Source organism: Yoonia rosea (assembly GCF_900156505.1).
GTDB classification, from domain to species: Bacteria; Pseudomonadota; Alphaproteobacteria; order Rhodobacterales; family Rhodobacteraceae; genus Yoonia; species Yoonia rosea.
Window position 1 is genome coordinate 1192988 of the sequence record NZ_FTPR01000001.1, and the last position, 57671, is coordinate 1250658.

Consider the following 57671-nt stretch of genomic DNA (forward strand, 5'->3'; position numbering starts at 1 on the left):
CCGATTTCCCGACATGGGGCAAGATCCTGTTTGACAGCGTTGACCGCATGACAGCCTTTCCGGAGCGCGTGATCTGGCCCGGGCTTGCGATTTCGCTGACGGTGCTGGCGGTGAACTATATCGGCGACGGTCTGCGCGACGCGCTTGACCCACGTATTCGCGGCCTTTGATTTGCCTTCGGGCGGGCATGGCATATTTCTACTTAAGCGGGAAGAACCGCGCTTAAGCAGGAGAGTGATGCAATGAACCGGATGACTGCAAAGGACTTTGATCAGGAACTTCTTGATCTTTATGATTTCTACGCACACGGCAAAATTTCGAAACGTGAATTTCTCGACAAAGCAGGCAAATTCGCCGTGGGTGGTCTCACGGCTGCGGCCCTGCTCACCATGCTCAGCCCCGATTATGCCTTGGCCGAGCAGGTGTCGTTCAACGACCCCGATATCGTGCCCGAGTACATCACCTATCCCTCGCCCAACGGCCATGGCGAGGTGCGTGGCTATCTGGTGAAACCCGCCAATGCCACAGGCACCTTGCCTGCGGTGCTGGTGATCCACGAAAACCGTGGTCTGAACCCCTATATCGAGGACGTCGCACGCCGTGTTGCCAAGGCGGGCTTTATGGCGCTCGCCCCTGATGGTCTGACATCCGTGGGCGGCTATCCCGGCAATGACACCGAAGGACGCGAACTGCAGCGCACTGTGGATGGCGAAAAGCTGATGAATGATTTCTTTGCGGGGTTCGAACACCTGATGACCCGCGATGACAGCACCGGCAGTGTGGGCGCTGTAGGCTTTTGCTATGGCGGTGGCGTGGTGAACGCGCTTGCCGTGGCCTACCCCGAAATGAACGCCGGTGTGCCCTTCTATGGCCGTCAGGCGGCGGTTGAGGATGTGCCGCGGATCGAGGCGCCGCTCATGTTGCAATACGGGGCGCTAGACGAGAGGATCAACGCAGGGGCAGCGGCCTATAGCGAAGCACTCGCAGCCAACGGCAAGGTGTTTGAAGAATACTTTTACGAGAACGCCAACCACGGTTTCCACAACGACAGCACGCCGCGCTATGACGAAGCGATGGCAGAGCTGGCGTGGGATCGGACGATTGACTGGTTCAATACGCATCTGACGTAAGGGGTGTGGGTTTCACCCACCCTACGGAATGAAAAAGGGCGGCGCTTTGCAGCGCCGCCCTTTTGCGTAAGGTGGGTTTAAACCCACCTTACCTTTAATCAATCTTCGGCAGCAATTCGTCCAAAGACTTCTTCGCATCACCGTAGAACATGCGCGTGTTGTCCTTAAAGAACAGCGGGTTCTCGATGCCCGAATACCCTGTTCCCTGCCCGCGCTTGGATACAAACACCTGCTTGGCCTTCCAGCATTCCAGAACCGGCATGCCCGCAATCGGGCTGTTGGGATCATCCTGTGCTGCTGGGTTCACGATGTCATTGGAACCGATCACGATGGCCACGTCCGTATCCGGGAAGTCCTCGTTGATCTCGTCCATTTCCATCACGATGTCATAAGGCACCTTTGCTTCCGCCAAGAGCACGTTCATATGCCCCGGCAGACGCCCCGCAACAGGGTGGATCGCAAAGCGCACGTTCTTGCCCTTGGCCCGCAATTTGCGCACCAGTTCGGACACCGCTTGCTGGGCCTGCGCCACCGCCATACCGTAGCCTGGAATGATGATGATGCTGTCAGCCTCGTTCAGCGCCGTTGCAACACCGTCCGCATCAATCGCAATCTGTTCACCTTCAACCGCCATCTGCTCGCCCTGTGGGCCACCAAAGCCACCGAGGATCACGCTGACGAATGAACGGTTCATCGCCTTACACATGATGTAGGACAGGATCGCACCGGATGAGCCAACCAGCGCACCCACAACGATCAACAGATCATTGCCGAGCGAGAAACCAATCGCCGCAGCCGCCCAGCCGGAATAGCTGTTCAGCATCGACACGACGACAGGCATATCCGCACCGCCGATCCCCATGATCAGGTGATAGCCGATGAAAAGCCCCGCGAGCGTCAGCAGAACCAGCGCCCAAGAACCGCTGCCGCCCATATAGGCGATCAGCAGGATCACAGACAGGGCCGCCGCACCCGCGTTCAGCAAATGACCACCGGGCAGTTTCTTGGCCCCTGTGTCCACTTTGAACGGCAGCTTGCTCGAATTACCGGCGAGCTTGGCATAGGCTATGACGGACCCTGTAAAGGTCACCGCACCGATCCAGATGCCCAGCACCAGTTCGACCCGCAGAATGCTGATCTCGACACTGGATTTCTTGGCAATCAACTGACCGAATGCGCTCAGCCCGTCATAGATTTCCTTGGGCAGGCCGATGGCTGTAATCCCATCCGGCCCTACAGCGCCCATGACCTGACCATTGGCTTCATACAATGCGCCGATGGTGTTGATCATCAGGTCGGCATTGAAGCCCACGAAGACCGCTGCCAGACCGACCATGGAGTGCATGATCGCCACAAGCTCGGGCATCTGTGTCATTTCGACCTTGGTGGCCAATTGGTAGCCCACCATACCGCCCAGTGCGATCAGGATGACCGACAACAGCCCCAGACCGGAACCCGGGCCAACCAGCGTCGCAAAGACCGCCAAAGCCATGCCTGCGATGCCGTACCAAACCGCACGTTTCGCGCTTTCCTGCCCCGAAAGACCGCCCAGCGACAGAATGAACAGGATACCTGCGACCACATAGGCCGCGATTGTGAATGCGTTTTCCATTGCTCTGCCCCTTTAGGATTTCTGGAACATGGCGAGCATACGCCGTGTCACGAGGAAGCCGCCGAAGATGTTGACGGCTGCCATAAAGATACCAAGTGCCGCCAATATCGTGATCAGCGCGTTGCTTGATCCGATCTGGATCAGCGCGCCCAGAATGATGATCGACGAAATCGCGTTGGTCACAGCCATCAGCGGTGTGTGCAGCGAGTGTGCGACGTTCCAGATCACCTGGAAGCCGATAAACACTGACAGAACAAAGACGATGAAGTGCTGCATAAAGCTTGCTGGCATACCGGGGATCAGGCCGATGCCAAGGATCAGGGCCGCACCGATCGCCAAAAGACCGACTTGCGTCTTGGTCTCTTTCTGGAAAGCAGCCACTTCGTTCGCGCGCTTTTCTTCCGCGGTCAATTCCTTTGGCTTTTCCTTCTTGGGTGCTGCTGCAATCGCCGCCACTTTGGGTGGCGGTGGCGGGAAGGTGATTTCGCCCTTATGCGTCGCGGTCGCACCACGGATGACATCGTCTTCCATGTTGTGGTTTGGTGTGCCGTCTTTTTCGGGCGTCAAATCCGTCATCATGTGACGGATGTTGGTCGCATAAAGTGTCGAGGACTGCGCCGCCATCCGGCTTGGGAAATCGGTATATCCGACGATGATCACACCGTTATCAGTGACGATCTTTTCGTCTTTCACAGTCAGTTTGCAGTTGCCGCCACGTTCCGCTGCAAGGTCGATGATAACCGAACCGGGCTTCATCGCCTCGACCATGTCCTTGGTCCAAAGCTCGGGCGCATCGCGGCCCGGGATCAGCGCCGTGGTGATCACGATGTCCATGTCAGGCGCGATTTCGCGGAATTTCGCCAACTGTGCTGCTGCAAATTCGGGCGAGGACACGGCTGCGTAGCCACCGGTGGCCGAGCCGTCCTGCTGTTCTTCTTCAAAATCGAGGAAGACAAATTCGGCGCCCATGGATTCAACCTGTTCGGCGACTTCGGGGCGGACGTCAAAGGCGTATGTGATCGCACCCAGCGATGTCGCGGTACCGATCGCAGCAAGACCTGCCACACCTGCACCAACAACCAGCACTTTTGCCGGCGGCACTTTACCCGCAGCAGTCACCTGACCGGTGAAGAAGCGGCCAAAGTTGTTACCGGCTTCGATGACAGCGCGGTAGCCCGCAATATTCGCCATCGAGGACAGCGCATCCATTTTCTGCGCGCGGCTGATGCGTGGCACCATATCCATGGCGATCACGGTGGCGCCTTTTGCGTTGGCGGCCTCCATCAATTCCTTGTTCTGCGCGGGGTAGAAGAACGAAATCAGCGTTTGTCCTTCGCGCAGTTTCTTGACCTCTGCATCCGATGGCGGGCGCACTTTGGCAACGATATCGGCGGCCTTGTAAAGCGCTGCCGCAGTTTTTGCGACCTCGACACCAGCGTCCTTATAGGCCTGATCAGAAAAACCTGCACCTGCACCGGCGCCGGTTTCAATGATGCATTCATACCCAAGCTTTTGCAGGTCTTTGGCAGATGCCGGGGTCATCGCGACCCGGTTTTCGCCCTCGAATATCTCTTTTGGTGTGCCGATCTTCACGGACCATCCCCCATATCTGTTCTGGCAGTTCCCATGCATTATAGCGCGCAAGAATATTTCACAAGGGGATGGCTGGCATGACATTAAGTGTCATGCGCTAACAATCACACCCAGCGGCGCGTCTTTTGGCAATAGCGTGCGAAATCTGCGCGAAATTTGGCCCTGAGGCGGTTTTCCTCGGGAACAATAAAGCGCTGTGTAATGGTAAACATAAAGAGCGGGACAAGCAGCAGGGCGACGGGTGCATCCCAGCGCAAGGCGAGCCCCGCAAGCACCAGCGTATCCCCCAGATAGATCGGATTGCGCGTGCGCTTGAAGATGCCTGTCGTAACCAGATGATCGGCCTCCAGATGCGGCACGATAGTGGTGCGCCTTTTGCGCATCTCGACCGCCGCAAGCAGGATCAGCACAATCCCGCCGCCCACCAGAAGCCCACCCAGCAGATCCATGACAGGCCCGCCGATGGCCCAGGACATGGGCTGAAGGTCTGCAATCCACCATGTCAGAACAACGGCAAGCAGCAACCACACGGGGGGGATGTCGATCCATTTCATGCCAAGCGTTGTGCCGGAGCGCTTTGGACTTGTCCATGCCCGCTGACCCGTTAGGGTCTTGCAAAACGGAGGAATGATCATGGAACATGCGGGCAAACACGCACTGGTCACAGGCGGTGGTTCGGGGATCGGTGCGGGCATCGCGCTGGCTTTGGCGCAGGCCGGTGCAGAGGTAACAATCACCGGACGCCGCGCGGATAAACTGCAAGAGGTTGCATCGCTGTCCCCACGCCTGCACGCCGTCGTCATGGATGTGGATGACGAGGCGTCCGTCCGTGACGTCATCGCGCAAGCTGCCAGCGCCCGAGGCCCGATCCAGATATGTGTTGCCAACGCAGGTATTGCAGAGGGCGGACCGTTCGAAAAAACCACATTGGCACAATGGCGCAAGACCATGACCACCAACCTTGATGGTGTCTTTCTGACCTTTCAGGCCGCCATGGCGACGCTTGAGGATGCCACCCCTGCCCGCATGATCGTGATCAGTTCGATTGCCGGTGTGCGCGGTTTGAAGAATGCTATTCCCTATACGGTGACCAAACATGGTGTCATCGGTTTGATCCGGGGTTTGTCCGAAGAGTTCATGCGCCGCCCCATCACATTCAACGCGCTTTGCCCCGGCTATGTGGACACCGATATCGTCCGCAACCAGCTGCCCGGCCTGATGAAACGCTTTGTTCTGGACGAACAGGGTGCGATTGACGTGGTCGCCAAGGGAAACCGGCACCGCAAGCTTTTGGAGGTGGATGAAACCACCGCGGCGGCCATGTGGCTCTGTTCGGACGGGGCGCGCAGCGTGAACGGGCAAACGATCCAGATTTCGGGAGGTCAGGTCTCATGATAGGTCCCGTTCTCGTCGTGCTTGTAGCACTGATCCATGCATATTTCGTGGTGCTTGAAATGTTCCGCTGGGAAGCGCCCCGGACCCGCAAGATCTTTGGTACCACGCCGGAATTTGCGGCCAAAAGCAAGGTGATGGCCGCCAATCAGGGGCTTTACAATGGGTTTCTGGCGGCGGGGCTGCTCTATGGCCTTGTCATGGGGGTTGCTGGCGGGCAGATGGTGGTTTTCCTTCTGCTGTGTGTCGTGCTCGCCGGAGTCTATGCCGCGTATTGTGGCATCAAAGCCGCCCTCTACGCGCAGACTGTGCCGGCAACACTCGCGCTGCTTGCGCTTTTCTTGAATTTCTAAGGACCAACGATGACCGATTTCGCTGCCACCAAAGCCATGTTCCACATGCCCGAAGGCATGATCTATCTGGATGGCAATTCGCTTGGGCCATTACCCAAGGCGACGGCGGCGCGTGTCGCGCGCGCTGTGACCGACGAATGGGGTGAGAAGGTCATCACAGGATGGAACCGCGCGGGATGGATGGCGCAACCGACCGCTTTGGGTGACAGGATCGGGCGTTTGATTGGCGCAGAACCGGGCCATGTCGTGCTGGGGGATACCCTGTCGATCAAGGTCTATCAGGCCCTCGCCGCCGCCATCGATCTGGTGCCGGACCGCAAGGTGATCCTGACCGACAGCGGGAATTTCCCGTCGGATATCTACATGGCCGAAGGCTTGATCAAATCACTGGGGCGCGGCCATGAGCTGCGCATCGTGGCCCCCGAGGAAGTGGCGAACCACATCAATAATGATCTTGCTGTGCTGATGCTGACGCAGGTGGACTATCGCACAGGGAGTTTGCACGACATGAAGGGACTGACGGCAAAGGCCCAAGCGGCAGGGGCAATCACCTGCTGGGATCTGGCACATACCGCAGGCGCCATGGCCGTGGACCTGCAAGGCTGCAATGCCGATTTCGCCACAGGTTGCACCTATAAATACCTTAACGCAGGCCCCGGTGCGCCCGCGTTTATCTATGTGGCCCCCCGCCATATCAAAAATTGCCAGCCCGCTTTGTCCGGCTGGCTGGGCCATGAGGCACCATTCGCCTTTGATCTGGATTACCGCCCCGGCACAGGGATCGAGCGGATGCGTGTGGGCACGCCACCGGTGTTGCAGATGGCCGCCCTTGATGCGTCACTCGATATCTGGGACCAAGTGGATATGAACGCGCTGCGCGCGGCCTCGATCGCACTGACCGAACAGTTCATCGCAGGGGTCGAGGCGCGCTGTCCGCAGCTCACACTTGTCAGCCCGCGCGATCCGCATGGGCGGGGCAGTCAGGTATCCTTTGCCTTCGCCGATGGCTATGCCGCGATGCAGGCCTGTATCGCGCGCAATGTCATCGGTGATTTTCGCGCGCCCGACATCATGCGGTTCGGGTTTTGCCCGCTTTTCATTGACGCAGGCGATGTGGATGCGGCCGTGGATGTGATTGCCGATGTGATGGACAACAGGTTGTGGGATGATCCGGTCTATAAACAGGTCGCACGGGTGACCTAGACGTAAGTGGTATCCTCAGCCTCTGGCGGGGTGTCGTAGCCGTGCACCTGAACGTTCAGCGCGGCCCCCAGCAGGATCAGATAGGCGCTGACGTAAAGCCAGAGCAGCAGACCAATCACGGCACCGATTGAGCCGTAAACCTCGTTATAGCTGGCAAAGTTTGTCAGATAGAACGACAGCCCCGCCGAGGCCGCAACCCAGAGCACCACGACCACGAAAGCGCCGACGGTAAACCATCGGCCACGGCTTCCGATCCGTGCGGGGCCAAACCGATAAAGCAAACTCAGCCCCAGCATCAGCACGCTCAATGCGATCACCCAGCGGATACCTTCGAGCAACCATGCCGTTGAATTTGCGACAGGAATGAACGCCAGACCAATCGGCACGATGACCACCACGAAAAGTGCGACAATCGCCAAAGTCACCAAAGCGAACGTCAGCAACAAAGCGACGATGATTTGCCAGATGCCGTTGCGCATCCGCTGCCCCGCAATCGCGTTCAGCCCGCCAATCAGCGCCGCCACCCCTGCCCTGCACGACCAGAGTGCCAGCATGATCGACACGCCTGTGGCCCAGCCCAAAGCATCCGCCGGTGCGGCCACCAAACGGAAAACCTGCGAGGAAATCAGATTGTAGGCATCAGGGGGAATAATATCCTGCATCAATGTCAGCTGTTCGGCGATCACCACCGGATCGGCAATCAACCCGAAAATCGCGATCACCGCGGCAATGCCCGGGAAAATCCCGAACATACCGAAGAACGCGACACCCGCAGCGATAAGACCAAGGTGCTTTTCGCCTGCAGTCGTCCAGACCGCGGCCAATATCTGCCATATGTGCTTTATCTTGGCCATTTGTCAGGTTGCCTGCCTTTTGTTCATTGCGTTGCAACCTAGTACAAAAGAACGGCAGCCGCCACTTTTCGCAACAGAAACCTGTGGTTGGCTTTGTCATAAAACGGCCTATCCGTAAAAAACGGTCGCGCGATAACGCAAGACACGGTATGCTTTTCCAAAAGCCGGGGCTAACCCAGAGGCAAATGCAGTGAATACCTTGAATACACACACCAACACGCTTGCTGAGCGTGTTCTGGAGCAGGACAGTGACCGCTATCTGCTGGCGATTACCGGTGCGCCGGGGTGTGGAAAATCAACCTTGGCCAGCGAGGTCGCGCGGCGTCTGAATGCGCAGGGGCGCAAGTCTATCGTGGTCTCGATGGACGGGTTTCATCTTGATAACCGCGTCCTTGAGGCGCGTAATCTGCTCCCCCGCAAGGGCGCGCCAGAGACCTTTGATGCGCCCGGGTTCTTGCGCCTCATCCGCGCGCTCAAGACCGGCGAAGAGGTTTTTGCGCCTGTGTTTGATCGCACACGCGATTTGGCCATCGCCGGCGCTGTTGCCGTGCCTTCCGCCGCACGCGTTGTGATTGTCGAGGGCAATTACCTGATGTTCAACGAAGCCCCTTGGTCTGCGCTTGCAAAGCTCTGGGACCTGTCGGTGCGTGTGAATGTCCCGATGCCGGAGTTGCGCGCGCGCCTGATCCACCGCTGGCTCAGTCTGAACTACTCCTCTGCCGTGGCGACCCGCCGCGCCGAAGGCAACGATATTCCCAATGCAAGACGCGTCATCGAATGCGCCCTGCCTTGCGATATCGAGCTGAACGGCGAACCTATTCAGAACGGCATGTCTGCTTAGGGTCGGGACTCTAGACAAACACCAGCGTGATTGCAGGGAACATCAGCAGGATAAAGACCCGCAGCACATCAGAGCCTACAAAGAAAAGCACCGACCGGTAAGTAGCGGTCATCGGCGTGTCCTTGTCCATGCTGTTGATGATGAAAAGGTTCATCCCCACAGGCGGTGTGATCAATCCCACCTCGACCACGATCAGCACCATGATCCCAAACCAGATCGCCAGTTCCTCGGTCGTCATGCCGAAATCCATGCCCGAGATGACGGGCCAGAAGATTGGTACCGTCAGCAGGATCATGGACAGGCTGTCCATCAGGCAGCCAAGGATCAGGTAGAACACAAGGATCAGCACCATCACCATCCACGGGCTGAACCCTTGGTCTGTGACCCATCCGGAGAGTTCCTGCGGTACCTGTGTCAGCGCCAGAAACCCGTTGTAGAACGCGGCCCCCAGCACGATGAAAAAGATCATGCCCGTGCCCGTGGCCGTTTCGGTAATGCTTTGACGAAAGACCTGCCAGTTCAGCGATCCCGAGAAAAGCGCAATCAGACCTGTGCCCATCGCACCGACCGCCGCCCCTTCGGTCGGGGTAAACCAGCCTTGATAGATGCCGCCCACAACCAGACCAAAGACGATCAGAACCGGCCAGACAGCGCCCAGCGCCCTGATCCGCTCGGTGTAAGGCACGCGCGGGCGGGTGCCTGCCTGATCGGGGTAGAGCCGGACATAGACGGCAATGGTCAGCATATAGCCCAGGGCCGCAAGGATGCCGGGAATAAAGGCGGCCGCAAACAGCGTGGCAATGTTCTGCTCTGTCAGGATCGCATAGATCACCAGAATCACAGACGGCGGGATCAGGATGCCCAAGGTTCCGCCCGCCGCAAGCGTCGCTGTCGAAAACCCGCCCGAATAGCCGTATTTGCGCAATTCCGGCAGGGCGACCTTGCTCATCGTGGCCGCTGTCGCAAGCGATGATCCGCAGATCGCCCCGAACCCCGCACAGGCCCCGACCGAGGCCATCGCCATGCCGCCCTTGCGGTGGCCCAGCCATGCCTCCGCCGCTTTGAACAGGGATCGCGACATGCCCGAATAGGTCGCGAACTGGCCCATCAGCAGAAACATCGGGATGATCGAGAGGTTGTAGCTTGAGAAGGTCGAAAACACCTCGGATTTCAGCCGCGCCATGAACACGGTGGTGCCGTCGGTCGCCAACCACAGCCCGCCGATACCGCACAGAAGCATCGCAAGCCCGATCGGCGCACGCAGGAAGATCAGCAAGAGCAGCACAGGAAAGGACAAAAAGCCCAAGGTCAGATCGGTCATATGTCGCGCTGTCCTGTCAGCCGCATAGCGGCGCAATAGAGACTGACGATACTGGCGGTGACGGCGGCACAGAAGCTTGCGGCATAGGCCCACCAGATCGGAAACTGGATCAGGTAAGAGGTTTCGTTATAGCGGATCTTGTCCTGCATCCCCGCATAAAGCCGCCATGTGATCAGGACGATGATCCCCGCCATTACAACGGTCCAGAACGTGCTGAGTGCACCATTCACGCGCGGCCCGAGGCCTTGGGTAAAGACATCGACGCGTGCATGGGCCCCGCTGAGCTGTGTCAGCGGCAAGAAGGCAAAGATTGCAAAAGCCACGCCCGCTTCGACCAGTTCGAAATCACCAAGGATGGGACCGACACCCAGATCAATCAGCCAGTCACCAAGCCCGCGCAGAAAACCACCGTGGGCCAGATCGCTGAGTTCGCGCCCGCTCACGCTGACGCAGACCATCAGCACCAGCAGGCACAGCACGATGCCGCCAAGCAGGGCCATGAAATTGGCGAGTTTATGAATCGCGCTGTGCAGCATATGCGCGGCTTAGTTGCCTGCGGCGTTTTTGGCAATCAGTGCCTGCGCCTCTTGGTAAAGCCCTGTGCCATCAATGCCTGCCGCATCGGCCTGGGCAATCCAGTTGTCAATTGTGGGTTGGCTGGCTGCGCGCCAGTCAGCAACCTGTGCAGGCGTCAGCGTGATGATCGTGTTGCCCGCCTCTTGGGCCAAGGCCCGCCCGGGGGCATCGTAGTCTTGCATGGTGCGTCCCGCAAAAGCGGAGAATTCAAGCCCGGAATTGGCATCGATGACCGCCTGCAGGTCGGCGGGAAGATCGTCATAGGCCTGTTGGTTCATGGCGAAAATGAAGGCGGTTGTATAAAGGGCCTCACCGGGAAATTCTGTATGGTTGGTGACCAGTTCCTGCACTTTGAGCGAAGGAACGACCTCCCACGGGATCACAGCCCCATCAATCACACCACGTGCCAGGGATTCGGGCACCGCAGGCACCGGCATCCCGACAGCGGTTGCACCCAATTCGGTAAACAGCGTTGTTGTTGTGCGTGTGGGCGCGCGCAGTTTCAGACCGCGCAAATCGGCCACGTCTGTGACAGGGCGGTTGGCATGGATCACACCGGGGCCGTGCACCCAAAGCCCAAGGGGTTTGAAGGCGGCAAAATCAGTGTCCATCATCCGTGTTTCGGCCAGTTCCCAAAACGCGCGTGATGTGGCTTCGGCATCGGGGGAAAGAAACGGCAACTCGAAAACCTCAAGCTGCGGGAAGCGCCCGGGCGTATACCCTGCCACTGTCCAGATGATATCGGCGACACCATCAATCGCCTGATCAATCAGCTGCGGCGGTGTGCCGCCCAGTTGCATGGACGGAAAACGGTCAATCTTGATACGGCCATCACTGTCGGCCTCGACCTGATCGGCCCAGACATCCAGAATATGTGCAGGCACATTGGCCTGCGCTGGCAAGAATTGATGCAGACGCAACGTGACCTCCTGCGCGACGGCAGCTGTGGACAGGCAGGCGGCAGCGAGAACGCTCAGAAGCGCGGTGCGGGTCGTTTTCATGGTGATCCTCCAGAAACAGTTGGCGCCATTGTGGTGATCATACCGCCACCCGCAAGGGGCAATTCATCGGATGAATCCGGTCTTTGGTGCGCCAAAGCCAATCGCCCCGTATCTGAAAGAGAAATCGCAGCCTACCGGACAGCCATAACCGCCCCAAGAGTGGGACCAGAAGCTGTCGCGCTGCACATACTCTCCGCAAGGTGAGTTGTCGTGGCGGCAGACGTAGCATATCTGTCCCATACGCGATAACGTCGCGTGACGTCTGGGGCAGGTCCCCGCGATGACAGGAGCCCGAACCGCGTGAGCATACACACGACGCCCCTTGATGATCTTGTCGCCTGCCCGCAGTGCGACACGCTGCATATGGCGCGTAACCTGCCAGAGAATTCGCAGGCCCACTGTCAGCGTTGCGGCATTGTATTGATGACCTCGCAACCTTCGGCCATCGCGCGCGTGCTCAGCCTCGCGTTGACCGCCTTCGTGATGATGATTGCCGCAATCAGCTTTCCTTTCCTGACACTGGATGCGGGCGGTCTGCAGAACGCGACATCGGTTCTGGACGCGGTGATGGCGTTTAAAGACGGCTATGCCTTTCCTTTGGCGGTCGCAGTTGCCTTCTTTATCATCGTGATCCCGCTGATCCGCCTGAGTGCGCTGATATACGCGCTGGGTCCGCTGGTGCGCGAGGCCAAGCCACGCCAAGGTGCGCGCAAAGCCTTCGCATTGGCTGAAAAACTGCGCCCTTGGAGCATGGCTGAAATTTTCATCGTTGGTGTGACTGTAGCGCTGATTAAAGTGGCCGGACTAGCCGCTGTCACAATTGGCCCAGCATTTTGGGCCTTCGCCGGGGTCGTGGTGATTACCGTGCTCAAAGATCAATTGATTTGTAGGTATTCGATTTGGGAAACGCTGGACAAAGCCTCGGCCTGATTACGGCCCGCAACGCCGGATTGGTGGCCTGTCAGCAATGCGGACAGGTGCACCCGCTGGAAACGCGCATCTGTAAGCGGTGCGAAGGGCGGTTGGTTAGCCGCGACACCGAGAGCCTGCAGAAAGTTTGGGCGTGGCTGATCGCGGGCATGATCGCCTATATTCCGGCCAATATCTATCCGATGTTGCTTACGTCGACGCTGGTTGAACGCTCGGAGAGCACCATCATCGGCGGCGTAGTCGAACTTTTCGATCACGGCTCTTACGGCATTGCGCTCATTGTCTTTGTCGCCTCGGTGATGATCCCCGTCGGGAAATTCGTCGCCATCATGTATCTGGCCATCAGCGTCCAGCGCCATTCCGGTGATAACCAGCATGAACGCCACGTGGCTTATGAGGTGGTCGAGTTCATCGGGCGCTGGTCCATGATCGACGTCTTTGTCGTTGCAATCCTGTCGGCACTCGTGCAACTCGACACCATCGCAACCGTCAACCCCGGCATCGCGGCAGTCAGCTTTGCGTTGTCCGTTATTTTTACAATGTTATCCGCACAGGCCTTTGACTCCCGCCTGATCTGGGACGCAGACAGGACCAAGCAGCAATGAGTGATCCGCAAACAACCGGGCCCGCACCGCTCGACGTGAGACCCGTCAAAAAGAAGATCTGGCAGCGATTGTCGCTGGTCTGGCTTGTGCCCATCATGGCCTTGGCGATTTCACTTTGGGCTGCATGGCAGAACTATGCGGATCGCGGCACGCTGATCACGATCAGCTTTGAAAACGCGGCAGGCATTACGGCCGGAGAAACCAGTATCAGATACCGCGATGTTACCATTGGCGAGGTGGAGGATGTCGAGTTTTCGAATGGTCTGACCGATGTGCTTGTGCATGCGCGGATTGATCAAACCGTCGCGCCCTTTCTTGATGATGACGCCCAGTTCTGGGTTGTGCGCCCTGATGTGTCCGTGCGCGGCATTACCGGCCTCGATACCGTCTTGTCCGGCGTCTATATCGAAGGAAACTGGGATACAGAGGCGGATGTGGCCCAGACACAGTTCGTTGGTCTGGAAGAGCCTATTCTGACCCGCGCAAACCAGCGCGGCACCACAGTGACACTCCGCGCAGATGATGGCGGCAGCATCTCGGCGGGGGCGCCGGTGCTGCACAAGGGCATTGAGGTCGGCTATCTCGAACAGCCCCAGCTTTCACTCAATGGCAGTCAGGTTGTCGTCACCGCCTTTATCGAAAGCCCCTATGACCGCCGCATCACCAGCAGCACGCGGTTCTGGGACACATCGGGCTTTAGCGTTTCTTTCGGCACCGGCGGCGTGTCTTTGAACGTCAGCTCACTGGCCTCTGTCATCGAAGGCGGGATTGCATTTGATACTGTCGTTTCGGGCGGTCGACCAATTCAGGATGGCGCCACCTTTGACATTTTCGACAGCGAAGAGGCCGCGCGCGAAAGCCTCTTCACCGATCCCAATGCAGAAGTGTTGCGTGTCGCGGTGCTTTTCGAACAATCGGTCAGTGGTCTGGCGGTCGGGTCCGAAGTCCGCTTTCAAGGCATCCGCATCGGCGAGGTCAGCGACCTGAACGCCATCGTGCTCGGTCAGGGCAGCGACGCCGAAGTCCGTTTGCAGGCGGTGCTTTCGGTTGAACCTTCCCGCCTCGGGATGGGCACTGACGCTACTGTCGAAGACGCGTTCAACCTGTTGTCGGATTTTGTCACGCGCGGCCTGCGGGCACGGATGGTGACAGGGAATATTCTGGCGGGTACGCTTTTTGTCGAACTGGTTCAAGTCGAGGACGCGCTGCCTGCGATTATGAACCTGACATCGGGGGATTATCCGGTCATTCCCTCAACGGATTCAGAAATTTCGGACGTCGCCGCCACCGCCGAAGGCCTGCTGTCGCGCATCAATGCGCTGCCCGTCGAAGAACTGATGGATGGTGCAATTGATCTTATGGATAGCATCGAGCGGTTGGCGAATGACGACTCCACCCGTAACGCACCGGCGGCCCTTCTATCGCTGCTGGACGAATCCCGTGCCTTGATCGCATCGGACGATCTGCAGGCCATTCCCAATGACCTGCGCACTGTCATCAACGACATCAATGGTCTTGTGGCCGAGGCCAGCGAAACCGGTATCATCACGAACCTTGATGCGGCGATCGCGACCGCGGCACAGGCGGCCACGAATATCGAACAGGCCACACAAAACCTGCCGCAGATCACCGCCGATATCGAAGCACTGACGACCCGTGCCAACCAGCTTGAACTGGAGGCGTTGGTCGCGTCTGCAACCGAGACATTGAACGCGGTTGATGCATTCATCGGGACCGACGATGCGATTGCCTTCCCAGCCGAAGCCAACGCCGCCCTCGTGTCTTTGCGCACCTTCCTTGATGAAGTCCGCGAAGGCGGTGCCATTGAAAACGTGAACGACGCTCTTGCCTCGGCCAGTCAAGCGGCCAGCGCAGTCGAAGACGCCGTCAGCACCCTGCCCGCCCTTTCCGCGCGCGCAAATGATCTGGTGACCCAGATTACGACGGTCGTGAACAGCTATGGCGAGCGGTCCCGCTTCAGCGCCGAGACGCTGTCGACGTTGCGCGATATTCAAGAAGCGTCCGATGCGATTTCCTCGCTCGCGCGCACCATCGAACGAAACCCCAATTCCTTGTTGATCGGACGGTAAATCATGCTTTCACGCTTCACAGTCCTTGTCCTGACAGCGCTTGCCGCCTGTTCCCCTCTGGCCGAGCGTGTCGCGATGACACCGCTCTCCTCCTCGGTTGAACTGCGTCCCTTGGTGGGCAGCGCCATGATCCGGACGGTGTCTCTGCCGACATATGCCGCCGCAGAAGAGATTGCCGTCAAAACTGCGGACGGGCGCATCACACTGCGCGAAGACGTGCTCTGGGCGGATGAGCCCGAGCGCGCGGTCACATTGATCCTGACACGCACCCTCAGCGACATTCTGAACACCGATGTCGGCCCAGACCCCTGGCCCTTCATCGGCCTGCCCGATGTGTCCGTGGACGTGCGGGTCGAGCGGATGCTGGGGGGGCTGGACGGGACGTTCGAGCTGCGCGGTCAGTTCTTTGTTGCCAGCGAAGGGGTAAACTTCCGCAATAGCACCCATCGTTTTGACATCATCGAACAGGTGACGGACGGATCCGTCGAAAGCATTGCCGCTGCGCAATCGGCTGCCTTGCTCAAACTGGCTGAACAGATTGGCGCTGTGCTCGGGCGTTAGCCTGCGGCGTCATTCAGTGTCGCGGTGGTGCGGCGGACCTTCAGGTTCGCCCGCACGAATGCCACGATAAAGATCGCTGTCAGCACAAGGATGACCGTTGGCGCAGGGGCACTGTCGAGAAAGAAGCTCAGATAGACGCCCGAGAAACCTGCGAACATCGTCACCCCCACCGCAATCGGCAGCATCAGCGCAAAGCGTTTCGTCAGCAGAAACGCAATCGCCCCCGGTGCGATCAACAGGCCAATCGACAGGATAATCCCCACCGCCGAAAGCGTGGCGACGATTGTCAGCGAAATCAGCGCCAACAGCCCGTAATGCAGCCAGCCCACCCGCAACCCGACCGCCTGCGCCTGTACCGGATCAAAGGCATGGAGCATGAATTCGCGTTGCTTGACCAGAATGATGACCGCAACAAACGCGGCAATCATGCCAGCGGTCCAGAGGTCTGTGCCATCCACGCCAAGCATATTGCCAAAGAGGATGTGATCGAGGTGCACGTCCGTTGTGATCTTGGTGTAAAGCACAAGGCCGAAGCCGAACATGCCCGAAAACACGATCCCCATGACGGTATCCTGCTTGACCCTGCTATTGGCCGCCAGAAACCCGGTGCTGAGCGCGCAGGTCATCCCCGCCACAAAGGCCCCGATGATGAGCGGGATATTCAGCATATAGGCGATAACAATGCCCGGCAGCACCGCGTGGCTGATGGCATCGCCCATCAGCGACCACCCCTTGAGCACAAGATAACAGGACAGCAAGCTTGTCGGCACAGCAATGATCGCCATCATCAGGAAGGCTTTGTTCATAAAGGCGAACTGGAAAGGAAAGAGGAGCGTTTCCATCAATTGCCCTCCAGTGCAGCGGCCGCACGGCGGCGCGCGGCCAGATAGCCGTGTTTGGGTGCGAAAACAAAGGCCGCAAGAAAGATAAGTGTCTGTAATGTGACGATGATCCCGCCTGTGGCACCGTCAAGATAATAGCTGAGATAGGCGCCAACAAAGCTGGTTCCGGCCCCGATGGTGACGCTCAGCACCAACAAGCGTGGGAAACGGTCTGTCAGCAGATAGGCCGTTGCCCCCGGTGTTACGACCATGGCAATGACCAAGAAAGCACCCACGGTTTGCAAAGCGGCAACGCAAGAAGCGGCAAGCAGCGTAAAGAACACCGCGCGCAACAGATCAGGCCGCAGCCCGATGGACCGCGCGTGGTTTTCGTCAAAGAATGCGACCATCAGGTCTTTCCATTTGGCCAGCAGCACAGCCAGGGTCACAAAGCCGATGATCGCGAGTTGCAGCGTATCGGAGGGCGTGATCGCAAGGATGTTGCCCATCGTGATCGTCTGCACGCTGACCGATGTTGGCGACAGCGACACCATGAAAAGCCCCAGTCCAAAGAAGGACGTAAAGATCAGCCCGATGATCGTGTCCTCTTTCAGGCCCGAACGCTGGTTGAGAAACAGCATCGCCCCTGCGGCCAACCCGCCTGCGGCAAAGGCCCCCAAAGCAAAGGGCAGACCCAGCATATAGGCCCCCGCCACGCCCGGCACGATCGAATGGCTGAGCGCATCACCGATCAGCGACCAGCCTTTGAGCATCAGATAGGCAGAGAGAAACGCGCAAACCCCGCCGACCAACGCACTGACCCACATGGCGTTGAACATGTAGCCATAGCTGAAAGGTTCCAGCAAAAGCGCGATCATGTGGGCTCTTTCTCGGTGTCGCCGCCCTCGCCGTAAACAACAAAGGGGCGCTCGTCATCGGTGATCACACGGATCTGGCGGCTGTCATCATCGTCGTGCAGGTCTGAACCGCCCAGCACGAAGTGCCGCAACACGCCGCCAAAGGCGATTTCGAGGTTTTCATGGGTAAAGACATCCGAGGTCAGACCGTAGGCCAGCACCGTCTGCTTGACAAGAATTGTGCGGTCACAGAACTCTGGCACAGACCCGAGATTATGGGTGGAGACCAGTATCACCCGCCCCTCATCCCGCAGATCGCGCAAGAGGGCGACGATCGCATCCTCGGTTTGCACATCAACGCCGGTAAAGGGCTCATCAAGCAGGATCACCTGCCCTTCCTGCGCCAAGGCGCGGGCCAGAAACACCCGCTTGCGCTGACCGCCGGACAATTCGCCAATCTGACGCTTGCGGAATTCCGACATATTTACCCGCGCCAGCGCGTCACTCACCGCCGCATGATCAGCCGCTTTCGGGCGGCGAAAGAACCCCATGTGCCCGTAGCGGCCCATCATGACCACGTCCTCGACAAGGACCGGAAACGACCAATCCACCTCTTCGGATTGCGGCACATAGGCCACGATATTGCGGCGCAACGCCTCGGCCACCGGCATGCCAAGCACCGAGATTTCGCCGCGTGCGGCAGGCACGAACCCCATGATCGCCTTGAACAGCGTTGATTTTCCGGCACCATTTACCCCCACAAGGGCGGTGATCGTCCCTGTGGGGATTTCAAAGCTCGCGTTATGCAGTGCGGTGTGCCCGTTACGGTAGGTCACCGTCACATTCTGCGAGATGATGCCGGAGCTTTGGGTCATTCAGTCAGGCCTGCTGCGATGGTTTCCGTCGTGACACGCAAGAGGTCAAGGTAGGTCGGCACGGGGCCATCCGCCTCGGTCAGGCTATCCACGTAAAGCACGCCCGCATAGTCCGCATCCGTCTCGCGCGCGACCTGCTCGGCGGGGGCCTGACTGACGGTGCTTTCGCAGAATACGGCAGGGATATCGTTCTCGCGCACTGTGTCGATCACGCGCCGCACCTGTTGGGGCGTGCCTTGGCTGTCGGCGTTGATGGGCCAGAGGTAGAGTTCCTGCATCCCGAAATCGCGCGCAAGGTAGCTGAAGGCACCTTCGCAAGTGACAAGCCAGCGCTGTTCGGCAGGCAGAGCAAGGATCTGGTCGCGCAGAGGCGCAATCGTCGCGGTGATTTCGGCCTTATAGGCCTCTGCGTTGGCACGGTAGGTTTCGGCATTGTCAGGATCATGTTCGACAAACGCATCGCGGATATTGTCGACGTAAATCAACGCGCTCTCAAGGCTCATCCAGGCATGGGGATTGGGTTTACCATCATAGGACCCGGACGAGATGCTGAGCGGTGTGATCCCGTCAGAGAGCGTCACACTGGGCACGTCCGAGAGGTTGCTGAAGAACTGTTCAAACCACAATTCAAGGTTCAGCCCGTTCCACAGGATCAGATCGGCATCCTGCGCGCGAATGATATCACGGGGGGTGGGTTGATAGCCGTGGATTTCGGCCCCTGCCCGCGTGATGCTTTCCACAATCGCTGCGTCACCTGCCACGTTCTGGGCCATATCGGCGATCACCGTAAAGGTGGTGACGGCTTTGAAACGGTCATCTTCGGCCATGGCAGCAGAAGAAAACAGGGCGGCACAACACACAAAGGAGAGGCATTTTATCATAGTCATTGGAGTGTCCTTTCCACAGAGAACTGTCAATCCAAAAGATGCTTATGCGACTTATTCGCAATTGTAAAAGAAAATGCGAATGGTTCGCATCTTGTCACGAAGAGGTGATGATAGACCGCAATATCTGTACCCGCAGCCCCCTATTCCGCAGGTGCCATCGCACCAATCCGTTCCTCGTTCAGGTCTGGCTTGCGAATGGCCAGACGCAGCAGCGGCGGCACCGTCAGAAGCGTCAGGAAGGCCGACATTGACAGGCCACCAACAACAACTGCACCCAAACCACGGTAGAGCTCGGACCCTTCGCCGGGGAAGATGACCAAGGGCAGCATCCCCATGATGCTGGTCAGTGTCGACATAAAGATCGGTCTGATCCGGTTGCGCGTGGCCTCTTCGATGGCGTCAACTGGCTCCATCCCTTCTTCGCGCAGATGGAACAGGGTCTGATGCACGATCAGGATCGCATTGTTGACCACGATGCCCACCAAGATCACGAAACCAAGCAAGGTCAGCATGTCCATCGGCTGGGTCTGGTAAAGGTTCAACACCGCGAGCCCCCCGACCCCGCCCGCCGCAGCCACCGGCACAGCAATCAGAATGACCAGCGGCAGGATAAAGCTCTCAAACAGCACCGCCATGACCAGAAAGACGATGATCAGCGCCACAATCAGGTTGATCTGGATCGCGTTCCAGGTCTGGCTGAGTTGATCGGCCGTGCCGGACACGCTCAGGCGGATATCGCCGGGGATGCCCTGCTCTTCGAGCACAGCAACGACCTGTTGTTCCAAAATCTCAACCGCCTGTTCCAAGGGCAGGTTATCGGCGGGCCGCACTTCGAGCGTGACCGTCCGCAGCCGTTCGCGGTGCCTGATTTCGGTCGGGCCTGCGGTCAGCATGACCTCAGCCAGCGCCGACACCGGCACGATCTGGCCACCGGGGGTGACAACGGGATAATTGCCGACATCTTGGGTACGGGCGGCGTCACGGATGGTCGGGTCCCCTTTGAGCACCAGATCAACACGCTCTGACCCCACGGTAATCTGCGCGACGCGCAACCCGTCGTTAAAGGCATCAACCGTGGCCGCCAGCCCGGAACTGTCCAAACCGGCATCGGCAAGGCGCAGGCGATCAGGGATCAATCGGACCTCTGGCGCGCCCAGCTCAAGCCCCGGGATAGGCCGGAACTGATGCCCTTCCGCACGTGGCAGAACACCAGAAACGATCCCTGCCGCGCGTCCCGCCACAGCCAAGATTTCGTTAAGGTCCTGACCCGAGACATTGAGTTCAATCGCGCGGCCGCCACCCACGCCGCGCCCGAAAAGGGATGGTTGGGTCATAAAACCGAAGGTGCCGGGTTCGGCAAAAATCGGTCGGCTGAGGATAGGGATCAACTCGCCTGCGCGCTGGCTATCAACCGCTGCGGCACCGACGAAAGAATTGCCCGGTGTGGCCACGAAAAAGAAACTGTCGATAGCGGGCACACCATCAGCGGTTTGCGCTTCGGGGGCCACTTCCCACAAAGGCTGGGCCACGTCTTCGATACGCTGCGCAATAGTTTCAGTGGTTTCAAGGTTATAGCCAGGGGGCGGAATGATCAGGCCGAAGACCAGATTGCGGTTGCCTTCGGGCAGATATTCCAGACGCGGCAGAAAGGCCCAGCTGGCCACCGCAGCACCGCCGGCAATCAGGGTCACCATGATGATCCCGATTGTCCGCACCCGCACAGTCATGCGCACGTAAGCCATGACCAGATTACGGAACCCCCGCCCCAAGTGGTCGATCCCCCAAAGCGGGACCATCTTTTGATCATCGCGGCGCAGCAAACGGCTGGCCAGTGCAGGGATCACGGTAACGGCAACCACCAGCGACAACAGCACAGAGACCGAAATCGCCACCGCGATATCGCGGAAGAGTTGCCCTGCCTCAAGCTGCATCACCAGGATGGGCACAAAGACCAGAACGGTCGTCAGCGCCGACACAAGGATCGCGCCCCAGACCTGTTTGGCCCCCAGATAAGCCGCCTCGCGCCGTGAATACCCAGCCTCGCGCAGGCGATAGATGTTTTCCAGCACCACAATCGCGGCATCCACGATCATTCCGACCGCAAAGGCGATACCCGCAAGCGAGATCACGTTCAACGTGCGGCCAGTTGCGGCCATGACAACGAAGGTCGCGACAATCGACACGGGGATCGACAGCGAGATGATCACAACCGCCCGTGGCGAGCGCAAAAACAGCATCAGGATCAATGCCGCGAGCGCACCACCAATATAGATGTTCGTGGTCACAAGATCGATCGCACCTTCAATATAGATCGTCTCGTCATAGACCTGTTGCAGGATCAGACCCTGATCTGTCATCGGCCCTGCCTGCAACGCGTCCAGCACGACGCGGAGTTCTTCCATCACGGTGATCACATTGGCACCGGATTCGCGCACCACATTGAAGGCAAGACTGGGTTCGCCCTTGAACCGCAGCCGCGCGGTCGGTTCCTGATAGGCGAAGGCCACATCTGCCACGTCACTGACGCGCACCCGCCCGATGCCGCCGCTTGCTGCATCCGAACGCAGTACGACGTTACGGATCGCATCCTCGGTGTTCAGATTGCTTTCCGTGCGGACGATATAGCGCCGCTTGCCTTCGTCCACATCCCCTGCGGAAATCGAGATATTCTCGGCGCGCAGCCGCTGCACCACCTCTGGCACGGTCAGCCCGAAGCGTGACAGACGCTGCGGGTCCACGACCACCTGCAATTCGCGCGTCACCCCGCCAAAGACGTTCACAGCGGCGACGCCGGGGATCCGCTCGACACGGTCCTTGACGATGTCTTCGATGAAATCACCATAGTTCGGCATGGGCTGTGTATTGCCTTCGGCGGCCGTGACCAGCACCCATGCGATAGGGCTATCGTCGGCGCCAGAGGTGTTCAACGTCGGCTCATTCGCTTCCGCCGGATAGCCGCCGACGCGGTCAAGGCGGTTCGAGACCAGCAAGAGCGATTGGCTCATGTCCGTGCCGATCGCAAATTCAAGCGTGACCTCGGCCTGACCGGTGCGTGAGCGGGACGTCATGATTTCAAGCCCGTCGAGCCCGCGCAGAGTTTCTTCCTGCGGGTTCACGATCTCGCGCTCGATCTCGGAGGGCGCGGCACCGGGCCAGTTGGTCGAGATCACAACGATGGGTTTGCGTACGTCGGGTGCAAGCTGGATCGGGATTTGCGTGAGTGCGAGCGCACCAAAAAGGACGGCCATCAGAACGGCCGCAATGACCGCGACAGGGCGTTCAATGGAATACCGGATGATATCCATCAATTCGTCTCCAACAGATTGGCGGCAATCGCCTGCCCCGGACGCAGCCGTTCATTCCCGCGGACCACCACCAGATCACCCTCGACAAGACCATCAACCACTTCATAACGGTCGCCGAGAGGCACACCCAATGTCACGTTGCGCGGCTGCGCCTGATCCTCGGCGGCGACAAAGACGGTCCAGCCGCCTGCCCCTTGCACGAGCGCATCTTTGGGCACGGAGAGCACATCACGCGCGGCGCCAACAGGGATATCCACGGTCAAGCTTTGCCCGACAGCGGCGTTGCCTTCGGCCGACAGTGATGGCGCGGCAAAGAGCACGGCACGGGTACGCGTCGAAGGATCCTCGACTGGCAGAACCGCGCGGAGTTCCAGCATCAGTTCGGCACCGGTTTCGGTCTTGGCAGACACCATCTGGCCGGGAGACAGGAAATTGGTGTAGCGCGATGGTACACTGGCCTGCACTTCGAAGGCGTCAGTATCCAACAGACGCACCAGCGGCGTGCCTGCCTGAATAAAGGCTCCGGGGATCGTGTTCACTTCAAGGACAACACCCGAGAAAGGCGCTGTGATCCGGCTCTGCTCAAGCTGATAGCGGGTTTCGGCAAGGCGGGACTCGGCACTTTTCTCACGGGCTTGTGCTTCGAAAAACTGGGCCTCTGCTTCCAGAAAATCGGCCTGTGCATCGTCAAACCGACCCTGGCTAAAGGATGTCCCGCCGCGCAACGCCTCAATCCGTTCAAGGGCGATGCGGGCCCGGTCAACACGCGCACGGGCGGTTTCGATACCTGCAGCGGCTTCGGCCAGTTGCGCCTCGGACTGGGCGACCTGAATTGTCAGCAGATCATCGTTCAATTCGACCAGCAGATCGCCGGTTGTTACGCGCGTACCTGCGAGAACGGCCACCATATCGACATTTCCGGCAACGCGACCCGCGACATCGCCGTCACGTGCCGTTGTCACCTCGGCAAAGACGGGGACAGTTTCGGCCAATGCACGCATTTCCACGGCTTGCACGCTGACCGCTGCGGGGCCGCCCTGCGCTTGCAGTATCGACGCAGCCGCAGTCAGTACAAACACAAAAACAGGCAGGAAACGCATTGATCTTCTCCGATGGGGACGTATCGGTAAAGTAGCGTGACGGATGTGAAGTCAACGATTGGGCCGACTGACAGCGCCAAACATGCCCGCATCGGGCGCATCTGCTGCAAAAGCGGGCATCGCAGGCCGGCAAACGCGCGCTTGTCATCACAAGATGAACCAGAGATGGTGGCACAAAGCGACCATTATCAAGGAGGAAGCAGCATGCCCAAAGGCTATATCATTGGCCATGTCACGGTGACGGACCCAGAGGCGTATCAGGCCTATGTCACAGAAAATACACCCATCATTCAGGGCTATGGCGGGCGGCCCTTGGTGCGCGGGGGCCAGTCCGAGCACCCCGAAGGTCCGGAATACAGCCGCCATGTTGTTTTCGAGTTTCCCGATTACGCGTCAGCCAAGGCGGCCTATCACGATCCCGCCTATCAAGAGGTGGCGCAAATCCGGCGCGACAATGCATCCAGCATGATCGTCGTGGTCGAAGGCGTCTAGGGCAGAACCGCCAGCCACACCCAGACCGTCAGGATCGACAGGGCCGTGCCCATCAAAACAGCCGACGCCGCTACGCGCTTGGCCTTGCCGTACATATTGGCAAAGACATAGGCATTGACCCCCGGCGCCATGGCTGCAGTCACTGTTGCAGACCGCAAGGCCGCATCAGAGAGATCATTTGCGCGGACCAGCCCCCATGCGATCAAAGGATGCAGGACAAGCGAGACCGCCACAACAAACAGGATGGTGCGCATGTCACCTTCCGGCCGGTAGCGGTACAGCACGCCGCCCAAACCGAAAAGTGCTGCCGGCAGGGCCGCGCGGATCATCAGGTCAATCGCGTCTGTCAGCACCGAAGGCAATGGAATACCGGACAGATTCACGACAAAGCCCAACGAAATGCCGATGATCAGCGCATTGTTGAACATCGCCTTGAGCACTTTGCCCGGCAAGGCCGCGACAGAGCCGCCGCGATTGCGTGCAATCTCCATCGCAGTGATACCCACCATATAACAAAACGGCGAATGGATCGCGATGATGGCATAGTTCGCCTCAAGCGCGCCGGCGCCGTAGGCGCGTTCGGTAATCGGCAGACCCAACAAGAGAGAGTTTGAAAACAGGCAGCAAAACCCGATGACAACACTGTCTTCCCAATCGCGCCCGAACATGTAGCGCGCGCCCAGCAATCCCGTGACAAAACCGGTAAATGCGCCGGCGTAGAAGCTTGCAAGAAGCGCCAGATCAAAGTTCTGTTGCAGATCAAGTGTCGAGATGGCGCGGAACAACAGGCAGGGTATCGCGAAGCCTTGGGTGAACTTCATCAACCCCTCGACACTGCTATCGCTGAAATAGCCCTTCCAGACAGCAACATAGCCAAAGCCGATAACCAGAAATACCGGCAGGATAACGTCGATCAGCGCGGCCATGTCGGATCCTTCGGCTTAGGGGACAGCAATGGTGATTGTCATGCCGTCAAAGGCGGGGCTGACGTGTTCCGGTGTCTCTGCGGCGACTGTTTCATAATCCAGATCGTTGTGCATATTCGTCAGGATCGCCTGTTTGGGGGCCACGCGGGCGATCCACTCAAGCGTATTGGCCAGATGCGAATGGGTCGGGTGCGGTTCACGGCGCAACGCATCAACGATCCAGTAATCCAACCCCTCCAACACCGGCCAGACGTCATCGGGGATGGATGAGACATCGGGCAGATAGGCCACATCGGCAATGCGGAACCCCAACGCCTCGATGGAGCCGTGTTGCACCGCGAACGGGCGCAGCACGATATCGCCCCCTGCCCCGCTGATCGTGATATCACCGTCAATCGTGTTCAGTTCGCAAATGGGCGGATAGGACGATCCTTTGGGCTGCACGAAGGCATAACCGAAACGGCCCAGAAGATCGTTGGTCGTATCGCCATCGGCCCAGACTTGCAGTCGCTCGCGTTTGTTGAAAACGACCATGCGCAGGTCATCAATCCCGTGCACATGATCGGCGTGACCATGGGTATAGACCACAGCATCCAACAGGCCGACGCCAGCGTCGAGCAATTGGCTGCGCATGTCCGGTGTGGTGTCAATCAGAACGCGGGTCTGTCCGTGGGCACCGGTGCGGGTGGCAAGTACGGAACACCGTCTACGCGCATTCTTGGGGTTGGTGGGATCACAGGCCCCCCACAGCCCGCCGAGGCGCGGTACGCCGCCGGATGATCCACAGCCCAGTATGCGAAAGCTGATCTGGTCGCTCATGCGGCGGCTTTCCAGAACAGACGGTCGAAATTTGCCGTCGTTTGCTTGGCGAAGTCATCATAGGACAGACCGAACACCTCGGCCCCGACACGCGCGGTATGGGCGGTGTAGGCGGGCTCATTCCGTTTGCCGCGATGGGGCGGCGGGGCCAGATAGGGGCTGTCGGTTTCCACTAGAATACGCTCGATCGGAGCCGCACCGAAGATATCGCGCAGGTCCTGACTTTTGGGAAAGGCCGCGATGCCGGACATGGACAGATAGAAATCCATCTCCAAAGCGGCCTCTGCCAAGGCGGCGCTGCTGGAAAAACAATGCATCACGCAAGTATAGGCGCCGTTGGCGTATTCTTCTTTCAGAATACGCGCCATGTCGTCATCCGCGGCACGGGCGTGAATAATCAGGGGCAGCTTGGTTTCGCGCGCCGCTGCGATATGGACCCGCAAGGACTGCTGCTGAATAGCGGCGCTTTCGGCAGTGTAGTGATAATCGAGGCCCGTTTCACCGATCCCCACGAACTTAGGATGATCAGCCAAGGCGATCAGCTCTTCCACTGTCGCCAGTGGCTCATCAGCGGCGCTCATCGGGTGTGTGCCCGCAGCATAAAAAACGGGGGCGTATGTTTCAGCGATGGCCCGGACTTGTGGCTCCAAACGCAGCCGCGTGCAGATCGTGACCATCCGCGACACACCCGCCTCCACAGCGCGCGCAACGACCTGATCCCGCTCGGCATCAAAATCCGCGAAATCAAGGTGGCAGTGGCTGTCAACGATGGTGGCGTGGGTCATTATGGGGCCTTCAGATGAGGGCTGTCGCTTGCGCCGTCTCTTCTATTTTGAAAATCATATCAAGGATCAGCGCGGCAGGGTCAAGGTTCACCGCACGCCCGTGGCGCGAGCGGTCCGTCAAATCCTGCTGCAATTGCGCCCAACGCCGCGCTGCGCGGTCATCCGGGGCCAGCCGCGCAAGCAGACGCGCTTCTCCCGGCGCCCCTTGTGCGGACGGTTCACCCATCAGGCCCGCGCGTGCGGTACGTGACAAAAAGAGATCGATCAGATCAAGCGTCATCCCAAAACGTACCTCGCCTGCCTTGCCGACACAGGCATCCGCAAGGCGCAAGGCTGCGGGGCGATCCATACGCGGCAGACGGTCAAGCGTCTTGATCAGTTCGGCATAGAGCGCAAGCCCGTCGTGGTTCAACAACCGGATCGCATCACCCGCAGAGCCGCCTGCAAGGGTGGCAAGGCTCTCGGATTGTTCGGACGGGTGCCCCGCCTGCGCCAGCGCACTTTGTAGATCAGCGGCGTTCAGACGCGCACAACGCAGTTCGCGACAGCGCGAGCGGATCGTCGGCAAAAGTCTTGACGGCTGGTGCGCGACCAGAAGGATGGTGCAATTCGCGGGGGGCTCTTCCAGCTCTTTCAGGATCGCGTTGGCGGCATTCCGGTTCAACTCATCTGCGGCATCGACGATGACCACACGCCGCCCGCCATCGGCGGAGGACATCTGGAAAAACGTCTTGAGGCTGCGCACCGCATCGACGGTGATCTCGGTTTTCAACTTTTTGGTTTTATCATCCCAAGGGCGGCGGATGAGCGACAGGCGCGGATGGGCGCCGGACTGGATCAGGCGCGCATCGGGGTGGTCAGGATCGACAGCCAAACTGGGATCGCCAAAAAGCCCACCCTCCGGATTGGCCAGCAGGAAGGTTGCGATCTTCCATGCGAGCGTGGCTTTGCCCACGCCGCGTGGACCAGTGATCAACCAACCCGAATGCAGCCGCCCTGCCCCGAAAGCATCCAGAAAATCCGCCTGCGCCTTGTCCTGACCGAACAGCACCTGCGTTTCACGCGGATGCGGTGCGCCGGCAATGCGGTCCGGTTCTGGGATATCTTCGTCGCTCATGCGTAGGCCGCGATTTCGCTGGCGATCTGGTCCGCAGTGCGGTTGCCGTCAATTAAGACACAGCGGTCAGGATTGGCGTGGGCCAAGGCTAGAAAGCCGTGGCGCAGCGTTTCCTGAAACCCAAGACCAAAGTCCTCAAACCGGTCCTCGCCGGACTTGCGGGCCAGACCACGCTGGAGCGCTGTTTCGGGGTCCATATCAATGATAAAAGTCAAATCAGGTTCGCGCCCGATCATCAGGCTATGCAAGCTGTCTACGATGCCGCGCAAATCGCCACGCGTGGCCCCCTGATAGACGCGGGTACTGTCGGCGAAACGATCAGAGATCACGGTTTTGCCATCCGCCAGTGCCGGTTGGATCGTCTTTTCCAGATGATCGCGACGGGCCGCCGTAAACAACAAAATCTCCGTCTCGGGCGACCAGCGGTCCGTCTCACCCGTCAGCAAAAGCGCGCGAATTTCCTCGGCACCGGGGCTGCCGCCCGGTTCGCGGGTCAGAATGATATCTTCGCCCTTCGCGCGCAGATGGTCTGCAAAACGGCGTGATTGTGTGGATTTGCCAGAGCCGTCAATGCCCTCAAACGTAATAAAACGGGGCTTGGTCATGCCTCTTCCGGCACCTCGTCCGTGTTTGCCGGACCATATTTCTGCCAAAGCACCAGCGCCGCCGTGCGCAACCGCGTGGCAAAGCCGCCCCGCGCAACATCCGCTTCGGCGACCAAAGGAACGCGCTTTTCAGGCAGATCGTCAAATGAGATCACCAACTCGCCTAGCTGTTGACCCGCCGTGATCGGGGCCTCAATGGGGCCGTTGTAAACCACTTCCGCTTCGATATCGCCTTGGTTCAAGACGGGCACCAGTAGCGAAAAATCCTCGGCCACGGTCATGCCGACGGTCGGCATTTCGCCCATCCACACATCAGCAGTTGCAATACGTGTGCCCGCCTCGGCAACGTCTTTCTCGGCAAACTGGCGGAAGGCCCAGTTGATGATCTTCACAGATTCCTCGGCCCGCGCTTCACGGCTATCAAGGCCGGTGATCACCCAGATGACGCGCCGGTCACCCTGTTTGGCAGAGCCGACAAGACCATAGCCTGCTTCTTGGGTGTGTCCTGTTTTCAGGCCATCAGCGCCCAGCCCCATCGCCAAAACAGGGTTGCGGTTGGCCGAATTGGACGGGACGCGCCCGTCAAAGGGGAACTCGGTTTCCGCAAAAAGTGGATAGAACGTGGGGAAATCCGTGATCAGACGGTCCGCCAGAATACCGAGGTCTTCCATCGACATCCGGTGTCCGGCGGCAGGCCATCCGCTCGAGTTCACGAAAGTCGAGTTCATCATGCCCATCTGGCGCGCACGCTCGGTCATCATGCGCGCAAAACCGGCCTCGGACCCGTCAGGCGAAAGCGCCTCGGCCAGCACAACGCTGGCGTCATTGCCCGAGACAACGATGACACCGCGCAGCAAATCCTCAACGCGCACGCGGTCGGTTGTATCAAGGAACATCGACGAGCCACCAAAGCTGGCCGCATGGGACGACACGGGCAGTTCTTCGTTGATGTCCAGACGGCCATCCGCCACGGCCTCGAACGCCATGTAAATCGTCATCAGCTTGGACATCGAGGCCGGCGGCAAAGGTGTGTCGGCGTTCTTGGACAGCAACACGGTGCCGGTCGACTGGTCATAGATATAGGCGGCGGTCGCACTTGTCTCGAAGGCAAGCGCCCCGCCCGTTGTGAACAGACAAGTCGCAATCACAGCAAAGCGGTGCAAGAAACCAAAACGCATAAAGACAGGTTCTCCTTGTTCGAGGGGGCGTTACTCGGTGGCGTCGATCACAAAGGCATCAACGAAACCCAATTCTTTCAACCGGGTCACATCAGCAGCGTCGGTCAGCGGCCCCGCGATCACACGCCACACGGTGCGCCCGCCAAGCTCTTCGGGGTTCACTGTTGCTTCTATTCCGTTTTCGGCAATCGTGGCGACCGCGTTGTTGGCATTGCGCTCTACGCTGAACACGCCGATCTGCGCCAGCGATCCCGCAGGCAGTGGCGCGGGGGCTGCAAGCACGGCAGACACATCAATCGGCGCATTTGGAGTGGCAACATCGGCAGCCGCTGTGGCTGTAGCCGCAGCTGTTTCCTCTGCAGCGGCTGTGGCAGCCTCAACAGCAGCTGGCAAAACGACCGCTGTGGTCGCAGCGGCAGCTTCACCCGCCCCGCTCTCTTCCGCGTCCACATCCACGTCCGCAGCATCAAGGGGTGCGGCTTCAACAGCAACAGGCGCTGCCAGGCTCGCGACGACCGGGTTTTCTTCTGCGGCGGGCACCTCAACCTCTTGGCGGCGCAGAACAACGACTTCAAGCCGCGCGGGCGCGCCAGGCAACATACCCAGCGCATCGGCGGCATCCGAGGACACCTGCAACAGCGGACCGGGGTTGTCCCGCTCACGGCGGAACAGGGCGCCGATCACCTCTTGGCCGCCTTCGGTATTGCGGATCACAACGCGCTCGGGGTCCCTGACCTCGGGGTGCGCGACCCAGACACCGCCCAATGACGGGCGGCCGTCCCACAAACCGTCGCTGTTGATCGCAAAAATATCCGGCCGTTCGATATCAATATCACGTTGCACCCGCTGGCCCAGCGCATTGGCGGGCAAGGGCGCTGCAGCCGCTTGAGAGGCGTTGTCGGCGCCTGGAAAAGCGAATTCACCGTTCTCGTCGCAAGCGGCCAACCCAAAAGTCGCAGCCACGGCCAGCGAAAGCGGCCACTTTCTCGCGCTCAAATACACAAAGCCTGTCATCATTTGCCCCTCTGTTACACCTGTTCTACGGCAGGTATCAGCTGTTTTCAGCCCTATTTCTTGCTGCTCTATGCCCTTTTGATAGACATAATCACACGACGCAACATTAACGCCGATTAACGCACTGCGAAAGGATAGCCTCCGTCGGAACGTTTTGAAAGGCTCTCACTTATTTTGTCGGCGGAATTCCCCAAAGTGTGAACGTGCTTTTCGAATCAGAAATGACCCGCTAACAGGGCCGTGTCGGAGGAGTGGCAGAGTGGTTGAATGCACCGGTCTTGAAAACCGACGTAGGTGAAAGTCTACCGTGGGTTCGAATCCCACCTCCTCCGCCATCATGGCCCATTGCCCTTTTTTCTTTATTCCATTAGCACTTAGAGTGCCCCTTGGAGGGTATTGATGGAGTATATGGATGCCTGATTACCCTGCAACGACGCTGTCGATGAACAAGGGCAAGTGGTACGTGTACCTCACGATCCCTCAGGAACTCCGGGAACACTTCGGTGGCCGCAAGCAACTCAAGAGGTCCACAGGGACCAGTGATGAGCGGGATGCACGGCGTAAGCAGTATGCCATCACCACAAAGTTGTATGCGGAACTAGACACCTGTGAGCCTGACATCCGTGATGTGATTAGTGATCTACTTGGGTGGATTGGCGATGCCGATGAAGTGCAGCGCATGGATGACGAGGGACATCTCAAGGGTCTCATACAGGCCCACAAGAACCTCGAGGAAGGTGAAGACCCCGAGAACGACACAGCGACTGAGGTAGTCAATGAGCGTGGCTCCAAGGCACTTAAGGTATACCGTGAGTGGAAAGCCAAGACAGCGAACCCCACCCCGTCCTCGAATGATGTGCTGCTGTCGGTTTCAGCAAGGGAATACTCAGCGACAAAACCATACGGCCCACTCAAGACACTCAGAGACAGCGACCTGTCGATTGAGGAGTTTCTCAAGTACATGGGTGACGTACCCTTGAGCAAGGTTACCGCTCTGAACATCCACCAGTATGCTGAGAGCATGGGGCAGACCAAGAGCAAGCAAACGATCTCCAAGAAGGTGGGCTACATCAAACGCCTCTTCTACTTCGCTGAGCGCAAGGGCTGGATCACCAACAACGTGGTGGTCGGGGTTGTCCTTGATAGCAAGCTGGGTAAACCGAGAGAGAGTTATAGGCCTCTCAACGGGGATGAACTCGAAGCACTCTTCAAACAATCGATGCCAGAGCACTCCCGTAAGCTTCTCTCGATCCTGATCACCACCGGCATGAGGTTAGACGAAGCCGCCCTGCTCGATTGGGAGGACGTCAAAGAGGACCAAGGCATCATGTACTATGACCTCACCGACAAGCTGGTGAAGAACAAGGGTTCACAGAGACGGGTCCCGGTCCACTCCAGCCTCCCGTGGATCACCACAGGCAAGACCGGTCAGATGTTCCCAGAGTTCACCCGCGATAAGGATGGAAAGGCTCAGGCCTCCGCCTCAAAGGCTCTCATGCCGCTGATACGCAGGGTAACGGACGACAAGGCCAAAGTGGTGCATTCGCTCAGGGGCAACTTCAAGGACATGCTGAGGGACGCGGGGGTGTCCAAGGAGGTCAACGACTTCATTACTGGACATGCCTCTGGCGACGTGGCAGGCAACTATGGTTCTGGGCCGAGCCTGAGGGTGCGCAAGGAGGCCTTGGATCTTTTGGCACTAGAATTCAACGACTAGCCTAAGTTTTTGGCCAAATGTAACTGGCAATGCGTACCCATGACTGCATTGGAGGGTCACTCAGAGCAGAACGTCACAAGTCACACGGACGATGCACAGCGGGGTCCAGACATACAAAACCGCAGACTGGGTGGAGGACTATGAAGTGACCCAAGTTTTTTCTCATTTCAGAGCTTCTCAATAATGCTTTGCAGTCTTCGAACGCCTTGCTTCACCAAGGCAAACTGTGTCTAATGCGCTCAACTCTGAGGAGACGTACAATTGAGTGGAAAGCCGTTCTTGAAGTGGGCTGGAGGTAAGCGATGGTTAGTGGACCGAGAAGAGTTCAAGATCCCCTCGTACACCGGACGATACATAGAACCCTTTTTAGGTGGGGGTGCAGTCTTCTTTTTTTTGCAACCGACAGCTTCGATACTTTCAGACATCAACCCAAAGCTCATCGAAACCTATCAATCGATCCGAGATGATTGGAAGACGGTCTGGAGTATTCTGTCTGAACATCAGATTAAACATTGTTCAGAGTATTATTATCGTCAGCGGGGTTACCAGCCCGGCACCCCCGCTGAGAGAGCAGCACTCTTTCTTTACCTTAATCGATCGTGTTGGAATGGTCTCTATCGAGAAAACCTAAAGGGCCAATTCAACGTCCCCATAGGGACAAAGACCAAGATCCTCATGGATGATGATGATTTCCAATGGACCTCTCAGCGCCTTGAGAAGTCAGAGATCAGTTGCTGTGACTTTGCCGACACCATCAAGAAGTCCGAAGCCGGTGACTTTCTTTTTGTAGACCCGCCCTACACAACCGCTCACAACATGAATGGTTTCGTAAAATACAACCAAAACATCTTCAGCTGGGAAGATCAAATACGATTGCGGGACGAACTAGTTGCAGCAAGGAACAGGGGCGTACATATCGTTTCAACCAATGCAAATCATCAGAGTGTTCACGATCTCTATCGAAATTGTGGCGAACTATACGAAGTGAGTAGAGCATCAGTAATCAGCGGAAAGAAAAAAGGCCGGTCCTCTACGGAGGAGTTATTGATTGTGTTAGAACCATAGCGAGATCAGTATACTATGACGAAACTACTACACTACGTGCGCAAGGTGCCACTATTTGGCCAACTTTTTGAAGTCAGTGGGAAATCGTTTAGATCCGCACTGTCAGAGATTTTCATTTCGACAATATTTTCGACTCTACCCATTTGGTTTTTTCCGCTCTTAGCTTCAATATTTATAGCAAATAGCCCAAGCTTGATGCGTAATATCCTTACGTCGGTGGACCAAGGTGACTTGTTTATTTATTCATCGGCTCTTGTTGGTCCGTTAATATTTGCAATCACTAAAAACTACGCTGAGTGGGGTAGTGATAATCCAAGCGCAAATGCGTCACAACTCGGAAAGCTGACTTTTGAGTTTCCATACGGAACTTGGTTCTTCCTGATCGCCATCGCAATTTGCATGATAGCTGCAGTCTGCTTTGGCTTGATGCGCTTTTCAAGTATGGGGCTAATAGCTGCCCAGTTTCAGATGGACAATTTTCTTTGGGTATCTTGTGGGATGTATTTATTCGCTTTGTTGTGCCTATTTACGGTTTCAATCTACAGGAACGAACTTCAAGACTTCTCGGCGAACGCGAACGAAGACACCCAAAACTTTGTAGATCAATGGAATTCACGAAATGGATGATCTTCCGCAAGACGACTCAGTGATTAGTTTGACCTTTGATTGCTTGAGAGCCGAACAGCCCATCGGCGATGTATTCATTTGCTCCGTGCCGCATGAAAAACTTCGAAAAATCACCTATTTTGATGTTCGTCGTGTACTGCAAGACGAACGCGACGTTGAGAGGTACTTAGGAATTCAAAGACCTCTTGACGATAGACGAGTAAAGAAAATTGAGGACTACGTGAATTTCTTTGACGCATCTTTCCCTACGGGCATAATCGTGGCCGTAGATGAAGACTATGCTTCATACGATGAGAAAAGCCGGACACTAACCGTGTCGAACACCAAGCACCATGAGCAAACTCCGAGCATAAATATAAGCAACATCGCTCGCGTGATTGACGGTCAACATAGGATAGCGGGACTAGCTAACTACAAGGGAAAGAAATTTGATCTGCCCGTAATCTTTTTCGTTGGGTCTGATATTTCAGATCAAGCTCATATCTTCTCGACCGTAAACCTCGAACAAACTAAGGTTCACAAGAACTTGGTTTATGATCTCTACTCACTCGCCCGATCACGCAGTCCGCAGAAGACCTGTCATCAAATCGCAGTAGCCCTAGATCAAGACGAAGACGGGCCTCTATATGGCAGAATTAAGAGGCTAGGCGGGGCAACAATTGGTCGCGACTTTGAGCCAATCTCGCAAGCTACTTTTGTAGAGTCGTTGATGAGGTATATCTCGCTCAACCCCAAGAATGATCGCGACAAGCTCCTAAGGAATGAGAAGATTCCGTTGATTGATGGTAATGAGTTAAGGAAGACGCCCCTTCGGAATTTATTCATTCAGGAATCTGATTTAAAGATTGCAGAGGCAATTCATTCATTGTTCGCAGCGGTGCGTGATAGATGGCCCGATGCTTGGAACGATGAAAGCCGAGAGGGCCTCATGCTCAACCGCACAAACGGCTTTAGAGCGATAATGAGGCTATACTCGGTGCTTTACGAGAAACACGGCTTACCGGGCGGTGTCGTGCCAAAAGCATTCATCGATAATTACTTAAATGAAATTAAGTTGGACGATCAGGATTTCGATACTAAACACTTTATACCGGGGTCGGGGGGAGAAGGAAGACTGTTCAGGGTTCTGTCAAAGGAAGAAACGTTAGAAGAGCAGAAGGCGAAGCTTGATCAGAACTGATTACCTCATACGTTCGATTAGGGTACCGCCATTATCCTAAGCTTCCACGAAAGTTCTGCTGGTTTTGGGTTTTTGGCTCCAGTTCTACAACAGTACTGAGAAATGCCCGAAAAATCTGTTCGGTCTATAATACGTGAGCCTTCCGCCAACACCCCCCTTGGGGTGCCTGCAGTCCTCAACGCAAACCCATGCCGACCCGGGGCCACCCCACAACACCTCCCTCCCCCTACATTCTGCCCTCGTGAGTCCCGCGTTTGGTCGCTGCCCACCTGCCCTACCCGAGGAACACTCAAGGCATTCTCAGGGGCATATTGTACCGTTCACCATCCCATTGTAACATTCACATCCATCGTTGACATATGCAACGGCAGTCCTTAGGTACACTTCAAGCTGCACTGAGGGAGGCCTCCACTCATGAAAAACTACGTTACCTATCGCCGTGTATCGACCAAGGACCAAGGCAAGTCAGGCTTAGGCCTAGCAGCGCAGGACCGAGACATCGGGTTGTATCTGGAGGGTTACTCTGACCAACCCTACGAGATCGCGGGGTCCTTCACCGACATCGCGTCGGGTACATCTGATGATCGACCGGAGTTGACCAAGGCAATCGCTCTTGCAAAGCAGGTTGGCGCTGAGTTGCTGGTTGCTAAGCTGGACCGCCTGTCACGCAAGGTGTCGTACATATCAACGCTGATGGACGATAAGAAGCTGGCCTTGCGGGTCGCCTCAATGCCTCAAGCTGACAAGTTCTCCTTGCACATCTATGCGGCCCTAGCAGAACAGGAGCGTGAGTTCATTTCGATCAGGACCAAGGCTGCGTTGAAGGAAGCAAAGGCGAAAGGCGTGAAGCTGGGTGGCTTGAGAGACAAGACCATGAAGCGCAACGAGGCTGTACAGGCCAACGCCAAGTTGAGGGCTGAAAAGGTGTCAGGGTTGATCCTACCGCTCAGGAAGGCCGGTAAGAGTCTCAGGGACATCGCTGATGAGTTGAACAAGGCAGGTGTCCAGACTGCTCGTGGAGGCCAGTGGCAAGCGTCTCAGGTCAAGCGGACACTCGAAAGGTTGGCGTCATGAGCCTCATGGCAATCTTCCTGATCACCCTCGGTGCTATATGGTTTGGTATTTGGGCGCTCTGCACGTTGTACGATGCTGCTGTCTTCAATCGGTAGCTTGGGACACCTCCAGCCCACTCAAAGCCAACACTTACGACATCCTGAGACTTGCGATATCCTATGCAATATCAAGTGATTAGACAATTCACGGGGCAGTTCCCTATGTGTACTTACAGTAACCCAGAGTACACTTAAGGAACCAAACGATGACACTTTCAGAACAGACCACCGCCGACCTAGGCACCATGCTTGAGGCCACAGACCAGCGGCTGCACGAGATGACCTGTACACCCGAGGCGGTGAATACCTACAGCCCCGCTGAGGTGGCCGCCTTGTGGGACCTGAGGGATACTCTGGGTGCGATGCTTCCCGATTGATCCTTGATCGTGTCCGTTGCTCTGTTCCTTCAAGTAGTGGGAAGGCAGTGGACGACAAAGGGTCGTGCATGCTGACCTATTATTGAACAACGGTGAATAGAGACCCCACCAGTATAACCAGAAACGAAATGACACTCAGGGATCAACACGTGAACATTGCATCTATATCCTCGACGCCGTGATCTTGAAGGTCCGTCGTCTCAACTCCTCAAAACTGTGGGAACTTAAGGAACAGCTATCATGAGAAACTAGCGGTCAACCGCCGGATCGTCCCAAATTATCCAATGAAATCAAGGAGGGTGTACCCGAGGCGCACCCCCTGTAAGCTGTTGATATCGTTGAGCAATAATTAGGGACCTCATATGTAAGAATACTCCTCCGGTTATATCTTAAGTGTAGGGAGAGGTGGCTATGAGTTACCTCGAGATGACCTCGTGATGAAGTGAAGGGTGCAGCCACCACCACCCACCCCTGACCAGCACTTTGAGGAGACACCCTAAGTGTACCTCAACACCCTTGTTTATATGCAGGATCATTTAGGGCCCCCTATTAGAAGGAACCTCCCAAAGTTATACCTTAAGTGTAGAGCAGGGACGCTATGAGTTATCTCGATGTGTGGATCAAGTTAGATTGGCAAGTGTGATCGCCACCAGCAACCCTCCCAGCCAACACCTTTGATGAGATACTCAGAGTGTACCTCAGCACCCTTGTTTATAAGGCAGATCAATTAGAGACCCCACTAAGAAAGAAACTCCCTCCAGTGTACCTTAAGTGTAGAGCAGGGTGGCTATGAGCTATCTCGAGATGACCTTGAGTTGAAGTGAAAGGTGCAGGCACCGCCCCTACTCCTGATCAGCACTCGAGGTCTGAGGATTGAAGACCTCACCAGTATAACACCAGAACAGTTTTCAGATGTGGTGACCACCATCCCGATCTCAGCCTAAGTGAATAGGGGCTACCTGTGAATGAAGGCAAACGTGATTGAAGGGTGAAGGTCTCCCCGTAGCTGCCCACCTCAAGTCCACCTCAAGTCCCTCGGTCTCCCTGACAGGTGCATCCACCCACCAGCCACATCCCATAACCCAACCCAAACCCCAAGCCACAGGAGGCAGACCCGATGCGCAAAGACTACATCCACCAAGCATACCGCCGCCCCTGCGCAAGCCTGTGGTGTCCACAATTAACGAACCGATCTGACGGTCTCTGCGTCACCTGCTTTAATCGATACCATGCTCTCCGTATGCCGGTGGCTGGTTTCATCTCCTCCCTCGATCTACGGCACGTCGCCAACATCATCATCAAAGAGCAAGGCTTCACGTACAGCGACCAGCAGGCTGCTCTCAGAGCCATCAGAGGCTCGAGGTATCCTACAGGACCTTGGGATGATCGACCGTCTTACAGGCTTACTCCGTTGCTACACGGCAAAGGCAAATTAGTTAAATTACCCCATCTCCTCGTGGGTCGCCGCCGCAATCCAAGCATCGAGAGCCTCGTCATGGCTTTGGTCCACTACCATCTCTGCGACCGCGTCATGGGCATTACCGGCTCGTATCGTTGGTTTTTGACAGGGGCCACGTATTACCAGCGCCGAGGAGTGTCTGCACCCAAAGGCTCCGAGGTGTTGACAGGTGGCGCTGGTCATACCGGCTACCTGCTTCATACCTCTGACTTCGTCTACATTGGCATGGAGGTGATCAAAGCGTGTTCCCAACTCGGGATCAACCCTCGATCACGCCAGTTATCCGACCGCATCACCCAGTTCTACCATGAGGGTCTCGCTGCAGGCACGTACCACCGCCAGCTACTTTGCACTCCATGGGCTAGACGTACACAAGCCATGGGGGACCACCCGCTCAGCACCCGCATCCAGTTCAAGTACTCGCCTCACTGGGGCCATATCAGGCTCCCGACAGGATACCTCCAAGGTCCTGACAAACGCTACCCCCATGACCTAGACGAAACACCTCAAGACCGCGCCGAGGTCCTCCACCGACACAAGGTCCACCTCGCCGCCAAAGCCGACATCTTCAAGGTCCAGACCTCCACCATCCAGCCACCAACCGACTGGCTGTTCCACTAAATCCCCGCCCTCTGAGGTTGGGAACTTTCACCCACACACACAGAGGAGGCAGATCATGCCCATCACTCCCCGCGCACAGCGCACCTGTCTCTGCTGCAATGTGACCTTTGAGGGCACTCCAGCCGCAACTCGGTGCAAACCCTGCCGCGCTGCTGGCATCAAGGTCCCTGCCAAGGTCCGAGCCAAGCGTGACAACCGAAAGCCGCGCCGGATGTGCCTCGAGTGCCGCAAACAATTCACGCTCGAGGATGACACCCACGTAAACTGCCCAAGCTGCGCCGAGATGCTCGGGGTCTTCCAGTATGAGATGACCCCTGAGCAGCAGGCCGCGATGGTCGAAGCTGAGAACCTCCAGAAACACAAAGAGCGTCTCCAGAGACAGAACGAATGGCTGACACGCCGTGAGAACCGCCCGAAAGGCTACCCCCGAATGAACCAGAAGACTTCAACCACCCCGCTCGGTATCCTCTGGCTGGGCTTATGTGCCGCCGATGGCGCTGCTGGGTCGGTCATGTACGCCGCCCACTCCGACGTCCCCTTCAGCGAAGAGGACAAGGCCACACTGATGCTCACGTTCTACCGGCTCCGCGCCAAAGGCTATCACCCGTCGGCACTCGCCAAGCTGTGCCCCCGCGCCATTCTCCAGCAGGCTGCGCAGGATGCACTCCAAGACCTGCCCAAAGTGACAGCACCTGAACCGTACACCATGCAGGGATGGGGTGACATTGCCGCTCGTGCATCCCTCGGTCTGCAGTAATCCAATCAATCCAATCACAGAAAGACAGACCATGACCACTCAAACAATTTCACATAACCCCGATGGCTCAGCCTCAACATCCACAGGTGGTGGCCGTACCAATTCGTCCGTAGACGCACCCCAAGGTGAAGGCTATCACGTCCGATCCGGTATGCATGGCCGCGTGACCAACGACCTATCCCAAGTCGCTGACACGGACCTGATCACCGTCCAAGGCATGGAGATCACCTATGCGATGGCCAAGGACATGGGTTTGATCAACCAGCACAAGCCAGACACAGGCCTGTCCGTGGGCAACGCCGTGCCACAGGAAGCACCCGAGGTGTCCATAGGTAACGAGACGGAGCACCAAGGATACGATGCAACGGTCGCTGAGTTGAATGCTCAGGTCAATGCAGGTCAGTTGTCTGATCGTGAAGCCTCTGAGTACAGCACCGCGCTGGGACAGGTTGCACTGGCAGGTCTCACAGTGACCGAGGTGACCGAAACACTCGATGGCCTCCGGGATGGCACGGTCAACCTGCAAGACCTCACCCAAGATCAGCGTGACATCGTGACCAACCTTGAGACAACCGTCCAGACAGCATCGACCCGATCAGCGATGTCTGAACTCGGTCAAGAAGGCTTCAACCGGATCGCTGAGATCGCCCGGGGCGACCTCGAGTTTAATGAGGTCCTGCGAGGCTACGCAACCATGCGGGCACTCGGGAAGGCTGACCATTCGTGGCCTGAGTTCCTCATCGAAGCCGAAAGCTGGTCACGAGGGGAACGCTAACCTCCGCCCACCCCCGATACCTGCAGCAGGAGACGTACCTGAGCAGGCCTAGAGGACACTCAGCGCAGCCTATGAAGACCCAGACCTCCCGATTGTGGTCGGTTGACGCGGCTAATCTTCAAGTGTGCCCTGAGTGTCCTCAACCAACAACCATCTACCCAGTCCTGTGCCAGAATAGTGCGCAGGGCCGGTGGCCGGTCCAGACATTGAGACCAACCGAATGCACAACACCTTCAAGAACCAAGCTTGGGATACAGACATCGAGCTTGCCCTACTGTCCCTCAAGCGTCCCCAGATCGCAGACCATGACTACTGGTTCGCCACCGTCGATATCATTGATGCAGGTTACGACCCCGCCACCAAACAACCCATCACCATTGAAGCCCTCGAGGCGTGGGTATCCAGATGTAAGACAAACCCACCCGAGGAGGGCACCCCCGATGACACCCAAAGTTCACCGCGCCGCCGCGTTGCTCCGCACAGAGTTGTTCCCAACGATGTACCGGGAGACCACAAACAAGATCGTCTTGGCGTACACCAGCCACGTACCTGACCCCCGGATCGATGCAGCAGCAATCGACATGCTCGATGCCACAGACCATTATCTCGGATGCTCCCACCACTACGTGATCAGCACAGAAGGCCGCATCGAGGTAGGCCGCAATCCCCTGACCCGCTCCTCACGCACTCGCATCAAACGATACCAACAGCAGGCTCTCTTCATCGGCGTCGTTGGAGGTCTCGCTGCTGGAAATGGCCACCGTGCCGACACCATCACCGCCGCACAGGAAGAGGCTGTCGAAGGGCTGCTCCAAGCCCTCGCCGATAACCTCGGTGTGGAACTCGAAGTGTTCGATCACATCGCCAACTGGAATGCATCCCACAACCTCCAGTCCAAGGACATTGGTCAGACGATCAGGGCAGATACAATCGACATTCTGTACGCACTTATGACCGATGAGGAGCTTGCAGCGAGTGACGAGCGCATCACAGCCTAAAGTACACCCGTAAGCACCCCTAAAGCACGACCAATCGCTCCTTAGAATGCGATCTCCACAATCCATTACCCATCATCCCCCAGAGCCACTCTAGGCACTGCAGGGAGGCTATTGGTCAAACCCCGAAAGAACCCCAAAACCATGACTATTCAGATCGACCTCGCCGGTACACCCGGGCGGGGACCATGCGACCTTTGCCGTGACCTCATCGAAGCCGGGAGTGATCCCGAAGAACACGTCAAGTTCACCCGAGGCACCACCCCAGTATTCGCAGCGACCCCCATCAAGTGGTGGGCTGGGCGACGGGTACGTGAAGCTGACGCAGGTGGGCCGATGAGGTTCGTCCTCAGCGCCGGCTGATCCAACCAACTACCAGACCAACCAACCCAAAACCATGACCAAGCTAGAAAGTTAAACCCATGACCAAGACAACCCAAGCACCCCGCATCTGCCTCCAATGTGAAGGCCCAATCCCGGAGCATAAGATCGCCTCCGCCAAGTATTGCCATCTCAACTGTGCCCGTGTCGCAAGCTACCACCGCAAGTCACCTGAGGCCCGCAAGGCCTACAACAAGCAGTCCAACGACCGCCGCATGAGGCAGGACCTCCTGCCCATCTTGAGGACACTAGGTCGATCTGCAGGAGAAGCTGAGATCATCGAGGGCACACCCCTCGGTCGATACGTCGTTGGTATGTTCCTACTGGAACGACTGTCCAACTGGAAACTCGATCTCGCTCTGAACTTCAATCAAGCCCGCAACACCCTCGCCGCACTAGCTGGGGGTCACGATGAACTCGATGAACTCGAGGAACTGGTCACAGCCGAAATGCTCAAAGTAATGAAGAAAGCAAACCAATGATGAATAACGTAACAGCCGACAGCACAGCCACCCAGCCCCTGATCAAACCGATCATGCAAATCGGACCAGATGCCATCCACATGCTCCGCTCAATATCGAAGCAACACACCGGCGAACGCTACACCTACGACACTGCTCGAGTGCAACGGAACCGGTTCGGAGGGGCAGACACCGAGATCAACTTCAACAAGCTCGAGATGCTCGAGGCAGGACATCCCGACAGCTACGGAGTGTTCATCAAGAACAAGGTAACGCCTCAGGCATTGAAGTGGCACCGTCGGATGGCGCGTCAGGATCAATCACTTGTCAAGTACACCATGGCTGGCCTGTTGAAGGAGGCCATGACCGAGGATGCAGATATGTGGTGGATGTTATCGACCAACGCTCTCCGGTCTGTCCTCTTCCCCGCAGCCTTCACCGATGGCAAGCGCACCGACCGCATCTTCTACTACGACATCGCTGGGTACAAACGTCAGCTTGGGTCCGCTCTGTGGCTCCGTGGGCTGTCCCCGAAGGATGTCTATCAGTTCCACCTCCAAGCAACCGCTGCAGTCCCCAGCAAGATCATCGACCTCGACCTGATCACACCATTCCTGAACAAATAGAAAGTATAAACCTATGACCGATACAACCAACAACACACCCGCCACCGAAATGACAGCTTGGGACATGGCATCGTCCTGTCTCGTGGGATTGCACAAGTCCCAACGCAAGGCCCGCTCGGAGTACGAAGCAGCCTTGGCCGCATCTGGGAACAACCCGCTCGGGGCCGGCGTTAGCGCCGCTGCTCGAGTTATCAATGTGGTTGCTGCTGCCACACGCGTCCTCGAGCAGGACATGCGTCAACATGCTCGATCTGCAGGCCTCGTAATGCCGCAGAGTTCCAGTGATGGGTGACCTCATGACCCAGCGACACCGTGAGCGCCTCTCTGAGGCCATCGCGGGGCAGCGCAATGCTGGGACCAGAGGTGTGCGCAAGGTTATCCAGCGTAGTGACGGTGCCGTCCTAAGCGGCGGGACGATATGGTGGACCCATGACATCGAGGAGGCACTGCAGGCCAATGAGCGCACTTGGTGTCCCTCGAAAGCGCAACTGGTGCCTGTTGAGACTGCTCGGAGTTATATTATCAAGTTAATGGAAGCGGACTTGAAGAGCCTCAAAGGCTGACATCTGCCACCCACCCTGCAAACCAGAGACGCCGCATGTGATGTGTGGCGTCGTCTCAAATAAGGGCAGCAATAATGCTACCGGTTTGAGGCCAAAGCAGACCTTGGGTCATCCCGCAGCGAATGGCAGTTAAGAGCCCAAATTTATCGGTGCTACGCGATGTGCCGAGGTCTGCTATGGACTGGAGATAAAGCGGAATGTTAAGTTTCCGGTATACGAGGTATACAGCCACCTTTCCCATCACCTCGATTTCGCGGCTTAGGCAGCCAACTGGATGACAGACAACCAAATGGAACTCTACTTTGCGAAAGACCCCTCGTTCCCGCAAGCCGACAACCGTGCACCCGCCAGAGCTAGTGCGGGCTTTCTTTGCTGCCAGCGATTACCTCGACTACATGGTTCTGCGTCCTTTAAGTCACATTACCATGAGCTGGGAGGCAGCTTGGGGTGTGGATCGATACGAACCTGAAGCGGATAGTTTCGCGGGCGATCTGAATGAAATCATTTACCAAATCGCCGGATCGCCACGGCCTGACCGCTACCACGACAATGAGGACCGCTTGGCTGAACGGGTCGTCACCGCGCTCAAGTGGCCCATCCAGAAGAAAGGCGGTCGTTGGTATGGGGCGGACTATCAGTCGATACTAGAACAGGGTGCGTTCCAAGATATTGGGCAACGAGAGCTGGCCATCGCAGCAAATGGCAGGGTTCAGATGGCCCTCGACTATGGGCAGTCGCATTTCGATGCGATGGATGATGCCCACATGACCATGCTGGCAGCGCTGATGACAATCATGATCTATCATCGCGACTGCGACGGAACTTCTCTGAGGGTGCCGGAGGAGTAAAAGGACGGGTAGTCTCAGGCCAGCACTGCTGTTGGTCAACATCTGGTGGCAAATACTCTGTGTCTGGCGCTCGGTTGCCAAAACTCAACTGTTTCTGCCACAAGCGGAATCGACCGTTTTTGGCAGGTCAGCTCTTCCCGAGGTTACTGCCGTAGCATATGAACCGATGGGATGGAGAGTAGATTACCCGTGACGGTTACAGGCACCCGGAAATTCAGGTTTATATAAATAGAGGTAGCAACAACATTACCCCCCACTCAAAACACAAAAGAGAAGAAATGTCACTCACGCCAGAAGAACAAGCCATGGACATCGGCCAGATCCTCGACCGTATCAAAGAAATAATTGTGAACGGAGAACTCCCGGATAACCTTGCGGGCGACTTGATGAGCCAATCTCTTACCGAATTTCACGAAAAGCTGTCCAAAAGGCTCGATGCACTGCAAGAGCAACTAAAAAAATAGCTGACAAGCCTACTCGTTGCGGAAACCACCGTTTTTATGCTTCCGGTTCTTCCGAGCGGACCTTGGTGCGACAGCAGAGAATGCCCGCTTCGTCCCGCTTAGCGGTCATCAGCACAACGCGCAGCCAACGGCAGATCACACCGATTGGTCGGAAAAATGGACCTTGATATCAAACGCCTTTGGGTCGTCTTGGACCAGCTCGCTCATCTTATCATAGAGCGTGAAGCTCACCTTTCGGATCAAGTCGATAAGGTCGAGTTGGTCCATCCATTTGTAAAACTGCAAACCCTCATCATGCTTGACCATGAGGCCGTAAAAGGGCTGACCTTCGTGTCTCATCACTTCTCCAGCTTGCGCTGCGAAATTCATCATCTCAGTGTCAGAATGCGCCACCAGTTTATTTCGCAGATCGATGACACGGTCGTGCAATTCTTGCTCTTCCGGCGTCAACGTCACACCACACATCTTTAAACTGAGCTTCGGTGTTTTCCCTTTCGATTGTGAGAAAGGCCGCGCATAAGAAACGATGGCTGTATGCTCGTAACACCTAAATCGCCGCAACTCGACATGGTTGTACTTCTGGTCTTCGTCAGCCTCTTGCATGAAGTCGGCTGCGCTGAGCGCCAGTTGGAAGTCACCCAAAGCACTCAGCATCCGTATGCGCTGCATTCTGATCTTTTCTTCCATGTTAAATCTGCGCCTCAGTCATCGTCCCCCCAAGACCCAGACTGCTGTGCGATTAATACAAGCTCCTCTGAGTTTTCTGCGATTGTCTTGAGGTAATTGACCAAATCCGCAAAAGTGGACAGCAAGATTGCGGTTATCCAAAGATAGAACCCGTACTTTAAGCCTTGAGTAAAAGCGGGGGCGGTGGTTCCGTTGGTCACGGCATCATCCAAGGCCCAGAAAGCCAAGAGCCACATTCCTGTCCCGGCAACGCCCGACAATACTGCAAAGAACTTCAACGCCATTTCATATCTTCCTGCAATTTCGGTCACAGCCACTGAAAACACAATGCGGCATGATTTCAACCAAGAATTGAAATGGGTAGGCCTACGGCAAACAGCGCATCCACGGGTTCAGCACAGCGCCGCTCACAAAATCACTCATAGTCCAACTCAAGAAACGGTAAGATATTCTCGGGCGCACCCTTATTCGTTGCTCAAACGGAGGGTATCTGACAGGTAATGCGGAGTATATGCGCTCTCGATATCCCTTAATTTATTGACCTTTCAGAGATACACTTCTAATCCCACCTCCTCCGCCACGACAGCCCAAGCGGCAATCGTGCGCACCAACCGACCATCTGCATCGCGGGATTGCGGTGGCGTTTCAAGACTTTGGCGTTCGGACGACAGGCCATACATTCGCAACCATCCAAAACCGACTGCCGGGCGCTGCAAGGCCTCGATCTTTCGCGCTTGCGACATGTTCGCCTGTTCTTCAAAAACTGGCGTCCCACGCTTCAGTTTGACCTTTTCGCCGATCCGGTCCAGTGTGAAAGTGTTTAGTATATGGTGTTTCATGCGTTTCCTAGGTTCCGCCGTTTGTGTTTCGGCTTTCGTTTTGTCATCGGGGTCTGCCGCAATTGCTCAGAGCTATGATCGGGCGATGACAGCCTTTGATGCGGGGAACTATGAGGTTGCACTCGCAGAGCTTCTTCCCCTTGCGCAAAACGGCGATGTTCTCGCACTCTATAACGTCGGTATAACTTATGAGGATGGCTTCGGGGATTATGCCGAGGCTGCGAAATGGTACCGGCTTGCCGCCAAACAGGGCGACGCTGCAGCGCAGACCAACCTGGGCCATATGTATGACAACGGCCAAGGCGTTCCCCGCGACGACGTGCAGGCTGTGCGGTGGTATCTCAAGGCTGCCGAACAGGGGAATGTCACGGCGCAATTCAATCTTGGCGTGATGTACCGCAATGGTGAGGGTGTACCGCAGGATCTGGCACAAGCGATCAATTGGTACGCGATGGCGGCCAAACAGGGTGACCCTTTTGCACAATCCACCCTTGGCGTCATGCACAGAAATGGCGAGGGCGTCGCGCAAGATGATGTCAAAGCCTATATGTGGTACGCCATTGGTGATGTGAACGGTTTCGAGGGTGGCGATATCCTGCGCGCGTCGGTCGCCCAGGATATGACAGTCGCAGATATCTCGCTTGCGCAACTGATGGCGCATGACTGCCTGAGCAGCGGTTACGCTGATTGCGACTGGTAGGACTTCAATCTAACGGTTGCGCGCCAGTTTCTGCCGACATGCGTCACTGCATGTTTTCGCGTCCGCACGCGCAGTGACCGGCAGTTGCGTCCCGCAGGCAACGCAGCGCCTGACATGCTTTTTGCGCGTGCTTTCCCACTCGACCCTGACCTTGGTCCGGCGCACGGCTTGCCGCTGACTATCGGTGAGCGGGGCACCCCCGTTTTCGCGCCGGAAATCCTCTTTCAGCTCACTGGCTGCCTCTTCTCCGCTCTTTTCTTTCACAGTCGTTTCCTTCAGCGCCGAAAGCACTTTGGTCAACTTGGTAAAGACAGGATCTGGTTTTACGGCCATGACAGTAGCCTAACGACGGATCGCAAAACGGACAAGCGTGACGATGCGCGGGCGCAGTTGTGAGTCGTATGCGTGACAGTCATCGCCAACCCGTGACGGTTAAGCGTGACAACCTGATCGTATCAGGCGACTTTGTTCGTGGGTGTGATTCCGGAAATGGCTTGGATCAGGTTGTCTTCTGTCACTTCTTCACTGGTGAAGGTCCGCATGACCTTGCCGCTGTACATCGCGACAATCCGGTCGCTCACATGCAGCACCTCGGGCATTTCCGAGCTGATGACGATCACGGCATAGCCTTGTGCGGCCAGTTCGCGGATCAGATTATGGATTTCCGACTTTGAGCCCACGTCGATGCCGCGCGTCGGTTCATCGACGATCAGGACATCGGGGTGCATCGACAACCATTTGCCGATCACAATCTTTTGCTGGTTGCCGCCTGACAGATTACCCACGGTCTGTTTCCAGCCGGGCGTGCGAATATCCAGCTTATCGCGGTATTGATCGAAAATCGCGATTTCGGCACCTTCGGCGACAAAGGGGCCTGCTGTCAGATCACTGACCTGCGGCAATGTCATGTTGTCACGACAATTCATGCCAAGGACTAGCCCCTGCCCTTTACGGTCTTCGGGCACCAGTGAAATACCCATCGCGATTGCATCGGCGGGCGAGTTGATCCTGATCTCGTTCCCATCAAGATGAATGGTGCCACCGCTGGGGTTGCGCAGACCAAAGAGCGTTTCGGCAATTTCAGTGCGTCCGGCGCCCACCAATCCGTAGAAGCCCAGAACCTCGCCACGGCGCACCTGAAAACTGACGTTTTCAAAGAGCTTTCCACAGGACAGATCACGCACTTCAAGTGCTACGTCGCCCAACTCATGGGTGACGGCTGCACGGCTGAGGTCAAGCTTGCGCCCGATCATCATCTGCGTGACACCTTCTTCATTAGTCTCGGCAGTGACGACCGTACCCTGATATTGCCCATCGCGCAGCACCGAAATCCGGTCGGTGATCTTGAAAATCTCTTCCATGCGGTGCGAGATATAGATGATCCCCACGCCTTGCGATTTCAGATCGGCGATGACATCGAACAACACGACCTTTTCGGCGTCGGTCAGGGACGCGGTCGGTTCGTCAAAGATCACTGCTTTGGCATCCACGGTCAGCGCACGGGCAATCTCGACCATTTGCTGGTTGGCAATGGACAGGTCGCCAACACGCGTCTTGGCGTTAAAGCCGACTTTCAGCTTCTCAAGGATCGCATCGGTTTGCGCATAAAGCTTGGTCCAGTCCACACGGCCAAATGATTTCAGCGGCAATTCACCCAGATAGATATTTTCCGCCACACTCAGTTCTTCGGCAAGGCTGAGTTCCTGATGGATAAAGACAATCCCTTTGGATTTCGCCTGCAAGGGTGATGTCATGACCGTTGGCACTTCGCTGACGATGATCTGGCCTTCATTGGGCTGGTGGATGCCGCCCAGCACCTTCATCAGGGTCGATTTGCCGGCGCCATTTTCGCCCATCAGCGCGTGCACCTCGCCCGGCATGACCGCAAAGGACACACCATCAAGCGCGCGCACACCGGGAAAAGTTTTGACGATGCCCTCAAGCCGCAGTGCAGGGGTTTGGTCGGTCATGTCTTCAACTCCTCTTTGCCTTTGAGGTTCAACTGGCGGTCAAGAAACAGCACCGCAATCAGGATCAGGCCGATCACAAGGTTCACAGTTTCGGTATCTGCGCCAATGTGGCCCAAGCCTTTGCGCAACAACTGGATCGCCAGAACGCCGCCCAGCGTCCCGATGATGGACCCCGCCCCGCCGGTCAGTTTGGTGCCGCCAAGCACCACCGCCGTAATCACCCAAAGCTCGTAGAGCTGGCCGTCGTTGGGGTTGACCGAACCGGATTCCGAATAAAACACCACGGCCGAGAGTGCGGCCAGAAAGCCGATGATCATGAAGTTGATCATCATATGCGGCCCCACACGGATGCCGGCGTTCACAGCCGCCTCGCGGTTATTGCCGATAGCATAGGCGTTGCGCCCGTGCACCGTGCGCGTCATCACATACCAGATCACGAGGGTGACAGCCGCCAAAAACCATGTGGCCGTATGCAAGCCCAGGAATTGCGCCTCGGCAAAGTCCACCAGTGTCCAGTTCAGCTCGGACGTGGGGTTTTCGCCGTTGTACATAAACACCAGCCCGCGAAAGCCCAGCATCGACCCCAAGGTCACGATGAAGGCATCAACGCCCGTCTTCCACACGATCAGCCCGTTGATAGCGCCAAGCACCACGCCGGTCAGCAGAGCCAGCGCCCAGGACACAGGGATCACCCAATCGCCCAGACCGGCAAAAATCGCCCAGGACATGCTGTCGAGCAGGATCACCGCCGCCAGCGCAAAGATCGCCCCGACGCTCAGGTCGATGTTGCCGTTGATCATGATGATCGTCATGCCCATCGCGATAATCCCAATCGGCGCCGACTGCTTGAGCAGCAGCAGCATATTATCAAGGTCCATGAACGCCTTGTCCGAAAGGGACAGGAACTCACCCGCGACACTGAAGAAGATCAACTCGAGCACCACAAAGGCCCAGATCGCGCCAGTCTTGATGAACGGTGTCATTTTTCCCGCCTGCATATCCCCGCCCCCTAAGCGATGTTCGACCAGAGCTTGCCGCGCTTGGCTGCAATATCGAGCCAGACAGCAAGGATGATGATGATCCAAGTCACAACAAACTGGACGTAGAATTGCAGACCGACCAAAAGCAGTCCGTTCTGGATAAATCCGAGGATCAGCACGCCGATGACGGTCTTGAAGATCGTCCCCGACCCGCCCAGCAGTGACGCACCACCAAGAATGACAGCCGCCAACACTTCAAGTTCAAGCCCTTGCCCCACGGTGTTCTGCGACCCCAAGGACCGGCTGGCCTGAATAAGGCCCGCGGTCGCAACACAGCCCGCCGACATCAGGTAGCAAAGAAATACGGTGCGCGCGCGCTTGATGCCCGAGAACGTGGCCGCCGTGCCGTTGCCGCCAACAGCGTAGACTTTGCGTCCGAAGGGGGTCTTGGCGAGAATAATCCCGAGCAGCGCGGCAAGGGCAAGGAACATCAGGATCGGCACGGGAATGCCCAGCGCCGTGCCTTGCCCGAAGACATCAAACCACGTGCCATCCTTATCGGCGATATCCATATTCTTGCCGCCCGAATAGGTCAGCGTCAGACCATGGATGGCCGATAACATGCCCAAGGTGACAATCAGCGAGTTCAGCTTGAGATACCCCACCAAGAAACCGATGAACGCACCCAGACACAAAGTCATGGCAAACATCGCAGGGATCGCCAGCGCCGGTCCGATCTTGTCGTGCAGATCCAGCACAACGATGGTCGAGAACGACATCATGGAGCCCACCGACAGGTCAAGGTTGCCGCTGATCACCACAAAGGTGACACCCAACGCCATCACACCCAAAATCGCAGAAGACCGGACGACACCCATCACATTATCAGGGCTCAGGAACCGTCCATTGGCCAAGGTAAAGCCGATGATAAAGAACGCAAATGCGATCAGAATACCCTGCCGCGCCAGTATCTTACCAATATCTTGTTTCGACAGTGTCGCCATTTCTTCCTCCCTGAGACCACTTGCGTGGTTTGCTGACCCATCACGGGATCAGACGAGTACCATACCCCCATCGATCATCACGATCTGGCCGGTCATGTAGTCGCTATCCGGCGCTGCCAGATAGTTCGTTGTGCCGGTGATATCGGCAGGGGTGGCGACGCGACCGCGCAAAATCTCGGACGAGAATTCTTCCATCGCCTGACCGGGCCGCTCGGCAGCGCCAATATCCATGAGGTCTTTGTCGACCTGCTCCCACATTTCAGTGGCGACCACGCCGGGTGCGAAACCATTGACGGTGATATTGTGTTTGGCAAGGTCGCGGGCGCCGGACTGCGTCAATGACACAACCGCAAATTTGCTTGCACAATAGGGTGCCACGTTATCAAACCCTTGCCTGCTGGCAATTGAGGCGGTGTTCACAATCTTGCCGCCGGTGCCTTGGGCGATCATCTGATGGGCGGCTTCCTGCATGCCGATCATGCAGCCCAACCCGTTGATCCCCATGATGAAGTTCCAGTTTTCTTCAGTTACATCCAGAAAGTTCATCGGCTTGTTAACGCCAGCGTTGTTGAACATCACGTCCAGCTTTCCAAAGGCGGCAACGGTCTTGGCAATCATCTCTCTGACGGCAGCGCGATCGGTTACATCGACCTTTGCGTGTGTCACCTTCGCACCCAGACCAATGGCTGTGGCGCGGTTCAATTCAGCTATTTCTGCTGCTTTCTCTGCGTTGATATCTGCAAAACATACATCGGCACCCTCTTGGACAAGCGCCTCACCTATTGCGCGACCAATACCCTGCGCGGCACCGGTGACGATACAGGAACGACCGGAAATACGGGCCATCCTATCCCCCCTTTTGTTCTTTATCTTCACGTGAGCGAAGGCGGGAAGCCGAAGCCCCCCGCCCACGTTGGGAGGGTCTTTAGAAGACAGGCTTCGTGAATTCGCTCATATTGTCCTGTGTGATCTTCGGTGTGTCGAAGTAGTTCAGGAACGGCAGCTCTTCACCATTCAGAAGGTCGATCGCAGTCTTCAGCGCGGCTTCTGCATCGTCCACAGGGGATTGATAGATCGAACCCCAGTATTCGCCACGCTCCATTGCCTCGTAACCGACTGCAAAGTTTGTCGCACCGACGAAGGTGATACCCTCGGTCCGGCCAGCGGCATTCGCTGCATTCAATGCACCAACACCCATGTTGTCATCACCAGCGTAAACGCCGTCGATGTCATCATACTTCACAAGAAACGCTTCCATCACCTGTTGTGACTTCTCGCGGTTCCAGTCGCCTGGCTGTGTTTCAACCAATGTTACGTTCGGGCAAACCTCGGGCAGACGGTCTTCAAATCCTTTGGCGCGCTCGATCGCGGTGGTGTAACCGGGTTGACCGGAAATCTGCACAACCTGCGCTTCATTCTCGATGCCCAGCGCCTTGAAGCGGTCACACATAATCTCGGCCGAGCGTGAGCCTTGCGTGATGTTGTCCGGTCCAGAGAAGGACGCGACAAAATCAAAGCCTGCTTCGGCGATGTTGGAGTTGGTCACAACAACGGGAATGTCTGCCTGTGCGGCCTTGCGCACTGCGGGGATCACCGCTTCGCCGTTTGTCGGCCAAATGATGATGGCATCAACCTCTTGCTGAATGAGGTCCTCCATCTGCGCGATCTGGCGGGCAACGTCGCCGCCGGCATCAAGCACGACGACTTCTACATTATCGTTTGCCTCGGCGGCTGCGATGAACGCCTGTTCGTAAGTGGTCTGATAGCTGTCAACGCCCACGTTGTTTTGCGTGATGCCAATGCGCATCGGGCTGTGGCCATCGGCAAAGGCCGCACCGGCTGTTGCAATTGCGGCTGTTGCAACGGTTGCGGTCAAAGTTGTTCGGATCGTCATGTTACGTTTCCTCCCTGAAATCGTCTGATGTTCTTTATCGCCCCACTCCTCCAGCGGGGAATCGCCCTGCATCATTCTGCAGGTGACAATGCCAGCATGCGCGCCGCTGCGACGGCCATCCGCATCATTAATATCCACTTTGAGAAACCATTTATCCATTTTGGATATTTTTGTGATACGATCTGATCCTCCTTAGTTTGATAGTGGACGGACGCAGAAAATGTCAGCCAACAAAACATCCAAAACGAATAAAACGCCTGAAAAGACAGGCGCCACACCACGTAGGGGTGCTTTTCTAACGCCCGGAAAGGGGCATGCAAGCGCAATGAACGCAATGACCGGAGATACCATGAGAAGGTTTGCTGCCCCAGAGGCAAAGACCGCCATGCTTCGTGCCATTGCCTTTGCCGAAGACTTGGGGGACGAGTTGGAAGACTTTGGCCATCTGTCTTCGCCCAATCCCAATATACGGATTATCGCTGCCCTGATGCGCGGCCATATCGAGGGAAAGGTCGTGACGGCCACGTCCCTGATCGGTGCAAGCCGCGCGCCCTATGCCACTGCAAGCCGCCGTTTGCAGGAAATGTTCGAGGCCGGGTTGATTGAAAAGCGTCCGCGGACACGCACAGGAAAAAGCTATTCCATGCACCCCAGCGAGACATTGCTGGACCACTGGATGCAGATGTCGAGCCGCCTTGAGCGCCTTTCAGCAAAGCACTTCGGTAGCACTTCGGCGCTGGGGCGCACCGAGGATTACTATTTTGGCGGCACCTATATGAACGTCAAATCAATCCCGCCTCTGCAAGTCCTGCCCGAGCCGCTTAAACTTGCCGGGGGATTGCGGGTTCTGGTGCATGGTGATCCGACGTTTATGGTCATGGATAATCTCAAACGCCAGTTTGAACAGACGCTTGGCGCCCAAATCCATCAACGTGCCTTTTCGATTGATCGCCTGCGCTCGGAGGCCAAGATCAACGCCGAACGCAAGGCAAGCCGCTATGATATTATCGCGGTCGACCTGCCGTGGGTTGGTGAATTCGCCGACAGTGGAATCCTGATGCCTCTGGAAGAGGTGATGGAGATCGCGCAGCTTGACCCCGCAGATTTCCACACAGCTGGCTGGCAGGCCGCACATTGGAACGGCAAGCTTTACGGGGTTCCGGCACAGACAACGCCTGAGCTGCTGTTCTATCGCAAGGATCTTTTTGCACAGAACGGATTGGTTCCCCCGCAGACAACGGACGAATTGCTGACCGCGGCCAAAGCCCTGCATGCACCGCAGCGGGGGCAGTACGGCATCGCATGGAACGCGGCGCGGGGCACGGCTTTGGGCCACACGGTTCTTATGACTTTGGCAGACTTTGGTCAGCCTATCCTTGATCTTCCCAGGATTGCGGGCGGTTTTGACACCGCGCATCTTGCGAAAGGCCAGTATCGCGTCACGATTGATACAGAAGCGGGACTGCGCGCTGCCGAGTTTCTTCTTGAACTTTTGCAATACTCGCCGCCCGAAATCCTGTCGATGTCCTGGTATGAACGGGTCCGCCCCTATGCAAGCGGCCGCATTGCAATGGCCTACGGCTATACCCTGCTTGCCCCCTATTTCGAGCTCGACGATTCATCGCCTGCGCAAAAGCAAACAGGTTATCTGCCGCATCCGGCGGGTCCGAATGCATCACCGGTCGCCCCTGTCGGCGGCTATATGATGGGTATTCCTGCAAATCTGCCCAAGGAACGCGTCGCGGATGCCGTGGCGGCCTTGCGGGTCTTTACATCGCCCGAAGCACAAAAACTCTACGTCCAGAACGGCAGCCGCACAAACCCACGGTACTCTGTTGCGGCTGATCCCGATGTGCGGCGCGTATCGCCCATTTTTGAAGCCGTCGACGCCATGTCATGGCGCGACGAGCTGCAATTCTGGCCGCGCCCGCCGATCCCCGAGATCAACGAAATCATCCAGATTTGCGGTGAGGAATTCCACGACATGCTGCGTGGAATTGTCAGCCCCAAAGAAGCACTGCGTCGCGCACAAGGGAGGGCCGACGCCATCATCTAACGCACGGGTTTACGTGACAACAGGAGGAGAGACCAATGGACCCCAATCGCCTGAAAGGGAAAAACATTCTGATCACCGGTGCCGCGCGCGGCATGGGAGAAGCCAACGCCAAGGCCTTTGCCGCCCAAGGCGCCAATGTCTGCATCGGCGATCTGGACGGGGATCAGGCACAAGCCGTGGCCGACGCGATCAATGCCGAAGGCAATGGCAAGGCAATTGCGGTCAAGATGGATGTGACCAAGCGCGAAGATAACGTCGCCGCCGTTGCCGCCACGGTTGAGGCATTCGGATCCATCAATGTAGGCGTCTTCAACGCCGGTCTGAACAAACCCCGTTTCTTCATGGATATCGACGAAGACAACTGGGACATGATCATGAACGTCAACACCAAGGCCATGTGGCTGGGGATGCAGGAAACCGCCCGCCAGATGATCGCGCAGGGTCCGATGGAGGATCACCCCTATAAGCTGATCAACGTCGGCTCGATTGCGTCGCGCAAGCCGCTGGTTGATGTGACCGTCTATTGCACCTCGAAATACGGCTGTCTGGCGCTGACGCACTGCGGTGCGATTGGTCTGGCTGAGCATAATATCACCGTCAACGGCTATGCGCCCGGTGTTGTTGTGACGCCGCTTTGGGAACAACTCGACAAGGATCTTGTCGATATCGGGTTCAAGGAAAAAGAAGGCCAGGCCTATGACGACATCGTGCGCGATGCGCTCCAGATCAAGCGCGTGTCCTACCCCAAGGACATTGTGGGCACTGCCTCTTTCCTCGCGTCCGATGACAGCGATTACATGACCGGCCAGATGATCCACATCGATGGCGGCTGGTGCATCCAGTAACGCACCACCCTTTCAAATTCCAAAATTCAGACGGGGCCATGCGCCCCGAAGGAGACCGCAATGTCAGAACGTCCGGGCAACGCCCTAATGCCAAACCTGCTCACCCCCATGGACCTCGAGCCCAACTGGGAATGGCGCGACAAGCTGCCGGCCCATGGCCATATGTCCGTGGATTTCGAACGCCGCATCGATCACGACCGCCTGCGCCGTTACCGCCTTGCGCGCACGCGCCAGTCTTTGCAAAACTCGAACGCGGGTACACTGCTGTTGTTCGATGTGAACAATATCCGCTACGTCAGCGCGACCAAGATCGGTGAATGGGAACGCGACAAGATGTGCCGTTTCTGTCTGCTGACAGGCGATGACAGCCCCTATGTGTGGGATTTCGGATCGGCCGCAGAGCACCACAAGCGCCATTCTGACTGGCTGGAACCCAGCCACTGCCTTGCCGGTGTTGTGGGCATGCGCGGCACGATCCCGCCGGAATTCGGGCTCATGAAAAAATACGCCAAGCAGATCGCCGGATTGATCCGCGATGCCGGCATGGCCGATATGCCCGTGGGGGTGGACTATGCTGAAACGGCCATGTTCCACGCGCTGCAAGAAGAGGGACTGAACGTGGTCGATGGCCAGCAGATCATGCTGGCGGCGCGCGAAATCAAGAACACGGATGAAATCCAGCTTTTGACCCAAGCGGCAGCCATGGTCGATGGCGTTTATCATATGATCTACGAAGAGCTGAAACCGGGCATCCGCGAAAACGATATCGTCGCCTTGTCCAACAAGATGCTTTACGAGATGGGATCCGATGATGTCGAGGCGATCAATGCTATTTCCGGCGAACGCTGCAACCCGCATCCGCATAACTTCACCGACCGTCTGATCCGACCGGGCGATCAGGCGTTTTTTGATATCCTGCAATCCTATCAGGGCTATCGCACCTGTTATTACCGCACCTTCAACGTCGGCCGCGCGACCCCGTCACAGAATGACGCCTATACCAAGGCACGCGAATGGATCGACGCGTCCATCGCGATGATCAAACCGGGCGTATCGACCGATAAGGTGGCCGAGGTCTGGCCAACGGCCCAAGAGCTGGGTTTCGCAAGCGAGGATCAGGCCTTTGGTCTGCAATTTGGTCACGGGCTTGGTCTGGCGCTGCATGAACGGCCCATCATCAGCCGTGCGGTGTCGATGGATCACCCGATGGAGATCAAGACCGGCATGGTCTTTGCGCTGGAAACCTACTGCCCCGCCACCGACGGCTATTCCGCCGCGCGGATCGAGGAAGAAGTCGTCGTGACCGAGACAGGGTGCGAGGTGATCAGCCTGTTCCCTGCCGAAGAGCTGCCTATCGCCAACCGCTACTAGACCACTGACAGGCCGCTGCATTTCCGTAGCGGCCTGCACATCACGCCTCATCAAACGATCCGGCAAGGGGGGAGCCTGCCATGGCCAAAACCAAAACAAATTCCGAGGACTATCTGCGCATGTACCGCCAGATGGTCCGTATCCGCAGCTTTGAAGACAACGCAAACCAGCTGTATCTCTCGGCCAAAATGCCGGGCCTGACCCATATGTATTCCGGCGAAGAGGCCGTCGCCGTCGGCATCTGCGAGGCGCTGAAAACCACCGACAAGATCACGTCTACCCACCGTGGCCACGGGCACTGCGTGGCCAAGGGCGCTGACTTTAAAGAGATGTTCTGCGAGCTTTTGGGCAAGGAAGAAGGCTATTGCCGCGGCAAGGGCGGCTCGATGCATATCGCGGATCAGTCCAACGGAAACCTTGGGGCCAACGCCATCGTAGGCGGGTCTATGGGGAT

At 57.1% G+C, this 57671-nt stretch carries 59 protein-coding genes and 1 tRNA gene (2 of these 60 running past the window's edge); 31 read left to right on the plus strand and 29 right to left on the minus strand.

The genetic code is table 11. The annotated features are described in order from the left end of the window. Both B0B09_RS05860 and yghX read left to right on the plus strand, forming a co-directional pair. Positions 1-170, plus strand: the 3' end of a protein-coding gene (locus tag B0B09_RS05860; protein WP_076658731.1) for an ABC transporter permease. 781 nt of this gene lie to the left of the window's left edge; the window shows 170 of its 951 coding nt (coding positions 782-951); its start codon lies beyond the left edge, outside the window; the stop codon is at positions 168-170. 72 nt (positions 171-242) lie between these two features. Next, on the plus strand, positions 243-1130 hold the full coding sequence (gene yghX, locus B0B09_RS05865; protein ID WP_076658732.1) for a YghX family hydrolase: 888 nt from the start codon (positions 243-245) through the stop codon (positions 1128-1130). Positions 1131-1224: 94 nt separating this feature from the next. Here the strand turns inward: yghX and B0B09_RS05870 are convergent, their stop codons facing one another. The 3 genes from B0B09_RS05870 to B0B09_RS05880 all read right to left on the minus strand — a co-directional run bounded on the left by B0B09_RS05870 (position 1225) and on the right by B0B09_RS05880 (position 4889). After that, positions 1225-2742, minus strand: a complete 1518-nt coding sequence (locus B0B09_RS05870; RefSeq protein WP_076658733.1) for an NAD(P)(+) transhydrogenase (Re/Si-specific) subunit beta — start codon at positions 2740-2742, stop codon at positions 1225-1227. Positions 2743-2754: 12 nt separating this feature from the next. Beyond that, positions 2755-4335: a Re/Si-specific NAD(P)(+) transhydrogenase subunit alpha gene (locus B0B09_RS05875; RefSeq protein ID WP_076658734.1), complete on the minus strand. Its 1581-nt coding sequence runs from the start codon at positions 4333-4335 to the stop codon at positions 2755-2757. A 104-nt stretch (positions 4336-4439) separates the two neighbouring features. Beyond that, entirely contained in the window at positions 4440-4889 is a 450-nt protein-coding gene (locus B0B09_RS05880) for a methyltransferase family protein (protein WP_076658735.1), read from the minus strand. 79 nt (positions 4890-4968) lie between these two features. On the opposite strand from B0B09_RS05880, the gene B0B09_RS05885 reads away from it, so the two are divergent. From B0B09_RS05885 to kynU, 3 genes are read left to right on the plus strand one after another with little or no spacing between them, the layout of a single operon-like run. Next, positions 4969-5730 (plus strand): SDR family NAD(P)-dependent oxidoreductase, encoded by a 762-nt coding sequence (locus tag B0B09_RS05885; protein WP_076659816.1) that lies wholly within the window; start codon positions 4969-4971, stop codon positions 5728-5730. Next, positions 5727-6080, plus strand: a complete 354-nt coding sequence (locus B0B09_RS05890; RefSeq protein WP_076658736.1) for a DUF1304 domain-containing protein — start codon at positions 5727-5729, stop codon at positions 6078-6080. Before B0B09_RS05885 ends, B0B09_RS05890 begins: the two co-directional genes overlap by 4 nt. A 9-nt stretch (positions 6081-6089) precedes the next feature. After that, entirely contained in the window at positions 6090-7283 is a 1194-nt protein-coding gene (gene kynU, locus B0B09_RS05895) for a kynureninase (RefSeq protein WP_076658737.1), read from the plus strand. Here the strand turns inward: kynU and B0B09_RS05900 are convergent. Next, the gene (locus B0B09_RS05900; RefSeq protein WP_076658738.1) at positions 7280-8137 is read right to left on the minus strand and encodes a YihY/virulence factor BrkB family protein; all 858 of its coding nucleotides are present in this window, start codon (positions 8135-8137) and stop codon (positions 7280-7282) included. The two genes, kynU and B0B09_RS05900, sit on opposite strands and share 4 nt — an antisense overlap. A gap of 190 nt (positions 8138-8327) precedes the next feature. Here B0B09_RS05900 and B0B09_RS05905 point away from each other — a divergent pair, with 190 nt between their 5' ends. Then, positions 8328-8978, plus strand: a complete 651-nt coding sequence (locus B0B09_RS05905; RefSeq protein WP_076658739.1) for a P-loop domain-containing protein — start codon at positions 8328-8330, stop codon at positions 8976-8978. Between the two features lie 10 nt (positions 8979-8988). Here the strand turns inward: B0B09_RS05905 and B0B09_RS05910 are convergent, their stop codons facing one another. Genes B0B09_RS05910 through B0B09_RS05920 form a run of 3 tightly spaced genes read right to left on the minus strand, consistent with a single transcriptional unit; the run spans position 8989 to position 11876 of the window. Then, positions 8989-10299 (minus strand): TRAP transporter large permease, encoded by a 1311-nt coding sequence (locus B0B09_RS05910; RefSeq protein WP_076658740.1) that lies wholly within the window; start codon positions 10297-10299, stop codon positions 8989-8991. Beyond that, the gene (locus B0B09_RS05915) at positions 10296-10835 is read right to left on the minus strand and encodes a TRAP transporter small permease (protein ID WP_055293171.1); all 540 of its coding nucleotides are present in this window, start codon (positions 10833-10835) and stop codon (positions 10296-10298) included. Before B0B09_RS05915 ends, B0B09_RS05910 begins: the two co-directional genes overlap by 4 nt. 9 nt (positions 10836-10844) lie before the next feature. Continuing rightward, entirely contained in the window at positions 10845-11876 is a 1032-nt protein-coding gene (locus B0B09_RS05920) for a TRAP transporter substrate-binding protein (protein ID WP_076658741.1), read from the minus strand. A gap of 300 nt (positions 11877-12176) precedes the next feature. Here B0B09_RS05920 and B0B09_RS05925 point away from each other — a divergent pair, with 300 nt between their 5' ends. From B0B09_RS05925 to B0B09_RS05940, 4 genes are read left to right on the plus strand one after another with little or no spacing between them, the layout of a single operon-like run. Beyond that, complete coding sequence (locus B0B09_RS05925) at positions 12177-12806, plus strand: paraquat-inducible protein A (RefSeq protein WP_242654348.1); 630 nt, start codon at positions 12177-12179, stop codon at positions 12804-12806. Then, positions 12776-13411, plus strand: coding sequence for a paraquat-inducible protein A (locus tag B0B09_RS05930; protein WP_076658742.1), 636 nt, complete (start codon positions 12776-12778; stop codon positions 13409-13411). Before B0B09_RS05925 ends, B0B09_RS05930 begins: the two co-directional genes overlap by 31 nt. After that, entirely contained in the window at positions 13408-15501 is a 2094-nt protein-coding gene (locus B0B09_RS05935; protein ID WP_084190733.1) for a PqiB family protein, read from the plus strand. Before B0B09_RS05930 ends, B0B09_RS05935 begins: the two co-directional genes overlap by 4 nt. A 3-nt stretch (positions 15502-15504) precedes the next feature. Further along, positions 15505-16062 (plus strand): PqiC family protein, encoded by a 558-nt coding sequence (locus tag B0B09_RS05940; RefSeq protein ID WP_076658743.1) that lies wholly within the window; start codon positions 15505-15507, stop codon positions 16060-16062. Here B0B09_RS05940 and B0B09_RS05945 read toward each other — a convergent pair. From B0B09_RS05945 to B0B09_RS05970, 6 genes are all read right to left on the minus strand, one after another. Next, complete coding sequence (locus B0B09_RS05945) at positions 16059-16904, minus strand: metal ABC transporter permease (RefSeq protein ID WP_076658744.1); 846 nt, start codon at positions 16902-16904, stop codon at positions 16059-16061. The two genes, B0B09_RS05940 and B0B09_RS05945, sit on opposite strands and share 4 nt — an antisense overlap. Then, on the minus strand, positions 16904-17761 hold the full coding sequence (locus tag B0B09_RS05950) for a metal ABC transporter permease (RefSeq protein WP_076658745.1): 858 nt from the start codon (positions 17759-17761) through the stop codon (positions 16904-16906). The genes B0B09_RS05945 and B0B09_RS05950 overlap by 1 nt, the downstream gene beginning before the upstream one ends. Further along, complete coding sequence (locus B0B09_RS05955; RefSeq protein ID WP_076658746.1) at positions 17758-18615, minus strand: manganese/iron ABC transporter ATP-binding protein; 858 nt, start codon at positions 18613-18615, stop codon at positions 17758-17760. Before B0B09_RS05955 ends, B0B09_RS05950 begins: the two co-directional genes overlap by 4 nt. Next, positions 18612-19496, minus strand: coding sequence for a metal ABC transporter substrate-binding protein (locus B0B09_RS05960; RefSeq protein WP_110549947.1), 885 nt, complete (start codon positions 19494-19496; stop codon positions 18612-18614). The genes B0B09_RS05955 and B0B09_RS05960 overlap by 4 nt, the downstream gene beginning before the upstream one ends. Positions 19497-19642: 146 nt before the next feature. Beyond that, entirely contained in the window at positions 19643-22807 is a 3165-nt protein-coding gene (locus tag B0B09_RS05965; RefSeq protein WP_076658748.1) for an efflux RND transporter permease subunit, read from the minus strand. Continuing rightward, positions 22807-23907 (minus strand): efflux RND transporter periplasmic adaptor subunit, encoded by a 1101-nt coding sequence (locus B0B09_RS05970; RefSeq protein ID WP_076658749.1) that lies wholly within the window; start codon positions 23905-23907, stop codon positions 22807-22809. The genes B0B09_RS05965 and B0B09_RS05970 overlap by 1 nt, the downstream gene beginning before the upstream one ends. A 204-nt stretch (positions 23908-24111) precedes the next feature. On the opposite strand from B0B09_RS05970, the gene B0B09_RS05975 reads away from it, so the two are divergent. Next, the gene (locus B0B09_RS05975; RefSeq protein ID WP_076659819.1) at positions 24112-24399 is read left to right on the plus strand and encodes a DUF1330 domain-containing protein; all 288 of its coding nucleotides are present in this window, start codon (positions 24112-24114) and stop codon (positions 24397-24399) included. Here B0B09_RS05975 and B0B09_RS05980 read toward each other — a convergent pair. From B0B09_RS05980 to B0B09_RS06010, 7 genes are read right to left on the minus strand one after another with little or no spacing between them, the layout of a single operon-like run. Beyond that, a complete protein-coding gene (locus B0B09_RS05980; RefSeq protein WP_076658750.1) occupies positions 24396-25325 on the minus strand; it encodes an AEC family transporter in 930 nt (309 codons plus the stop codon). The genes B0B09_RS05975 and B0B09_RS05980 overlap by 4 nt on opposite strands. Before the next feature lie 15 nt (positions 25326-25340). Next, positions 25341-26144, minus strand: coding sequence for an MBL fold metallo-hydrolase (locus B0B09_RS05985; RefSeq protein WP_076658751.1), 804 nt, complete (start codon positions 26142-26144; stop codon positions 25341-25343). After that, complete coding sequence (locus tag B0B09_RS05990) at positions 26141-26929, minus strand: TatD family hydrolase (RefSeq protein WP_076658754.1); 789 nt, start codon at positions 26927-26929, stop codon at positions 26141-26143. The genes B0B09_RS05985 and B0B09_RS05990 overlap by 4 nt, the downstream gene beginning before the upstream one ends. Positions 26930-26939: 10 nt before the next feature. Further along, positions 26940-28046, minus strand: coding sequence for a DNA polymerase III subunit delta' (locus B0B09_RS05995; protein WP_076658755.1), 1107 nt, complete (start codon positions 28044-28046; stop codon positions 26940-26942). Beyond that, positions 28043-28651: a dTMP kinase gene (tmk, locus tag B0B09_RS06000; RefSeq protein ID WP_076658756.1), complete on the minus strand. Its 609-nt coding sequence runs from the start codon at positions 28649-28651 to the stop codon at positions 28043-28045. Before tmk ends, B0B09_RS05995 begins: the two co-directional genes overlap by 4 nt. Next, positions 28648-29829 carry a D-alanyl-D-alanine carboxypeptidase family protein gene (locus tag B0B09_RS06005; RefSeq protein ID WP_084190734.1) on the minus strand — a complete coding sequence of 394 codons (1182 nt, stop codon included), beginning with the start codon at positions 29827-29829 and terminating at the stop codon, positions 28648-28650. The genes tmk and B0B09_RS06005 overlap by 4 nt, the downstream gene beginning before the upstream one ends. A 30-nt stretch (positions 29830-29859) precedes the next feature. Further along, positions 29860-30792, minus strand: coding sequence for an SPOR domain-containing protein (locus B0B09_RS06010; protein ID WP_242654349.1), 933 nt, complete (start codon positions 30790-30792; stop codon positions 29860-29862). Positions 30793-31088: 296 nt separating this feature from the next. Between B0B09_RS06010 and B0B09_RS06015 the strand changes: the two genes are divergently transcribed. From B0B09_RS06015 to B0B09_RS06095, 15 genes are all read left to right on the plus strand, one after another. Next, positions 31089-31178, plus strand: a tRNA-Ser gene (locus tag B0B09_RS06015). Positions 31179-31255: 77 nt separating this feature from the next. Next, a complete protein-coding gene (locus B0B09_RS06020) occupies positions 31256-32560 on the plus strand; it encodes a DUF6538 domain-containing protein (RefSeq protein ID WP_084190735.1) in 1305 nt (434 codons plus the stop codon). Between the two features lie 279 nt (positions 32561-32839). Continuing rightward, on the plus strand, positions 32840-33625 hold the full coding sequence (locus B0B09_RS06025; RefSeq protein ID WP_278247279.1) for a DNA adenine methylase: 786 nt from the start codon (positions 32840-32842) through the stop codon (positions 33623-33625). Positions 33626-33640: 15 nt separating this feature from the next. Next, positions 33641-34252 carry a hypothetical protein gene (locus B0B09_RS06030; RefSeq protein WP_076658761.1) on the plus strand — a complete coding sequence of 204 codons (612 nt, stop codon included), beginning with the start codon at positions 33641-33643 and terminating at the stop codon, positions 34250-34252. Beyond that, on the plus strand, positions 34245-35432 hold the full coding sequence (locus tag B0B09_RS06035; RefSeq protein ID WP_076658763.1) for a DGQHR domain-containing protein: 1188 nt from the start codon (positions 34245-34247) through the stop codon (positions 35430-35432). Before B0B09_RS06030 ends, B0B09_RS06035 begins: the two co-directional genes overlap by 8 nt. A gap of 414 nt (positions 35433-35846) precedes the next feature. After that, positions 35847-36506: a recombinase family protein gene (locus B0B09_RS06040; RefSeq protein WP_076658764.1), complete on the plus strand. Its 660-nt coding sequence runs from the start codon at positions 35847-35849 to the stop codon at positions 36504-36506. Positions 36507-36750: 244 nt separating this feature from the next. Then, the gene (locus B0B09_RS17890; RefSeq protein WP_165689295.1) at positions 36751-36921 is read left to right on the plus strand and encodes a hypothetical protein; all 171 of its coding nucleotides are present in this window, start codon (positions 36751-36753) and stop codon (positions 36919-36921) included. Positions 36922-38038: 1117 nt separating this feature from the next. Then, complete coding sequence (locus B0B09_RS17895; protein ID WP_165689296.1) at positions 38039-39001, plus strand: hypothetical protein; 963 nt, start codon at positions 38039-38041, stop codon at positions 38999-39001. Between the two features lie 55 nt (positions 39002-39056). Beyond that, entirely contained in the window at positions 39057-39758 is a 702-nt protein-coding gene (locus B0B09_RS06050) for a hypothetical protein (protein ID WP_131824998.1), read from the plus strand. Between the two features lie 31 nt (positions 39759-39789). Next, on the plus strand, positions 39790-40533 hold the full coding sequence (locus B0B09_RS06055; RefSeq protein ID WP_131824999.1) for a hypothetical protein: 744 nt from the start codon (positions 39790-39792) through the stop codon (positions 40531-40533). A 440-nt stretch (positions 40534-40973) separates the two neighbouring features. Next, a complete protein-coding gene (locus B0B09_RS06060; protein ID WP_076658770.1) occupies positions 40974-41531 on the plus strand; it encodes a peptidoglycan recognition protein family protein in 558 nt (185 codons plus the stop codon). A 419-nt stretch (positions 41532-41950) separates the two neighbouring features. Continuing rightward, on the plus strand, positions 41951-42391 hold the full coding sequence (locus B0B09_RS06070) for a hypothetical protein (RefSeq protein ID WP_076658773.1): 441 nt from the start codon (positions 41951-41953) through the stop codon (positions 42389-42391). Continuing rightward, complete coding sequence (locus tag B0B09_RS06075) at positions 42388-42996, plus strand: hypothetical protein (RefSeq protein WP_131825000.1); 609 nt, start codon at positions 42388-42390, stop codon at positions 42994-42996. The genes B0B09_RS06070 and B0B09_RS06075 overlap by 4 nt, the downstream gene beginning before the upstream one ends. 901 nt (positions 42997-43897) lie before the next feature. Beyond that, positions 43898-44407, plus strand: a complete 510-nt coding sequence (locus B0B09_RS06090) for a hypothetical protein (protein WP_084190736.1) — start codon at positions 43898-43900, stop codon at positions 44405-44407. Between the two features lie 278 nt (positions 44408-44685). Further along, entirely contained in the window at positions 44686-44871 is a 186-nt protein-coding gene (locus B0B09_RS06095; RefSeq protein WP_076658781.1) for a hypothetical protein, read from the plus strand. A gap of 135 nt (positions 44872-45006) precedes the next feature. On the opposite strand, the gene B0B09_RS06100 is transcribed toward B0B09_RS06095, so the two are convergent. The 3 genes from B0B09_RS06100 to B0B09_RS06110 all read right to left on the minus strand — a co-directional run bounded on the left by B0B09_RS06100 (position 45007) and on the right by B0B09_RS06110 (position 46397). Further along, complete coding sequence (locus tag B0B09_RS06100) at positions 45007-45558, minus strand: hypothetical protein (protein ID WP_131825001.1); 552 nt, start codon at positions 45556-45558, stop codon at positions 45007-45009. A gap of 14 nt (positions 45559-45572) precedes the next feature. Continuing rightward, on the minus strand, positions 45573-45869 hold the full coding sequence (locus B0B09_RS06105; RefSeq protein WP_131825002.1) for a hypothetical protein: 297 nt from the start codon (positions 45867-45869) through the stop codon (positions 45573-45575). 234 nt (positions 45870-46103) lie between these two features. Continuing rightward, positions 46104-46397, minus strand: coding sequence for a hypothetical protein (locus tag B0B09_RS06110; RefSeq protein WP_076658786.1), 294 nt, complete (start codon positions 46395-46397; stop codon positions 46104-46106). Between the two features lie 85 nt (positions 46398-46482). On the opposite strand from B0B09_RS06110, the gene B0B09_RS06115 reads away from it, so the two are divergent. Beyond that, positions 46483-47097: a tetratricopeptide repeat protein gene (locus B0B09_RS06115; RefSeq protein WP_242654350.1), complete on the plus strand. Its 615-nt coding sequence runs from the start codon at positions 46483-46485 to the stop codon at positions 47095-47097. A gap of 9 nt (positions 47098-47106) precedes the next feature. Here B0B09_RS06115 and B0B09_RS06120 read toward each other — a convergent pair whose 3' ends face one another. From B0B09_RS06120 to B0B09_RS06145, 6 genes are all read right to left on the minus strand, one after another. Then, positions 47107-47430, minus strand: a complete 324-nt coding sequence (locus B0B09_RS06120) for a hypothetical protein (protein WP_076658789.1) — start codon at positions 47428-47430, stop codon at positions 47107-47109. A gap of 122 nt (positions 47431-47552) precedes the next feature. Continuing rightward, positions 47553-49067, minus strand: coding sequence for a sugar ABC transporter ATP-binding protein (locus B0B09_RS06125; protein ID WP_076658793.1), 1515 nt, complete (start codon positions 49065-49067; stop codon positions 47553-47555). Beyond that, on the minus strand, positions 49064-50065 hold the full coding sequence (locus B0B09_RS06130) for an ABC transporter permease (RefSeq protein WP_055293189.1): 1002 nt from the start codon (positions 50063-50065) through the stop codon (positions 49064-49066). The genes B0B09_RS06125 and B0B09_RS06130 overlap by 4 nt, the downstream gene beginning before the upstream one ends. 11 nt (positions 50066-50076) lie before the next feature. Next, a complete protein-coding gene (locus tag B0B09_RS06135; RefSeq protein ID WP_076658795.1) occupies positions 50077-51051 on the minus strand; it encodes an ABC transporter permease in 975 nt (324 codons plus the stop codon). Positions 51052-51099: 48 nt separating this feature from the next. Continuing rightward, entirely contained in the window at positions 51100-51897 is a 798-nt protein-coding gene (locus tag B0B09_RS06140) for an SDR family oxidoreductase (RefSeq protein WP_076658797.1), read from the minus strand. 79 nt (positions 51898-51976) lie between these two features. Beyond that, complete coding sequence (locus tag B0B09_RS06145) at positions 51977-52945, minus strand: sugar ABC transporter substrate-binding protein (RefSeq protein WP_076659823.1); 969 nt, start codon at positions 52943-52945, stop codon at positions 51977-51979. A 349-nt stretch (positions 52946-53294) separates the two neighbouring features. Between B0B09_RS06145 and B0B09_RS06150 the strand changes: the two genes are divergently transcribed. The 4 genes from B0B09_RS06150 to B0B09_RS06165 form a co-directional block, all read left to right on the plus strand. Continuing rightward, a complete protein-coding gene (locus B0B09_RS06150) occupies positions 53295-55001 on the plus strand; it encodes an extracellular solute-binding protein (protein ID WP_242654351.1) in 1707 nt (568 codons plus the stop codon). A gap of 35 nt (positions 55002-55036) precedes the next feature. Continuing rightward, the gene (locus B0B09_RS06155; protein ID WP_076658802.1) at positions 55037-55846 is read left to right on the plus strand and encodes an SDR family NAD(P)-dependent oxidoreductase; all 810 of its coding nucleotides are present in this window, start codon (positions 55037-55039) and stop codon (positions 55844-55846) included. Positions 55847-55906: 60 nt separating this feature from the next. After that, positions 55907-57217, plus strand: a complete 1311-nt coding sequence (locus tag B0B09_RS06160; RefSeq protein ID WP_076658805.1) for a M24 family metallopeptidase — start codon at positions 55907-55909, stop codon at positions 57215-57217. A gap of 80 nt (positions 57218-57297) precedes the next feature. Further along, a protein-coding gene (locus B0B09_RS06165) for a thiamine pyrophosphate-dependent dehydrogenase E1 component subunit alpha (RefSeq protein WP_076658808.1) crosses the window boundary here: on the plus strand, positions 57298-57671 show its start. Its footprint extends 622 nt past the window's final position; the window shows 374 of its 996 coding nt (coding positions 1-374); its start codon is at positions 57298-57300; its stop codon lies beyond the right edge, outside the window.

Bases quoted from the DNA above. Each gene is read 5' to 3' on its own strand.
- B0B09_RS06030 (WP_076658761.1), top strand. From the start codon at position 33,641: ATGACGAAACTACTACACTACGTGCGCAAGGTGCCACTATTTGGCCAA.
- B0B09_RS05955 (WP_076658746.1), bottom strand. From the start codon at position 18,615: ATGACCCAAAGCTCCGGCATCATCTCGCAGAATGTGACGGTGACCTAC.
- B0B09_RS06115 (WP_242654350.1), top strand. From the start codon at position 46,483: ATGACAGCCTTTGATGCGGGGAACTATGAGGTTGCACTCGCAGAGCTT.
- B0B09_RS05960 (WP_110549947.1), bottom strand. From the start codon at position 19,496: ATGATAAAATGCCTCTCCTTTGTGTGTTGTGCCGCCCTGTTTTCTTCT.
- kynU (WP_076658737.1), top strand. From the start codon at position 6,090: ATGACCGATTTCGCTGCCACCAAAGCCATGTTCCACATGCCCGAAGGC.
- B0B09_RS05940 (WP_076658743.1), top strand. From the start codon at position 15,505: ATGCTTTCACGCTTCACAGTCCTTGTCCTGACAGCGCTTGCCGCCTGT.
- B0B09_RS06125 (WP_076658793.1), bottom strand. From the start codon at position 49,067: ATGACCGACCAAACCCCTGCACTGCGGCTTGAGGGCATCGTCAAAACT.
- B0B09_RS05935 (WP_084190733.1), top strand. From the start codon at position 13,408: ATGAGTGATCCGCAAACAACCGGGCCCGCACCGCTCGACGTGAGACCC.
- B0B09_RS05880 (WP_076658735.1), bottom strand. From the start codon at position 4,889: ATGAAATGGATCGACATCCCCCCCGTGTGGTTGCTGCTTGCCGTTGTT.
- B0B09_RS17895 (WP_165689296.1), top strand. From the start codon at position 38,039: ATGCGCAAAGACTACATCCACCAAGCATACCGCCGCCCCTGCGCAAGC.
- B0B09_RS05915 (WP_055293171.1), bottom strand. From the start codon at position 10,835: ATGCTGCACAGCGCGATTCATAAACTCGCCAATTTCATGGCCCTGCTT.
- tmk (WP_076658756.1), bottom strand. From the start codon at position 28,651: ATGACCAAGCCCCGTTTTATTACGTTTGAGGGCATTGACGGCTCTGGC.
- yghX (WP_076658732.1), top strand. From the start codon at position 243: ATGAACCGGATGACTGCAAAGGACTTTGATCAGGAACTTCTTGATCTT.
- B0B09_RS05910 (WP_076658740.1), bottom strand. From the start codon at position 10,299: ATGACCGATCTGACCTTGGGCTTTTTGTCCTTTCCTGTGCTGCTCTTG.
- B0B09_RS06040 (WP_076658764.1), top strand. From the start codon at position 35,847: ATGAAAAACTACGTTACCTATCGCCGTGTATCGACCAAGGACCAAGGC.
- B0B09_RS06155 (WP_076658802.1), top strand. From the start codon at position 55,037: ATGGACCCCAATCGCCTGAAAGGGAAAAACATTCTGATCACCGGTGCC.
- B0B09_RS06050 (WP_131824998.1), top strand. From the start codon at position 39,057: ATGCCCATCACTCCCCGCGCACAGCGCACCTGTCTCTGCTGCAATGTG.
- B0B09_RS05970 (WP_076658749.1), bottom strand. From the start codon at position 23,907: ATGCGTTTCCTGCCTGTTTTTGTGTTTGTACTGACTGCGGCTGCGTCG.
- B0B09_RS05985 (WP_076658751.1), bottom strand. From the start codon at position 26,144: ATGAGCGACCAGATCAGCTTTCGCATACTGGGCTGTGGATCATCCGGC.
- B0B09_RS05995 (WP_076658755.1), bottom strand. From the start codon at position 28,046: ATGAGCGACGAAGATATCCCAGAACCGGACCGCATTGCCGGCGCACCG.
- B0B09_RS05980 (WP_076658750.1), bottom strand. From the start codon at position 25,325: ATGGCCGCGCTGATCGACGTTATCCTGCCGGTATTTCTGGTTATCGGC.
- B0B09_RS06145 (WP_076659823.1), bottom strand. From the start codon at position 52,945: ATGACGATCCGAACAACTTTGACCGCAACCGTTGCAACAGCCGCAATT.
- B0B09_RS05900 (WP_076658738.1), bottom strand. From the start codon at position 8,137: ATGGCCAAGATAAAGCACATATGGCAGATATTGGCCGCGGTCTGGACG.
- B0B09_RS06095 (WP_076658781.1), top strand. From the start codon at position 44,686: ATGTCACTCACGCCAGAAGAACAAGCCATGGACATCGGCCAGATCCTC.
- B0B09_RS06130 (WP_055293189.1), bottom strand. From the start codon at position 50,065: ATGCAGGCGGGAAAAATGACACCGTTCATCAAGACTGGCGCGATCTGG.
- B0B09_RS06120 (WP_076658789.1), bottom strand. From the start codon at position 47,430: ATGGCCGTAAAACCAGATCCTGTCTTTACCAAGTTGACCAAAGTGCTT.
- B0B09_RS05885 (WP_076659816.1), top strand. From the start codon at position 4,969: ATGGAACATGCGGGCAAACACGCACTGGTCACAGGCGGTGGTTCGGGG.
- B0B09_RS06055 (WP_131824999.1), top strand. From the start codon at position 39,790: ATGACCACTCAAACAATTTCACATAACCCCGATGGCTCAGCCTCAACA.
- B0B09_RS05890 (WP_076658736.1), top strand. From the start codon at position 5,727: ATGATAGGTCCCGTTCTCGTCGTGCTTGTAGCACTGATCCATGCATAT.
- B0B09_RS05920 (WP_076658741.1), bottom strand. From the start codon at position 11,876: ATGAAAACGACCCGCACCGCGCTTCTGAGCGTTCTCGCTGCCGCCTGC.
- B0B09_RS06070 (WP_076658773.1), top strand. From the start codon at position 41,951: ATGACCAAGACAACCCAAGCACCCCGCATCTGCCTCCAATGTGAAGGC.
- B0B09_RS06100 (WP_131825001.1), bottom strand. From the start codon at position 45,558: ATGGAAGAAAAGATCAGAATGCAGCGCATACGGATGCTGAGTGCTTTG.
- B0B09_RS06135 (WP_076658795.1), bottom strand. From the start codon at position 51,051: ATGGCGACACTGTCGAAACAAGATATTGGTAAGATACTGGCGCGGCAG.
- B0B09_RS06075 (WP_131825000.1), top strand. From the start codon at position 42,388: ATGATGAATAACGTAACAGCCGACAGCACAGCCACCCAGCCCCTGATC.
- B0B09_RS06150 (WP_242654351.1), top strand. From the start codon at position 53,295: ATGAGAAGGTTTGCTGCCCCAGAGGCAAAGACCGCCATGCTTCGTGCC.
- B0B09_RS06035 (WP_076658763.1), top strand. From the start codon at position 34,245: ATGGATGATCTTCCGCAAGACGACTCAGTGATTAGTTTGACCTTTGAT.
- B0B09_RS05950 (WP_076658745.1), bottom strand. From the start codon at position 17,761: ATGATCGCGCTTTTGCTGGAACCTTTCAGCTATGGCTACATGTTCAAC.
- B0B09_RS06020 (WP_084190735.1), top strand. From the start codon at position 31,256: ATGCCTGATTACCCTGCAACGACGCTGTCGATGAACAAGGGCAAGTGG.
- B0B09_RS06060 (WP_076658770.1), top strand. From the start codon at position 40,974: ATGACACCCAAAGTTCACCGCGCCGCCGCGTTGCTCCGCACAGAGTTG.
- B0B09_RS05945 (WP_076658744.1), bottom strand. From the start codon at position 16,904: ATGGAAACGCTCCTCTTTCCTTTCCAGTTCGCCTTTATGAACAAAGCC.
- B0B09_RS06005 (WP_084190734.1), bottom strand. From the start codon at position 29,829: ATGCGTTTTGGTTTCTTGCACCGCTTTGCTGTGATTGCGACTTGTCTG.
- B0B09_RS05965 (WP_076658748.1), bottom strand. From the start codon at position 22,807: ATGGATATCATCCGGTATTCCATTGAACGCCCTGTCGCGGTCATTGCG.
- B0B09_RS06140 (WP_076658797.1), bottom strand. From the start codon at position 51,897: ATGGCCCGTATTTCCGGTCGTTCCTGTATCGTCACCGGTGCCGCGCAG.
- B0B09_RS17890 (WP_165689295.1), top strand. From the start codon at position 36,751: ATGACACTTTCAGAACAGACCACCGCCGACCTAGGCACCATGCTTGAG.
- B0B09_RS05990 (WP_076658754.1), bottom strand. From the start codon at position 26,929: ATGACCCACGCCACCATCGTTGACAGCCACTGCCACCTTGATTTCGCG.
- B0B09_RS05870 (WP_076658733.1), bottom strand. From the start codon at position 2,742: ATGGAAAACGCATTCACAATCGCGGCCTATGTGGTCGCAGGTATCCTG.
- B0B09_RS06160 (WP_076658805.1), top strand. From the start codon at position 55,907: ATGTCAGAACGTCCGGGCAACGCCCTAATGCCAAACCTGCTCACCCCC.
- B0B09_RS06110 (WP_076658786.1), bottom strand. From the start codon at position 46,397: ATGAAACACCATATACTAAACACTTTCACACTGGACCGGATCGGCGAA.
- B0B09_RS05975 (WP_076659819.1), top strand. From the start codon at position 24,112: ATGCCCAAAGGCTATATCATTGGCCATGTCACGGTGACGGACCCAGAG.